This window comes from Rhizobium sp. CAU 1783, assembly GCF_054551725.1.
The window spans coordinates 1-56793 of the sequence record NZ_JBTOLM010000008.1 but is presented as its reverse complement, the minus strand read 5'-3'; the positions used below and the strand labels follow the sequence as shown (position 1 = coordinate 56793).

Below are 56793 nucleotides of genomic sequence, written 5' to 3'. Positions count from 1 at the left end.
GCGTGCTGCCGCGATCGTGACCGATCATGGCGGGCGAACCTCGCATGCCGCGATCGTCAGCCGTGAACTGGGGCTCCCCGCAGTCGTCGGGACGGGCAATGCGACCGAAATACTGCACACGGGCCAGGATGTGACGATTTCCTGCGCCGAGGGCGACGAAGGCTTCGTCTACGAAGGCATCGCCGACTACTCCGTGGAGGAACTGGACGTCACAGATCTCCCGGAAACCAGAACCAAGGTGATGTTGAACCTCGCCAACCCCGGTTCTGCCTTCCGCTGGTGGCGGATGCCGGCCGACGGCATCGGTCTTGCCCGCATGGAATTTGTCGTATCGAACGCAATCCGCGTCCACCCGATGGCCCTTGTCCACTTCGACAAGCTGAAGGACGAGGAGGCCAGGGCGGAGATCGCAGCCCTCACCGCTGGCTACGACAGCAAGCCGGACTACTTCGTCGACAAGCTGGCGCGCGGATTGGCGCGCCTTGCCGCGGCCGTCTATCCGAAACCGGTCATCGTTCGCATGAGCGACTTCAAGACCAACGAATATGCTGGTCTCGTCGGCGGTGCGGAATTCGAGCCGGCGGAAGAAAACCCGATGATCGGCTTCCGCGGCGCCTCCCGTTACTATTCGCCCCGCTATCGCGAAGGTTTCGCGCTCGAATGCAAGGCGATCAAGCGCCTGCGGGACGAAATGGGCTTCACCAATGTCGTCGTGATGATCCCGTTCTGCCGTTCGGTCGGCGAGGCGGACAAGGTGCTTGGCGTCATGGCCGAAAACGGTCTCAAGCGCGGTGAGAACGACCTTCAGGTCTACGTGATGTGCGAAATCCCGTCGAATGTCATCCTGGCGGCCAAGTTTGCCGACCGTTTCGACGGCTTCTCGATCGGCTCGAACGACCTCACCCAGCTGACCCTCGGCGTCGATCGCGACTCCGGCGAACTCGCCGACCTCTTCGACGAACAGGACGAGGCGGTCAAATGGATGATCGAAAAGGTCATTTCCGAGGCCAACAAGGCCGGTGCCAAGATCGGTCTCTGCGGCCAGGCTCCGAGCGATCATCCGGAATTTGCCGAGTTCCTCGTGGAATGCGGCATCGACTCCATGTCGGTCAGCCCCGACAGTTTCATCGCGGTGAAACAGATCGTCGCGCAGGCTGAAAAAGCAAAAGCAGGACGCGGCTGACCGCTATTCTTTGAAAACGGTGCGGACAATTACTCCGCACCGTTTGATTCGAGTCAAAACATTCCGGCAAAAGCCTTGTATCGTGATATTGTTCAAATGACCGCGGTGCGTGCATAGCAACGGCCACGGGTTTCCTACGCAGACAGAGTAGCCTTTTCCAACGCCATAAGGCGAACGGGCTTTCACGCCCGCAATTATCGGGAGGATGCCATGCGTTACATGAGATCATTCATCACTGCGACTGCCATTTCACTTCTCATGCTGCCGGCCGCGGGCCATGCGGGCGGCACCGTGGAGGTTCTTCACTGGTGGACGTCCGGCGGCGAGGCGAAGGCCGTCGGCACGCTCAAGGAAGCCTTCGAGAAGCAGGGCGGGAAATGGGAGGATTCGCCGATCGCTGGCGGCGGCGGCGATGCTGCCATGACGGCCCTGCGCGCCCGTGTCATGGCCGGCAACCCGCCGGCGGCCGTCCAGCTGAAAGGCCCCGGCATTCAGGAATGGGCCGAACAGGGTGGTTTGGCCGACGTCGAAGACGTGGCCTCGGCAGAAAAATGGGACAGCGTCCTGCCGCCATCGCTCGCCGAAATCATGAAGTACCAGGGCAAGTATGTGGCAGCGCCGGTCAACATCCACCGCATCGACTGGATGTGGATCAATCCGGCAGTCCTGGCCAAGGTCGGCGCGGAGGTGCCGAAGACCTGGGACGAGTTCAATGCCGTCGCCGACAAGCTGAAGGCCGCAGGCATCACGCCACTCGCCCATGGCGGACAACCCTGGCAGGACGCCACCGTCTTTGAAACCATCGTGCTCAGCATGGGAGCGGATTTCTATCGCAAGGCGCTCATCGAGCTCGACGAACAGGCACTGACCGGCGAGACGATGATCAAAGTCTTCGACCAGCTTCGCAAACTGCGCGGTTATGTCGATCCCGGCTTTTCTGGCCGCGACTGGAACCTCGCCACCGCGATGGTCATGAACGGCGAGGCTGGCTTCCAGATCATGGGCGACTGGGCCAAGGGCGAATTCCTCGCGGCCGGCAAGGTGCCGGGCAAAGACTTCCTCTGCGCCCCGACCCCGGGCAACGGATACAGCTTCAACACCGACAGCTTCGCCTTCTTCAAGGTCGAAGGCGCCGACCGTGTTGAGGGTCAGAAGGTGCTGGCCAGCCTGATCATGTCGCCCCAGTTCCAGGAAACCTTCAATCTGGCCAAGGGCTCGATCCCGGCGAGAACCGACATCAAGCTCGACAAGTTCGACAGCTGCGCGCTCAAGTCCCACGAAGACCTGACTGCGGCCGTGAAGAACAACACCTTCGTGCCGTCCATGGCGCACGAGATGGCCGTGCCCCGGACCGTGCGCGGGGAGTTCCTGGATTTGGTCACCAACTTCTTCAACTCGGACATGAGCTCGGCCGACGCGGCCAAGGCTCTCGCCGCGGCTGCAAAGCGGGCCCAATAGGCTGACGCACCATAAACTACGGGATCCGGTCCAACGGCCGGGTCCCGAACGATCCGGAGGGAGTAGAGCCGGACCGGATGCTAACATGCGGGAGGAAGTGAGGGAGGGGGCTGATGATGAACCCGAAGAGCCGGCGCGTGGCCGTGGACCGCTTCGTCGAGCGCTGGCTGCCGCAGATCGTGGTATCGCCGATCTTTGCGACGAGCCTGCTGTTCGTCTACGGCTTCATCGCCTGGACCGTCTACATCTCCTTCACCAAGTCCGGGGTGATGCCGAACTATACGCTTGTCGGCTTCGCGCAGTATGTCCGCCTCTGGAGCACGCCACGCTGGTTGGTGGCGCTGGAAAACCTCTTCGTTTTCACCAGCCTGTTCATCATCGGCTGCATGTTGATCGGCCTCGTGCTGGCCATTCTCCTGGACCAGCGCATTCGCGCCGAGGGCGTGATCCGCACCATCTATCTCTATCCGATGGCGCTCTCCTTCATCGTCACCGGCACCGCCTGGAAATGGATCCTGAACCCGACACTCGGGATCGAGAAGATCGTTCAGGATCTCGGATTTCCGGGCTTCAATTTTGACTGGCTGGTCGACTCGAACATGGCGATCTACACCATCGTCATAGCCGGGGTCTGGCAATCCTCCGGCTATGTGATGGCGCTCTTCCTTGCCGGCCTCCGCTCGGTCGATGACGAGATCATCAAGGCGGCGGCCATCGACGGCGCCGGCCCCTTCCGCACCTATTGGAGCATCATCCTGCCGATCGTGCGACCGGTCTTCTTCTCGTCCTTCATCATCCTCTCGCATCTGGCGATCAAGAGCTTCGATCTGGTCATGGCACTGACCGGCGGCGGACCGGGTTATGCCACCGACATGCCCGCCACCTTCATGTACTCCTTCGCCTTCCAGAGAAGCGAACTGGGAACGGCAGCGGCAAGTGCCGTCATGATGCTGGTGACCGTAACCGCCATCTTCGTACCCTACCTCTATTCTGAACTGAGGAGGCCGGCCAGATGAGCAGAACGTCCGTCTCCGGCATCGTCCGCCCGAAGGGCCTGAAGAACAGCCTGCTACGGCTGCTGCTCTTCGCGATACTCGGGCTGTTCTGCCTCTATTATCTGATGCCCCTGTTCGTCATGATCTCCACTTCCCTGAAGTCCCTGGAGGAAATCCGGACCTCCTCGCTGATCAGCCTGCCGAAGGAAGTGACCTTCGCAGCCTGGGAAAAGGCCTGGAACGCGGCCTGCGTCGGCGTCCGGTGCACGGGTCTCCAGCCTTACTTCATGAACTCGGTGCTGATGGTCCTGCCCGCGCTGTTCATTTCGACGCTGCTCGGGGCGATCAACGGTTACGCGCTGACGAAGTGGCGGTTTCCCGGCGCCGATATAATCTTCGCCCTCATGCTTTTCGGTTCGTTCATTCCCTACCAGGTGGTCCTGCTGCCCATGGCCCGCATGCTGGGCTATTTCGGTCTCGCGGGCAGCGTCTACGGCCTGATCCTGGTGCACACGGTCTACGGGCTCGCCTTCACGACCCTGTTCTTCCGTAACTTATTCGTCACCGTCTCGGACGGCATCGTCCAGGCCGCCAAGATCGACGGAGCCGGCTTCTTCGGCATCTTCTTCGGGGTCCTCCTTCCGATGGCCCCGCCCACTATCGTCGTCACCGTCATCTGGCAGTTCACCCAGATCTGGAATGACTTCCTGTTCGGCGTCGCGTTCACGGTCGGCGACAGCAATCCGGTGACCGTCGCGCTCAACAACATCGTCGCGACCTCCACCGGGGTGAAGGAATACAATGTCGACATGGCCGCCGCGATCATCGCCGCCTTGCCCACGCTTCTGGTCTATGTGGTGGCCGGCAAATTTTTCGTCCGCGGCCTGGCCGCCGGCGCGGTGAAGGGATGAGCGCATGGCAAGAGTGGAACTCAGCAAGGTCTGGAAGAAGTTCGGCCCGGTCGAAGTCATCAAGGGCGTCGACCTCAGCATCGACGACGGGGAGTTCGTCGTTCTCGTCGGCCCCTCCGGCTGCGGAAAGTCGACCCTCCTCAACATAATCGCCGGACTGGAAACGCTGACCAGCGGCGAGGTTCGGATAGGAGACCAGGTGGTCAATGACGTGCCGCCGCGGGATCGCAACATCGCCATGGTGTTTCAGTCCTACGCGCTCTACCCGACCAAGACGGTCCGGGAAAACATCACCTTCGGCATGCAGACGCGCGGGATAGCGGAGAGCGAACAGAACCAGGCCGTGTCCGGGGTCTCGCAACTGCTGCATATCGAGCAACTTCTCGATCGCAAGCCGGGCCAGTTGTCCGGCGGCCAGCGCCAGCGCGTGGCCATGGGCCGCGCACTCGTGAGGAACCCCGACGTATTCCTGTTCGACGAACCGCTCTCCAATCTCGATGCCAAGCTGCGCATCGAGATGCGCACCGAGGTGAAGAAGCTTCACCTGCGCCTGGGCAAGACCACGATCTACGTGACCCATGACCAGATCGAGGCCATGACACTGGCCTCGCGCATCGCGGTGATGGACAACGGCCATGTTCGCCAGTTCGGCACGCCTGAGGAGATCTACGAAAACCCGGTGGACCTCTTCGTCGCCGGGTTCATGGGCTCCCCTTCGATGAACATCGTCACCGGCCGGGTGGTGGACGAGAACGGGCTCGCGATCGCCGTCGGCGACGAGGAAGGAACGATCCTGTTCAGGACGGGGCCGGAACAGGCGGCAAAGCTGCGGGGTCGGGAAGGCGAAGAGATCCACCTCGGCCTCCGCCCCGAGACGATAACCCATGTCGGCGCCCATGGTGCACCCGACTCCGACCTCTTCGTGTTCGAACGGGTGGTGGACGTGGTGGAGCCGACCGGTCCCGACACCATGCTGGTCTTCACGCTTGGCGGCGTCGAGGCTATTGCCCGCGTCCGACCCGAGGAGCGCGTCAAGCCCGGCGAGATGTTCCGCTTCGAGGTCAACATGGCGAAGGCCAAGCTGTTCGACAGCCGGACCGGCCTGAGACTCTAGCCTGCGGTCAGGCAAGCACGGGCGAAGATCAGCCCTTGTTGGTCTCGTAGAGTGAAAGCACGTCCGCGCGTCGGCAAAGATCGGTGCCGGAGGTCATGACGGTCGCCGCGCCGGCAGCAAGGCCAAAACGGAACGCGTCACCGATCTCGTGGCCCTCGGCGAGCGACCATGCCATCGCCGCGACGAAACTGTCGCCCGCCCCGACGGCAGACTGGACGGGAACCTCGATCGCCGGGACGCGGTGAATGCGCTCGGCATCGACCAGAATTGCGCCGTCTGCACCCAGCGTGACCGCAATAAACTGAGCGGCACCACGCCTGATGATTTCCTGGGCGGCAGCGCCTGCATCCTCGTGGCCGACCTTGCGTCCAACAAAGCTCTCCAACTCGCCAAGGCTCGGCTTGACAAGGAAGACCTTGGCCCTCGCCAAGGTCGTCTGAAGCGCATCGCCAGACGTGTCGAGGATGAAGCGGGCATTCTTTCGTTCGGCGATCTCGGCCATACGGGCATAGGTGTCGTCCGACACGCCGCGCGGCAGGCTCCCGCTGGCAATGATGTACTCCGAATGGGAGTTTTCGAGGAGATCGAAGACCGGCGCGAGTTCTGCTTCGCTGACCAGCGGCCCTTCTGGGACGAAGCGGTATTCGAGATTGGTGGAAATCTCGCGAACGTTGTAGGCAATGCGCACCGGATCATGGATCTTCAGCGGCACCTGCCTGATGTTCAGAGGCTTGAGCATGGCCTCCAGCAACTCGCCCGTGGCGCCTCCAGACAAATAGATCAGCTCGCAGTGCCCTCCCAGCTCGGCGATGACGCGCGCGACATTGATGCCGCCGCCGCCCGGATTCTGGCGCTGGTTGTGCGTACGCGTCTTGTGCGTATGGCGAACGGTTTCGGCCTCGCTGGAGATATCGATGGCCGGATTGAGGGCAATGCAAAGGATTCTGGACATGCCGGAACCTAACGCCCTCCGATGACAAATCCAAGACGTGCCTGCAGAGCGGATGAGCGAAAGAAAGCGTCGGCGCAGAGTGCCGGAGTTCGTTCCCTGCCGCCTGCATGGCGGCCTCGCTCAACGAGCCGCCTGCCAGATGCCCTCTCCGGCCCTGGTGAGCAGCGGTGTCGAAAAGACGCCGAACGTCCTCTCCGGCCAGTCACTGCCCAAGGCTGAAATCGGCTCCTTCCAGCGTTCCGTCTGCAGCATGGCAGCACCAAGCGCCACGGGATTGATGCCGAGCGCTTCCAGAAGCGTAAGGCCGGAAACCATCGACGCTCCGCTGGACATGACGTCGTCCACCAGAGCGACGCGACGCCCCTGAAGCAACGGGAGCATGCGCGGATCGGCAAAGAGCCTCTTCTGTTGGTGGGGCGTCGTGATCGAACTCATCGGCACGGAGAGCTCATCGAGATACCAGAACTTGCGCGACGTGCCGAACGGGACATAACGATCGTGACCAAGCTTCTGGGCGACGGCTGCCGCCAGCGTGAGGCCAAGTGTCGGCAGACCGACGATGACCTCCGGCTCGGCGGGACGCAGCTTGTCGGCGAGGTTGGCCGCGAGCGCGTCAAGCACGCCGAAACTTGCCTGGTTAATGATAAGGGAGGCGATCCCATGGGTTCCGTCAGCGAGAGCCCGGATCGGCAACAGAACCTGTCGGCCGTCGTCCAGCATCGCCGGATAGCTCGCACCATAGGGACCTGTCGTGTCAAAACTCCCGGGCGGGTAAATGCTTTGCCAGTAGTCATGCGCGTGCATCGCAGGTCCTTTCCACCGCGCGTCGGGGACGCTTTGTTGCCAGTTCATTGCAAGCCGGCGCTGCTTTGGCAACGTAGGGCGAGAGTTCGTTCAGCAACTCTTGACGAACCGTCACGATTTGGCGGTTGTCTTTGCCCGATTGCACATTACCTTTGCATGGACTTCACCGCGGGCACAAAAGGCCTCAAGGACACAGGAACACGCATGTACACCGGTATCGTTCAGGCGGTGGCCCCGGTCACCGACATCATCCGTCATGACGGATATACGGAATTCCACGTCGAGTTTCCGGCTCGACTGGTCGAGGGGCTGCAGATCGGCGGCAGCGTCTCGGTCGAGGGCGTCTGCCTTTCGGCAACCTCCATCCGGGGCAATACGGTCACCTTCGATGCGATGGACGCAACGCTTTCGCGGACCAATCTTTCGGACCTCAAGGTCGGTGACGGCGTGAACCTTGAACGGTCGGCAAAACCGACCGACGAGAACGGCGGCCATGCGATCGCAGGTCATATCGCGACCACCGCGACGCTCGTTGGCTCAAAGAGCGAGATGCCCGGCGCCCACATCCGCTTTTCCGTACCGGAGGATTGGGCGAAGTACATTTTTCCGCGCGGCTTTCTCGCGGTCAACGGCGCAAGCCTGACGGTCGCCGAAGCCGAAGGCAATGTGTTCCAGATCAACCTCATTCCTGAGACGCTGCGCCAGACCACATTCCCTCGCTACACGGTCGGCGACAAGCTGAACATCGAGGTGGACCACCAGACGATGGTCATGGTGGATGTCGTGGAACGAACCCTGACCCGTCTGTTGGACAAGCGTCATTAACGATCTCAGTGGCTCGGACGCAACGCCGTCCACGGCCTTTCGCTGATCAGCGAAATCAGGATCTTGACATAGTCGGCCGGCTTCTGTGCGCAGAGACCGGCCGGAATTCCCTTGGCGGCGATCTCGGCCAGGGGAGAGCCTGAGACGATGCGAAAAGGGATACCCCTCTGGCGAAGCCGGTCCACAACCGGTGTTACAGCACCATCCCGCACCTGGAAGTCAAGAATTGCCACGGAAATCTCTTCCGTTTCGAGAATGTCGAGCGCGTCACTGACAGTCTCTGCAGTGACCACGTTGACGCCCACGCGCGAAACGCTGTCGGCTGCGTCCATCGAAATGAAGACGTCATCCTCGACGATCAGGACGGTATCTGCGGGCATGCTGCGGTTGTTCTTGAACATGGCAAATCTCCTTTGTCCGGAGAACGCTCGCCATCCATCTTTGTTCATATTTTACTAAATTCACATCCATGATGGTAAACAAATTCTGAACGATCGCATGCGGCCTATTCGCCTTCTTTCCACCATCTGCCAGATGCCATGGAAGCATCACCTGGAACCTATATCGACTGGCTGCGTTTTCATCCGGTCATGAAGATGGGAGAAAGACCATGCAGATCGTTGATACACAGATTCACCAGGACGTGGGCGGCGTTCCGGGCTTCACGGTCGAGTTCGTCGGCGATGGCGGAGAGGTCGTCTCCGTTCGCATGAAGCAGGGAAGCTCAGATCAGCTGAACCGCGAGAATGCCTTGGAGAAGGCACGGGTACTCCTGTTGCAGGTCGGATCCTTCGACGGAGCGGGTGACCGGTTCGACAAGGCGGAAAACGACCAAGGCAAGGATACGATCTCCGATGCAGTCCTGAGCGCCCGTCGCGCGCAGGACGAGGCAGAATTGGAGGCCCAGGTCGATGAAGGACTGCTGGACACATTTCCCGCAAGCGATCCTGTCTCCGCCACCTATTCATCGACGCCGGGCGCGAAGAAAAGCCACTAGTCACATCGTCTACAAGAAACGCGCCGGTCGCCGCCGGCGCGTTTCCTGACTGAGGCCCACAGGATTGCCCATGACCTTAGCCCCATATTTTGCCACCGAAACGTGGTTGCCTCTCACAGTCATCATTCTGAGGTTACTGGTCGCGATGCTGTGTGGAGGGGCGATCGGCTACGAGAGGGAGCGGAAGAACCGGTCCGCGGGTCTGAGAACTCATATTCTAGTTTGCCTGTCGAGCGCGATCGTTGCGATCCTGACCATCGAGATAGCCCATCACGACGCCTTTCAGGGTGAATCTGCCCGGATCGACCCTCTTCGTCTCATCGAGGCCATTACGGCGGGCGTTGCTTTTCTCGCTGCTGGTCTGATCGTGTTTTCCAAGGGCGAGGTGCGCGGACTGACAACCGGCGCAGGTCTTTGGTTTTCCGGAGCCATCGGCCTGGCGTCCGGTCTTGGCTTCTGGCAGATCAGTCTCCTCGCTACCGCTTTCGCACTTGTTGTTCTCTGGCTCTTGCACGCTGTTGAGGCGCGTTTCTGCAACCGTGCGGAAGATCCCGGTCCTCACCCCGAGTGATTGGGCGCCCCACATCGAACGCTCCTTGCCTCGCAACCGTCAGTGCTTCGCCACGTGTTCCGGCTTGCCCTTGCGTTTTGTCGAGGCGAGTTCCTCGAGTTCTTTTTCCGTCATGGAATCGTGCATCTCTTTCGATGCACCCTTCAATGCGCTCTTTCCTGTCTCGCCACGCTTCACGGCGAGCGCAGCGCCGGCTGCCTTTTGCTGGGCTTTCGATTTAGCGGGCATGGAGACCTCCTTCAAAGGGTAATGGCTGCATAAACACGAAACCGCGGTCGCCGAACTTGGTTCCCGCGACGCTTGCGACAGGGACGAACAGGACAAGGGGAACAAACCTCGTCGTCGAGGATTTATGCAGCGCAGCATGAAGTGACGAGGACCCTCCCGATGGATGCCAGAACGAGAGCAATCGACGTTAAAGCCGGTGACTGGCGATCACTTGGTGCGCATCATGACGGCGAGGGAACCAATTTCGCTCTCTTTTCCGCCCATGCCGAACGCGTGGAACTGTGCCTCTTTGACGAGAGCGGCAAAACCGAAGTGGCACGGGTAGAGCTTCCCGAATTCACCAACGAGGTGTGGCACGGCTACTTGCCGGACGTAAAGCCGGGCACCCTGTACGGCTATCGCGTCCATGGTCCATATGACCCGGCCAACGGTCATCGCTTCAATCCCAACAAGTTGCTGCTTGATCCCTATGCGCGCGAGATTGTCGGAGACATCCCGTGGTCCAATGCGCATTTCGGCTACGACATCGACAGCGTCGAGAAGGATCTTTCATTCAGCAAGCTCGACAGCGCGGCGGCGATGCCGAAATGCCGCGTCATTGATCCCAGGGAAAGCCGGGAATACGACGGCAATCCGTCCGTCGCCTGGGCCGATGCAATCGTTTACGAAACGCATGTGAAGGGGTTCACGCAACTCAACCCGGCAATCCCCGAGAACCTGCGCGGCACCTTCGAGGGACTCGGCCACAAGGCTGCCGTCGACTACATCAAATACCTCGGCATCACGTCGGTCGAGCTCTTGCCGATCCATGCCTTTCCCGATGACAGTCACCTGCTCGACAAGGGACTGCGCAACTATTGGGGCTATAACACGATCGGTTTCTTTGCGCCCGCCGGTCGCTATTACGGCCCGAATGGCCTTAAAGGTTTTCGCGACATGGTCCGCGCGTTCCACGATGCCGGCATCGAGGTGATCCTCGATGTCGTCTACAACCACACCGCCGAAGGCAACGAACTCGGCCCGACCCTTTCCTTCAAGGGTATCGACAATTTTTCCTACTACCGGACATTGCCGGACAATCATCGCTACTACATCAACGACACAGGCACCGGAAACACGGTCAACACATCACATCCTCGCGTCCTGCAGATGGTGATGGATTCTCTCCGTTACTGGGCGCAGGAAATGCACGTTGACGGCTTCCGTTTCGACCTTGGCACCATCCTGGGCCGAGAACCGGAGGGTTTCGACCAGCGGGGCGGTTTCTTTGATGCAGTGACCCAGGACCCCGTGCTGTCACGGGTCAAGCTGATCGGTGAACCGTGGGACATCGGCCCGGGAGGCTATCAGGTCGGGGGCTTTCCACCCGGCTGGGCGGAATGGAACGACAAGTATCGCGACTCGGCGCGCGAGTATTGGCTGAACGGCGACAATTGCGCTCCCGACTTCGCGGCCCGGCTTCTCGGTTCCGGCGACATCTATGATCAGCGAGGACGCCGTCCCTGGGCCAGTGTCAACTTCGTTACCGCCCATGACGGGTTCACCCTGAACGACCTGGTTTCCTATGACCAGAAGCACAACGAGGCGAATGGCGAAGACAACAATGACGGCCACAACGGAAATCGAAGCCACAACTACGGCACCGAAGGCCCGACCGACGACGAGGGCATAAATTCGCTGCGCGAGCGGCAGAAGCGCAACTTCCTCGCGACGCTCTTCTTCTCCCATGGAACGCCGATGCTGCTCGCGGGCGACGAATTCGGTCGATCACAGATGGGCAACAACAACGGCTATTGCCAGGACAGCGAGATCAGCTGGCTCCACTGGGAGAACCTGCCAGCCGGTTGCGACGCCTTGCGGGAGTTCACCAAACGGCTGATCGAACTCCGCAAGCAGCAACCTTTGCTGCGCCGCGCCAACTGGCGCGACGGCATGGTCATCGACTGGTACAACGTCGACGGCGGAGCGCAGTTGCCCGAGCATTGGCTCGATGGCAACCCGCTGGCATTGAAGCTGCTACGCGACGATCTAGAGGGCCGTGACGGCATCTGGCCCGAACTGTTGTTGCTCTTCAACCCGGTCGACGCGGACATCGGCTTCAATCTTCCGAAGACCGGCGGCGGAGATTGGCAGCTGGAACTGACGACGAGCGACCCGACGCGAAACGGGGACATTGCGGTCGAAGGCAACGAATACGTTCTGACGGCTCGCTCCCTCGCCCTGTTCCGCCGCACCTAGATCACGGCAGGACGCCGAAGGTCAGGAGACTGCGACGGCAATAACCTCGAAGTCGTAGAGTACGCCCGCGAGTACAAGCCTGCGCGCCGAGATCAACACCGGGATCACGTCTCCGTTTGCATTGCGGATTTCCGCGCGTTCGCCGGAATATCCCCCGCTCTTATCCAGTTTTTCGAGGCGGCGCGCGCGCGCATCGTTGCCAATGACGAGCCCGGAGGACACCATTTCATGCCCCCGGATCTCGTCCCAGGATTTTCCGACGAGATCGAGGTAGGCCTTGTTGACGCGAACGTAGCGTGAGCTGTTCCGGCCGATCGTCGAAATCGAGAAGGCGACGGGCGAAAGGTCGAAAAGCGCCTGGATGAGGGAGTCCGAAACGCCTTCCGTAACAGCGGGGTTGCCGACCAGCGCGTCCAGCTCATCGAGTTCGCTGCTTGGCGGCATCTCGTAATCGATCGGCAGTGAAGCCTCGTCACGCAGCACGGCGACCATGCGCCAAATGTCCACCTCGAGGAACAGGGCCTTGTGCTCATCGGCAATATCTCCCAGCTTGAGCGGAACCGCACGCGCGGCCGCCTCCAGCCGTGCGGTTTCCCCAGACGAACTGGCCGAAGCCGCCAATCCGCGCAATGCCTCGGTCGCCATCTTGTGCACGATGGAATAGGCTTCCTCCAGCATGGCGCGCCGCGCCTGCTCGAGCATGACATCGATCAGCGTGGCGTCCTCGGCCGTGGGCAACCGGTCAAGAATACGCCAGACACGGGCTTCCTCCGGACTCTCCCATGTCTTCGGCGTGCCCCGCGGGGCAAATCGGATCAGCGCCAGCAGGGTGTCAGTCCGAAGCCGGTCGGTATCGAAGGGAACATTGCGGCCCTGTTCGTTCGACGTTGCCGTCAGTCGTGCCGGTCCGCCATTATCGTCAAAGAATAACGAAATCTCTTCGACATCCGCCGGGAGGTCCAGCCACGGATGCTCGCTCCTGAAAGCGGCGAGGACGTCCTTGTCCATAACGGCAACCGTGTACATCTTCTCTCCTCGTTACGGTTTCCGTGGGGCGCCAACTGAAGCCGTTTGCGCCCACGTCATTCTGCGACAGACCGCCACGTTTAAATCAACCATGACGGGCAGAGCATTTCATTCATGTCCCGTGACCACAAAGCACGACACGGGAGGGAAATTTGGCCGACGCCGTTCGACAGCATTCGAGCAGATGGCCAATCTCGATTTCACTGCCAAGGGGGCAAGCTCCGAAGAACGGTCTAGTTCCCTTAACGTTTTAGCGTCCGAAAAAATATATCGATTCTTGTAGGTATCTTGTCAGAATCGGAAATTTTTCGGTTAAATTGCTCGCGTTTATTGCGCCTGTTCTCTAACCGGTCGGCATCCCTCTCTCGGCGATGGCTACCGCGTCGCATTCAGCTTGCACGCCTCCAGACCGGTTGGATCAGCGATCGAGCCTGGTCAGATGCCGTCTTACGCGGGAGAACGAAACGGCCGATCAGCTCCCGCAGCTTGGAGGCCTCCGTTGCAAGATTTGTCAACGCGACATTCGACTGTTCGACCATCGCCACATTCTGCTGGGTGGCCTGATCCATGGCACAGAGCGCAGCACTCACCTCTGCCAAACCGGAGGATTGGACGCGCGCTGAGGACCAGATGGCATCCACGTGGGTATCGATCTGCTCGATGTAGCCGATGATCCCGCTCAACGCCTCCCCCGTGCTCTTGACCAGCCGCGCGCCCTCGCCGACTTCGGACGTCGCGTTCTCGATCAAAACCTTGATCTCCCGGGCAGCATTGGCGGAGCGCTGGGCAAGCTCGCGCACTTCCTGCGCGACGACGGCAAAGCCTTTCCCCGCATCGCCGGCTCTCGCGGCTTCCACACCGGCATTGAGTGCGAGCAGATTGGTCTGGAAAGCGATGTTGTCGATCACCCCGATGATGTCGACGATCTTCGAGGAGTGTTCCTCAATTCTCTCCATCGCCCGCGCGGTCGCCGTGACGACTGCAGTCGACTGCCCGGCAAAACGGTTTGCCTCTACACTGACGCGACGAACCTCTTCCGTGCGCAATGTGGACGCCGAAACGTTGGCAGTAATCTCGCCGAGTGCGGTCACCGTCTCATCCAGCGCGGCAGCCTGTTTTTCCGTGCGCTGCGACAGGTCGCGCGCTGCGTCGGAAATCTCGTTGGCGCCCCCGTCCATCTTCTCGACGGAATCGGCAATCACCGACAGTGCCTCGGCCAGGAAATCGGCAGAGCGATTGAAGTTGTCGCGCAGCGGTGCATAGGCGACCGGTATATCATCGACGATATGGTGGGTCAGATCCTTTTGGGCAATCGCACCGATCGCTTCGCCGAAGATGCGCCGAACGAAGCCTCGCTCAGCTTCTATCGCCTCGGTTTCCGCCTTCTTCTTCGCCGCCTCCGCCTCTTCGATGTAGACGGCGATCGCAAGATCCATGTCGAGGATGACGGCCTTGACCAGGGCCGAGATGGTCTTTGCCGTCTCGGCGTTGCTGGACTTGCGCTGGCCGAAGATCCCACTGGTCGTCGAAACCTTCTCCAGGACCGCCTCGACCAGACGCTCGAGGATCAGCGCGTAGCCGCCGATGTACCAGCGCGGCTCAAGACCGATGCGCGCATGCACGCTGCCGATCGCCTTGACCTTCTCGAAATAGTCGTCGGAAAAATCTCCCTTGGCGATATTCTTCCAGTGCCGGATCTGCGCATTCTTTGCGCGCTCGACGTGCTCGCCGGTCGGAAAGAAGCGCTGCACCTCCGACACCTGGGACAGGAGCCCGTAGAACTCGTCGAGAACGTCGGGGAGTTTCGCATCGAGCAGCGGCCCCACCTGCCGGATTCGTTCCGTCGCGCTCTTGTCGAGCTGCATGAATTCCAGACGTCGCGCAAGATCCGCGTAGCTTATCCCCGCCGGCCCCTGTTGATGACTTCCCGATATCACACCCCTCATCACACCCCCAAAAACTTGCGATCTGTCAAAATGAACAAACAATTAAGTCGGCAGGGCAAGATTTAGTATGTCAATAGTTTACGATGTTTTAAATTAGCGAGACTTTTGGTCATTTGACCTAAACTATTTTTGCGAGCCACGGGACCACTGGTGTTTGGCCACACACCTGCAGCCAGATACGGAAAAGCCCGCCGGAAAGGCGGGCTTTGAACATCTGTAAACGGTGAGGATGAGGCCGGAAATTAGCCTCAGAAGAACGCCTGAATGCCGGTCTGGGCGCGGCCGAGGATCAGCGCGTGAACATCATGCGTGCCCTCGTAGGTGTTGACCGTCTCCAGGTTCTGCGCGTGACGCATGACGTGGTATTCGATCTGAATGCCATTACCGCCGTGCATGTCGCGGGCCTGCCGTGCGATGTCGAGCGCCTTGCCGCAATTGTTGCGCTTGACGATGGAAATCATTTCCGGGGCGAACTGATGTTCGTCCATCAGGCGGCCGACGCGCAGCGAGGCGAACAGGCCGAGCGTGATCTCGGTTTGCATGTCGGCGAGCTTCTTCTGGTAGAGCTGCGTGCCGGCGAGCGGCTTGCCGAACTGCTTGCGGTCGAGACCGTACTGGCGCGCGCGGTGCCAGCAATCCTCTGCCGCCCCCAGGACGCCCCAGGAAATGCCGTAGCGGGCGCGGTTGAGGCAGCCGAAGGGACCCTTGAGGCCCGAAACACCCGGCAGCAATGCATCCTCGCCGACTTCGACGCCGTCGAGCACGATCTCGCCGGTAACCGAAGCGCGCAGCGACAGCTTCCCGCCGATCTTCGGTGCGGAAAGCCCCTTCATGCCTTTCTCGAGCACGAAGCCGCGGATCTCGCCACCATGCGCTTCCGACTTCGCCCAGACGACGAAGACGTCGGCGATCGGCGCGTTGGAGATCCACATCTTCGAGCCGCGCAGGCGGTATCCGCCTTCGATCTTCTCGGCGCGGGTCTTCATGCCGCCTGGATCGGAACCGGCATCCGGTTCGGTCAGGCCGAAGCAACCGATCAGCTCGCCCGAGACGAGACCCGGCAGATACTTGTCCTTCTGCTCTTCCGAGCCATAGGCATAGATCGGATAGATGACCAGCGAGGACTGCACGCTCATCATCGAGCGGTAACCGGAATCGACGCGCTCGACTTCACGCGCCACGAGACCGTAGGAGACATAGCCCGCGCCGGCCGCGCCGTATTTTTCCGGCAGCGTTACGCCGAGCAGACCGGCCTGTCCCATCAGGCGGAAAAGTTCCGGCGCGACGGTTTCGCCAAGGTAGGCCTCGTTGACGCGAGGCTGGAGTTCGCTCTGGGCAAAGGCCTCGGCAGACGCCTGGATCATGCGCTCGTCTTCGGTAAGCGCCTCCGACATCAGGAATGGATCACTCCAGGAAAAGGGCCGCATTTCGCTCATCGGTCTGATATCCTCTGTAAACTGATGCATAAATTGACGAAACGGGAACGGAACGCAACACATGTTTACTCATGCGGCTATCAGGTCTATTCATAGCAGATGCTGACCCATCAACGCCGTTTCCTGCCGTCGACAAGCGCGCTCGCCGCCTTTGATTCCGTTGCCAAGCTCGGCAGCTTTTCCGCCGCCGCCAACGAACTCAACCTCACCCAGGGTGCGATCAGCCGCCAGATATCCCTTCTGGAAGATCAACTTGGCGTCAAGCTGTTCGAGCGCAACAATCGTGGTGTCGAGCTGACGTCCATCGGTCGTGACTATGCGAAGGGCATCGGCGACGCACTCGCAACGATCCGGACCCTGTCGCTGGAGGCCATGGCAAAGGCCGAAGACACCCATCTGCGCCTGGCGATCCTGCCGACCTTCGGCACCCGCTGGCTGATGCCGCGCATCCCGGATTTCCTCCAGAAGAACCCGTCCGTAATCATCGATTTTGCCACGCGCATCGGCCAGTTCGATTTCGAAAGCTCCGGTCTCGACGCCGCAATCCACATCGGCGAACCGAACTGGCCGGGCACGGACTGCCAGTTCCTGATGCAGGAAATGGTCGTGCCGGTCTGTAGTCCCGCCTTCCTGCGCGACCACCCCGTTTCTCGACCCGAGGACATGCTGTCCATGCCGCTCTTCGACATGGCCTCGCGGCCCCGCGCCTGGGAACACTGGTTCGCAAGTCTCGGCATACCCAACGGGCGCGGCGGCGGCATGCGCTTCGAACAGTTTTCCAACGTGGTCCAGGCCTGCCTTGCCGGCCTGGGCATCGCTCTTGTCCCGACATTCCTGATTGAACCGGAGCTTTCCGGCGGCCAACTCGTGCGCGCCTTCGATCATGAGGTGAAGAGCGCCAGCGCCTATTACCTGGTGCGCCCGCTGTCCAAGATGGCCTACCAGCCGGCCACCGCGTTCTCGACGTGGCTGCTCGGGCAGGTGCGCGATTTCAACGCGCAGTGCGAGCCGGCAGCCGGCTAACCAGTCAGATGCCGCCATGATGGCCTCCATGGCGAGCGGGTCGCTTGTCAAAGTCATCCGATGACTTTATGTTCGAATCATGAAACCAATTCAGAAGACCAGTCTCGCCGACACGATCACGGACGCGATCCGCGAGGAAATCACTGCCGGACGCTTTCCCGTCGGCGCCCGCCTTCCCAATGAAGCATCGCTGTCGGCGACGCTCGGCGTAAGCCGCGGCACCGTGCGCGAGGCGGTCCGGGTCCTGGCCTCCCGGGGTCTGCTGGAGGTTCGGCAGGGCTCCGGAACCTATGTTCGCTCGGCGACCGACAGCCTGAGCACACTCGACGGCACCCGCCGTGCCAGTCTCCGGGATCGCTTCGAGGCGCGCTGCGCCCTCGACGTGGAAGCCGCCCGCCTGGCGGCCCAGCGCGCCACGCCGGCGACCATTGCCAGGCTGAGAGCGCTTCTCGCCCAGCGCGGAAGCTCCGATGTCGGCGACCGAGACGGGTTCGTCGCGCGTGACCTCGCCTTTCATAAGGCTGTGATCGCCGCCTCCGGAAACCGTGCCATGGTCGAGCTCTTCGAGTTCTTCTCCGCCTCCATCGCCGACACCATCCGGGCGACCACCGGCGGGACGTTGCCCGAACCCGACCTCGCCTCCCATGCCGCGATCGTCGACGCGATCGAGACGGGCGATCCCGACAGGGCCGGCGATGCCGTGCGCCGGTTCATGGCTCCCGTGCTGGCCTTCCTCGATCGCGAGGCTGAAGCGTGAGACGCGATGACGAGCAGCGCATGCTTGATCTCGCGGACGAACTGCTGATCGACGCCGAAGATCTTCCAACACACTCGCTGCCCGCGCAGGCGCAGATGAGCCCGCTGGCACGGACGGTTCTGGGCGTCAGCCTGGTCCTGATCGCCTTCAACCTTCGCCCCCTCTTCTCGAGCGCATCCGCATTGCTTCCCGAAATACGCTCCGAGCTCGGCCTTTCCACGCTCGCCACGAGCCTCCTGACGACGGTTCCCGTCGTCTGCCTCGGTGTATTTTCGCCGCTCGCCCCGCGCCTAGCTGCCCGGATAGGCGCCGAGCGCGCGCTTCTTTGTGCCCTACTCCTGCTAGTGGTCGGCACGGCCCTGCGCGGCTTTCACTCCGTGCCTCTGCTGTTTCTCGGAACGGCACTGGCCGGCGCCTGCATAGCCATCGGCAACGTGCTCCTGCCCGGCCTCGTCAAACGCGATTTCCCGGACCGGGCCGCCCTGATGACGGGCTTCTACACCATGGCCCTTTGCGCAGGTGCGGCCGGCGCCGCAGGACTGACGCTGCCGATCGAGGCAGCCCTCGGCGGATCGCTCGGGGGCGCACTCGCCATCTGGGCCGTGCCCGCCGCTATCGTCGGATTGATCTGGCTGCCCCAGGCCCTCGGAAGTCGCGGCAAGCCTGGCAAGGCCAGCGTCAGTGTCATCGGTCTTTGGCGGGACCGCCTCGCATGGCAGGTCACACTTTTCATGGGACTTCAGTCGGCGCTCGCCTACTGTGTGTTCGGCTGGCTGGTGCCGATTCTGCGCGATCGTGGCATCGACGGCGTCACTGCCGGTGCCATCGTCTCTTTGTCGGTCATGATGCAGGCAGCCTCCTGCATCGTCTGTCCCCAGATCGCCGTTCGCGGCAAGGATCAGCGCGTGATCAACGTCGCCCTCCTCGTCATTGCCGTCGGCGCACTCCTCGGCATCCTCTTCGCACCGGTCTCCACGGTCTGGATCTGGGCGATCCTCCAGGGCATCGGCCAAGGCGGCCTGATCGCAGTTGCCATGACCGCGATCGTGCTTCGCTCACCCGATAGCCATGTGGCAGCACATCTCTCCGGCATGGCGCAATTCGTCGGCTACTCTCTTGCCGCGATCGGCCCGCTTCTGGTCGGCCTGATCAGGGACTGGACCGGAGGTTTCGCCGCGACCTCCGTGCTCTTCGTCGCGCTCGGCCTTGGCGCCGCATTGAATGGCTGGGGGGCAGGAAGAGCACAACACGTCGGTGCGAGAACCGTTCGAAGCGACGGTTGAACGACCTCTGTGTCGACGCTCACAACGCGACCTTCGGCACAATTGACAAGCGATTGTTATGGACGAAGAGTACCCTCCGCCAGAATTGCTTAAGCGTGGGGAGGGACATCATGTCCAGGCGCAGGTCCAGTGGTTTCACCGCATTCGTTTTCGGCCTGCTGGCCCTCGCGGCTCCCGTCGCCGCGGCCGATGGTCGTAGCGTCGTCACCACCCGCGACGGGGACTATTTCGGCTTCGATCTCAGAACCGAACAGAACGTCTCTCTCGCCCAGTGCGAGGCAAGCTGCGTCGCGGACCAGGAATGCAGGGCCTTCACCTACAATCCAAAGGTCAAGTGGTGCTTCCTGAAGTCCGATTTCAACCAGCTCAATACCTTCGTCGGCGCGATCGCCGGGCGCATCGTCACAGCTGGGTCGGAAGAGGACATCGGCGCGCCGTCCCGACCCGACTTCGTGTCCGACCAGCTGATGCAGGATGCCCGCCAGCAGAAGGCGGAGCTCGCGGTCGGCGACGACCAGCAGGGGATCGGTCATGCCGCACTCTTGCAGATGGGCCGCGACGCCCTTCTCGGCGGAAACTACGACGCGGCACTCTATGCCTTCAAGGCAGCGCTGGCGCTGACGCCGGACGATGCCGCGCTCTGGATCGACATCGCGCGTGCCGAAAACAACGTCACCGGCAACGAGACAGTGACCAGCCAGGGCGTGCTGGCCGCCCTCAACGGCTTCCTGCTGACCCGCTCCACCCAGGAGCGCGCAGATGCCCTGGCGGTGCTCGCCAAGGGGCTGGAAAATGCAGAGAACTACCGCGGCGCACTGAGCGCCTACAAGGCCAGCCTCGAACTCGTGACAGCCAAGACCGTCCAGGCCGCCTACAATGACTTGCGCTCCCGCAAGGGCTTCCGCGTCGTCGGCAACACGATCGACGCCGACAGCGTGACGCCGCGGGCCTGCGTCGAGTTCTCCGATCCGCTGGTTAAGCGTGGTGTCGACTATGCTCCCTTCGTCACGCTCGACGGACAGTCGCCGAAAGCGGTCGAAGCGAAGGACAACCAGATCTGCGTCGAGGGCCTTACCCATGGCGCGCGCTACAAGCTGGCCCTTCGCGCCGGTCTTCCATCTTCAGTGGAGGAAAACCTCCAGGCACAGGTCGATCTCGACATCTATGTGAAGGACCGCTCGCCGGCCGTTCGCTTCACCGGCGACAGCTTCGTCCTGCCGTCGACCGCGCGGCGCGGTATCCCGATCGTCTCGGTCAACACCGAAAGCGCCAAGCTCCAGCTCTATCGGATCGGTGACCGCAACGTGGCGCCTCTGCTCGCGTCGTCCGAATTCCTGAACCAACTCGACGGATATGGAACCGACCGCATCGAGAGCGAACGCGGCGAACTGATCTGGCAGGGCACGATCGACATCGCCAACGAGATCAACAAGGACGTCGTCACCAGCTTCCCGGTTGACGAAGCGCTGCCCAAGCGCCGTCCCGGCGTCTACGTCATGACCGCTTCGGTCGCCAACGCGACGGCCGAAAGCTGGGACACGCGCGCCACGCAATGGTTCGTCGTCTCCGATATCGGCCTTTCGACCTTCGCCGCCACCGACGGCCTGCACGTCTTTTCCCGCGCACTCTCGACCGCAGCGCCCATGGAAGGCGTCGACCTCCAGCTGATTGCCAAGAACAACGAAATCCTCGCGACGGCGAAGACCGACGCATCCGGCCATGCCCGCTTCGACGCAGGCCTGATGCGGGCCGGCGCCGCTCTTGCGCCGGCGGTGATCGTCGCGCGCAAGGGCGAAGACGACAATGTCTTCCTCGACATGACACGAGCCGGTTTCGACCTTTCGGACCGCGGTGTGACCGGTCGGCCGGCGCCCGGCGCAATCGACGTGCTCGCCTGGACCGAGCGCGGCATCTATCGTCCGGGCGAGACGGTGCATGCGGCGGCCCTTTCGCGCGACACCGAGGCCGATGCCGTCGAGCGGCTTCCCCTCACCTTCATCTTCGATCGGCCCGACGGGGTCGAGTTCCGCCGCATGGTGGTCAACAGCGAGACCCTGGGCGGCTACTCGGCCGACCTGCCGCTGCTTGGCGACGCGATGCGCGGAACCTGGACCGTCAGGATCCACACGGATCCGAAGAAGGAGCCGATCGCACAGGAGACCTTCCTGGTTGACGACTTCGTCCCCGACCGCCTCGAGTTCGATATCGCAAGCGAGACCAAGAGCGTCGAACCCGGCGTTCCCGTTCCGGTCACCGTGGACGGACGCTATCTTTATGGCGCTCCGGCGGCAGGCCTGATGCTGGAAGGCGAAATCAACATCCGCCCGACCCGCACCAATCCCGACTTCGAACGGTATGTCTTCGGCCTCGCCGACGAGGAACAGTCCGAAGACACGCGGATTCCGCTGGAGGCACTGGAGCCGCTCGACGAGACGGGGCACACGGCCTTCAACGTCGACGTGAGCGAACTGCCGTCCACCACGCAGATGCTCGAAGCGGAAATCGTTCTTCGCCTGACGGAAGGCGGCGGCCGCGCCGTCGAGCGCAAACTCGTCCTGCCGGTCCGCCCCGAAGGCGCAATGATCGGCGTGAAGCCGGAATTCACCGGCGACCTCGCCGAGAATTCGACCGGTCGCTTCCATGTCATCGCGGTCGGTGCGGACGGGCAGAAGCAGGCATTGCCCGGCGCCAAGTGGAAACTCGTCAGCATCGAACGGAACTACCAATGGTATCGTGACGGCTCCTCCTGGCGCTTCGAGCCGATCCTGACCACCAAGCAGGTGGCCGATGGCACAGTGGACATTTCCGCCGACGGCACGGAAGTCGCGGCCCCGGTCGGCTGGGGTCGTTACCGCCTCGAGGTGGAACAGCCTGGCGCCGCCGGGGCTGCCACCAGCGTCGAGTTCGACGCGGGCTGGTTCGTCGAGGCGAGCTCCACCGAGACACCGGACGCACTGGAGATCGGGCTCGACAAGGCAAACTACGCCGTCGGCGACACCGCGAAGCTGAAGGTATCTCCGCGCTTTGCCGGCGAACTTCTGCTGACCGTCGGAACCGACACCCTGATCGCCACCCAGACGGCGACGATCCCGGCCGGCGGAGGTGAGGTCGAGATCCCGATCACCGCCGACCTCGGCGCCGGTGCCTACGTGACCGCAACGCTCTTCCGTCCCGGCGAGGCGCAGGAAAGCCGGATGCCTATGCGTGCCATCGGCGTCACCTGGCTGAGCGTCGACCCCGGTGCGGACAAGCTCGCCATCAAGCTTACTCCGCCTGAAAAGAACCTGCCGCGCCAGGCATTGCAGATCCCTGTCGAGGTGGCCGGTGCCGGCATCGGCGAGGAAGCCTATGTCATGGTCGCCGCTGTGGACGTTGGCATTCTCAACCTGACCCGCTACGAGGCACCAGATCCGGAAACCTGGTATTTCGGCCAGCGCCGACTCGGCATCGAGATGCGCGATCTCTACGGTCGCCTGATCGACGGCTCGCTCGGAGCAACCGGCAAACTTCGCACCGGTGGCGACGGCGCCCAGATGCCTCTCCAGGGCAATCCGCCTAAGGAAAAACTTGTCGCCTTCTTCTCCGGTCCGGTGAAGCTGGACGCAGACGGCAAGGCGGTCGTCAGCTTCGACATTCCGCAATTCAACGGCACGGCCCGCGTCATGGCGGTCGCCTGGTCGAAGACGGGTGTCGGCCATGCCGAGACCGACGTCATCATCCGGGATCCGGTCGTGGTCACGGCGAGCCTTCCCCGGTTCCTCGCTCCGGCCGACACCAGTGAACTCCGCCTCGACGTCGTCGCAACCGACGCCCCGGCCGGCGAATACACGCTCGCCATCACCTCAAACGAACCGGTCGGCATTGAAGAAGCGGACCAGACGCGGAAGATCACGCTGGAGACCGGCAGCAAGACGACGATTACCCTGCCGCTCTCCGGCGTCACGCCCGGCCAGGGCACGATCGACATCGCCCTTTCCGGCGGCAACGGCATCGCGCTCGAACAAGAGCTCTATGTTCCGGTCCGTCCGGCATCCCTGCCGGTCACGGAACGCCGTGTCATCAACCTCGCGGCCGGACGCAGCCTGACCATCGACGGCGACCTGTTGGCGGACAGCCTCCTGCAGGATGCCTCCGTCAGCCTCAACGTCGCGCGCGCCGACGGCTTCGATGTGCCGGCGCTGCTGATGAGTCTCGACCGCTACCCCTATGGCTGCGCCGAGCAGACGACCAGTCGCGCCCTTCCGCTCGTCTATTTCGATGAGCTGCAGCCCGGTTCCGGCCTGCCGGCCGATGCCGAGATCCATAAGCGGGTGCAGGAAGCCGTCTACCGCGTACTCTCCTACCAGTCGTCGAGCGGCAGCTTCGGCCTGTGGGCTCCCGGCTACGAGGACCTCTGGCTCGACGCCTATGTCACCGACTTCCTGACCCGCGCCCGTGAACAGAAGTTCGACGTTCCGGACGAGGCGATGGTTCAGGCGCTGCAGAACCTGCAGAACCGCATCGGCTACGACACCAACATCAAGGACCGCGGCAACGAGATCGCTTATTCGCTCTATGTCCTGGCACGAAACCGCAAGGCTGCCGTCAGCGATCTGCGTTACTATGCCGACACCATGCTCGGCGATTTCCCGACGCCGCTTTCCAAGGCCCATCTCGCCGCGGCGCTGTCGCTTTACGGCGATGCCGAACGGTCGCGTGCTGTCTTCCTCGAAGCTGCCGGCATGTCCGAGGAAGCACGCCTGACCAAGGTCAGCCTCAACCGCTCGGACTACGGCTCCTCACTGCGCGACGGCGCTGCCGTCCTGGCACTCGCTGCCGAAAGCCGGCCCGTTCCGCCGATCGTGCCGACCCTTGCGAAGGTCGTCGCCGACGAATTGCGGGAGAAACGCTACCTCAGCACCCAGGAACAAACCTGGGCGCTCCTGGCTGCCCGCGCGCTCGACAAGGGCGACGACGGCATCAGCCTCGAGGTCAACGGTGCAAGCCACACCGGCGGATACCGTGCCAGCATCGCCGGCGATGCCCTGCTCGATCATCCGGTGGTCCTGACCAACAACGGCAGTGATCCAGTGACGGCGGCCGTCACCACGGTTGCCGCACCGAGCACGCCGCTGCCGGCCACCTCGGAAGGCTTCACCATCACCCGCACCTACTACACGCTGGACGGCGAAGAGGCCAATGTCAGCGAGGCGACCCAGAACGAGCGCTATGTCGTCGTGCTCGAAGTGACGGAGACCGACGACTGGCCGGCCGAAGTGCTGATCACCGATCTTCTGCCGGCCGGCTTCGAGATTGACAATCCGAGCCTCGTCGATAGTGCGCAACTCGCCAATTTCGACTGGATCGGCGAAACGGAGACGGCCCATCTCGAGTTCCGCAACGACCGCTTCGTGGCGGCGATCACCCGCGGCGCCGACGCCAATGATCCGATCACGCTCGCCTATGTCGTGCGTGCGGTGACCCCAGGTACCTACGATCACCCCGCGGCAAATGTCGAGGACATGTATCGTCCGCAGTTCTTCGCCCGCACGGCAACCGGGCGAGTGGAGGTCCTGGCAGCGCAACAATGAGGGCTGTTGTCAAAATCGGCATCGGCGCACTGGCCGCCCTCGCGGTGACCGGGGCAGCCGTTGCCGGCCTGCTTTGGGCAGACAGGGCCTTTCCGCCACCGCTCGAACGCGCATCGACAGTCTCGACGGAAGTGGTCGACAGGGACGGCAGGCTGCTGCGCGCCTTCGCGACGCCGGACGGATTGTGGCGCCTGAAGACATCGGCATCCGATGTCGATCCGGCCTTCCTGAAGATGCTGATCGCCTATGAGGACCGTCGCTTCGAAGAGCACCGGGGCGTCGATCTTCTCGCTCTCGGCCGCGCCGCCCTCCAACTCGCGGCCAATGGACGGATCGTGTCCGGCGGCTCGACCATCAGCATGCAGGTCGCCCGCCTGATCGAGCCCAGACGGGAGCGCTCGCTGGCCGCGAAACTGATCCAGATCGCCCGCGCCATCCAGATCGAACGCCGCCTTAGCAAGGCGGAAATCCTTGATCTCTATCTGACACTCGCGCCCTATGGCGGCAATCTCGAAGGTGTCCGGGCGGCGAGCCTCGCCTATTTCGGCAAGGAGCCGCGACGGCTTTCCGTTGCCGAGGCCGCCCTGCTGGTGGCTTTGCCGCAATTGCCGGAGCGGCGCAGGCCGGACCGCAATCCCGCGGTCGCAGATGCCGCCCGCCACCGTGTCCTTGAGCGCATGCAGACGGCCGGGATCGTCGATCCGGGAGAAATCGCCCGTGCAGAGACAAGTGCCGTGCCCACGGCACGCCAACGCCTGCCGGCCCTTGCCGCCCATCTCGCGGAGGCTGCGCGCAAGGCGGCCCCGGGCGCCAGCCGCCATCAAACCACGCTGCAGGCCGACATCCAGCAACGGTTGGAAACCGTCGCCCTGGAGGCAGCGGCAAAGCTCGATCCGAAAGTCTCCCTCGCCATGATGATGGCGGACTCCGCGACCGGTGAAATCGTCGCGGAGATCGGCGCCGCGGACTATTTCGATGCGGCGCGCTGGGGCTGGATCGACATGACGCGGCAAAGTCGTTCACCGGGCTCCACCTTGAAACCCTTCATCTACGGCCTCGCCTTCGAGGAAGGTCTGGTCGCGCAGGAAACGATCGTCGAAGACCGGCCGGCCGACTTTTTCGGCTATCGTCCGAAGAATTTCGACATGGGCTACCAGGGCGACGTCTCGATCCGCCAGGCACTGCAGCTCTCCCTCAACGTTCCCGCCGTTCGGTTGCTGGATTCGCTCGGTCCGGCGAGACTGATGACCCGCCTGCGCCGGGCGGAGGTGAAGCCCCGCCTGCCGACCGCCGAGGCTCCGGGCCTCGCCATCGCGCTCGGCGGTGTCGGCACGTCGCTGAAGGACCTCCTCCAGCTCTATGCCGGGCTCACCAACCGCGAAAACACGGTCCGCCTTGGCGACGGCGTTCGCGAAGTGCCCGCCGTGCTGGATGGCCCGCCGCTCTTCGAGCCGGTGGCCGCCTGGAACGTCGCGGACATCCTTTCCGGTGTCCTGCCGCCGCTCGGCAGCCAGCAGGCCGGCATCGCCTACAAGACCGGCACCAGCTACGGCTACCGGGATGCCTGGTCGGTCGGCTTCGACGGCCGATACGTGATCGGCGTGTGGATCGGCCGACCCGACAATGCCGCCATTCCCGGCATATCCGGCTACGCGACCGCGGCACCGGTGCTGTTCGAGGCCTTCGCCAAGTCGGGTCTTTCAGGCAATGCCCTGCCGCCGGCGCCGCACGGCGCAGCCCGCATCGCCCTTGCCGAACTGCCGGTGAGCCAGCGTCGGTTTTCCCTGCAGCCAAACGGCCTGCTCACAACCGGCGCGCGCGAAAAGCCGCCGCAGATCGTCTATCCGCCCGAAGGGGCGCAGGTGGAGCTTGGAACGGCTCACGACGGGACACCGCTTCCGCTGGTCCTCAAGATCCAGGCGGGCCGCGCACCCTTCCGCTGGCTCGCCGACGGCAAACCAATCGCCGATCCGACACGCCGAAGAACGAGTGACTGGCTGCCCGACGGGTCCGGCTACTCCACCCTGACCGTCATCGACGCCGTCGGCAGGGCGGCCAGCGTCGGCATTTTTGTCCGCACTCCCTGATCCGATGTCACGCTTCGCCCGTAGGCGCTTGTATGAAAAGCGTCGCCAACCGAGGTGGAGAGCATCGATGACAAAACTGACGAGGATGAAATTACTTGCAGCGATCGTCATGGGACTGACCAGCCCGCAGACCCTTCATGCCAATCAGCAGCAATACAGCGCCAGTGAGATCGAGAACACGATCATCGGGCGCCGCATCTATCTCGCGGTGCCGTTCGGCGGAGAGTTCCCGCTCAACTACCGCCGCGACGGGCGGGTCGACGGAACCGGCGAGGCGCTTGGCCTGGGACGTTTCGCCAAGCCTTCCGACACCGGGAAATGGTGGATCGACGGAAACCGGCTCTGCCAGAAGTTCACCAGTTGGTACAAAGGGGAACCGATGTGCTTCGTTCTGGAACGCGTCGGAGCGAACACGCTCAAGTGGACCCGGAACAACGGCCAGACCGGCACGGCGAGGATCGGCCAGAGCCTCTGACCGGTTCGTATCTCACGATGGTCGCTTGATCGTCGGACCGGCGCTCCGCTACACCTTGCGGCAGCGAAAACCGGAGACATGCGATGCACCAGCCGAAAACCCGCCCGACCGGCGCGAGCGCCAGCCTCGGCCGCACCGGCTTCCCGCACGTGGTCACTCCGACCGGCGGAACGCTCGACATCGTGACCGGCGCATCCCAACCCGGCTTCAATCCCCTTGACCTGCTCTACGCATCTCTCGCCGCCTGCATGGCGATGAGCGCACGCATCGCCGCGAGCCGGATTGGCGTTCTGGAACACATCCGGGACATCCGCGCCGACGTCACCGGCGAGAAGGCAACCGAAGGCCCTTCGCGTATCGCGAACTTCCAAGTCGTCTTCACCATAGATGCCGATCTTGATGCCGAGACGAAGCAGGCGATCGCCCATGCCGCCGAGGAAATCTGCACAATCAGCAATACTCTGAACGGAAATCCGCCAATTCTCCTGCAACTCACGAATTAGGCGTGCAATGCGGCTGCGTGGGGCTGGAAAACACAGACGCCAACACTACATGCGCGTTACGCGGGGGCGGATGAAGCCAAGGTCTTGACGCAAGGCCGGTCTTTGGTGAAAACAAGCGTGCTCCGTGGCTGCGACACTTTTTTTGTCGCGGCGGATGAACTTAGGTGCCGGGCCCCTCTGGCGAGAGTTTACGGCGCTCTCGTGATGTCGGTACCGCCAGCAAGATGAGCCGGCGGATTCAGAAAATGCAAAAATTGAACACGCTCCTACCCCGTGCGTTGTGGGCGACGCGCGGCGTATCCTCACATCTTTCCTCTGACGTATCACTCGTTTTGAAGGAGGTGCGCCGATGAAAGCGTCCCCCTCCTCAACCAGCACCCTTGGTTACTTCAAGTGGGCCTTCATCGTTACGATCGTCGGCCTCCTGCTCGGCGCCTGGCTCGGTTGGCAGACCACCGGCACGCTTGGCGGCATGGCGACCGTCTTCTTCATCTGCGCCGTGCTCGCAGTTCTCGAAATCTCGCTGTCCTTCGACAACGCCATCGTCAACGCCAACAAGCTGAAGGACATGACACCGGTCTGGCAGCATCGCTTCCTGACCTGGGGCATCGTCATCGCCGTCTTCGGCATGCGTATCGTCTTCCCGCTCCTGATCGTCGTGATCGCCGCCGGCATCGGCCCGATCGAGGCCATGTTCCTCGCCGCACGCGAACCCGCGGAATATGCCCGGATCATGAATGACGCACACCTGCCGATCGCGGCATTCGGTGGCACCTTCCTGATGATGGTCGGCCTCACCTACTTTTTCGATCACGAGAAGGACGTGCACTGGATCAGCATCATCGAAAAGCACATGGCGCGCTCCGCCTCGATCAAGGGCATCGAAATCGCCTTCGTGCTGCTGCTGATCCTGCTGTTCGCGGAACTGCTGGAAGGTCCCGATGCCACCACCTTCGTCTACTCGGCTATCTACGGTCTCCTGACCTTCCTCGCCGTTGAAGTGCTGGGCGGCCTGCTAGACCAGTCGCAGAAGACGATGTCCGAAGCCGCCAAGGGAGGCCTCGGCGCCTTCATCTACCTAGAAGTGCTCGATGCGAGCTTCTCCTTCGACGGCGTCATCGGCGCATTCGCACTGAGCCAGAACCTGTTCGTCATCGCGATCGGCCTCGGCATCGGCGCCATGTACGTCCGCTCGATGACCATCATGCTGGTCGAGAAGGGCACGCTCGCCGAATATCGCTACCTCGAGCATGGCGCCTTCTACGCGATCCTGATCCTTTCGGTAATCATGTACTGCCAGACGCTCGTGCATATCCCGGAAGTGATCACCGGTCTCGGTGGCGCAGGTCTGATCGGCATCTCGCTGTGGTCCTCCATCCGCTACAATCGCAGGGAGCGCGCCGAAGAACTGCGCCGCGACCGCGAAACGGTGGCGGAAAGCATCTAACCTCGAACACCTGACCAACGAGGAGCCGGCGGGCATGATCCGCCGGCTCTTTCCTTCCGGAAATTAGAACGGCCATTCACTCAGGCCCGGCATCGGCCTTTGTCGCGCCGGGTTCCGGCAAAGATCCGGTTCCCGGTGTCTTCATCGGATCCGTGAGTTCCTTTCTGGCGTGTGGGCCTGCGGCCGGCATATCCTTCTCTCGCCTTTCACGCTCCAGCTTCGTCCTGTCGATCTTCGATGCGGCTGCCATCATCGTCTCCTTGGTTGCTCAGGAAGGAAATGATGTCATGCCTCGACCGGTTCCACGATCAGACAGAGAGAGCCAGCAGCGGCCCGAGAGCGAACCGGGTCTTTTCGTCGAGAGGCACCGGCCGCCTTGTTTCCCGGTCAACCTGTACATGGACGAAATGCCCTTCCGCTGCAGCCGTTCGCTCTTCGTTGCGGAACAAGCCGACCTCGTAACGGATAGATGAGGTGCCGAGCTTCGCGACCCGGATGCCGGCATGCACGATGTCGGGAAAAGCCATCTCGGCGAAATAGCGACAAGCGGTCTCCACGACCAGGAAGACATGGCTTCCCTTGTGCGGATCAAGCAGTCCCTTGTCGATCAGGAAGCCGTTCACGGCAGTGTCGAACAATTCGTAATGCACGACGTTGTTCATGTGACCGTAGAGGTCATTGTCGGCCCAACGTGTGGTCAGGATCCGGTAGAGCGGATAGGTGTCCCGGTCCGCTGGTGAGGATCTTGTCATCGACTTTCCGGGTCCCGAACTGCGGCTCTGCACGCGTCTCTCCTCTGCCTTTTGGCGGATATCGTAGTGCACGCGGGAGCGCCTGGCCACAGCCGTCGATCCATGGTGGCCTTGTTACGTCGCACACAGAACCTACATCGAAACCGGTGACGCGGGAGCTCCTCGCAGTGCCGAAAATCGAAGGATAAGACCGTGACCGAAGCCCGATCTCCGAAGCTGCCCGGAACAGCATCCCAGCAACTGGCGGCGCTTGCCGAGGCAGCAGCGGTATCCGGAACCATCTCGCTCGGGCAGCTGCTGACGGCCATGGGACGGACCAGCATCGCCTTCGCCATCCTCATTCTCTCTCTCCCGGCCCTGACCCCGATACCCGGCCCCTTCGGCATGTTCTTCGGCAGCTGCCTGGCAATCGTTTCGCTGCAGATCATCGTCGGAAATCAGTCGGTCTGGTTACCGGGTTTCCTGGCTCGCCGCACGCTGTCTGCAACGACCGTGGATCTCGTCGTCCGACACACCGCACCGGTGATCCAGCGCGTAGAGGCCCTTTTGCGCCGCGATCGGCTGCGTCCGTTGACCGGTAGGACCGCCCAGTCGCTGATCGGCATTCCGGTCTTCCTTCTGGCGGTGGCCATCGCCCTGCCGATCCCCTTCGGCAACGTCCTGCCGGTTGCTGCACTCATCGTCATAGCCATGGGACTGATGGAACGCGACGGATTGGCCACATTGGCCGGCATCGTTCTCGCGGCGGTCGCGCTCGGTACGTCGGGCGGCCTCGTCTACGGAACGGCATCGGCACTTGGCTGGGCAATCGGCTGATCACCCTTGAACGCTGGATCTTCTGTCACCCGAAGGCATTGGCCGGATAGGGTTTCGTCACCACCGGCAAGTGCCGCGCGCCTTCGGCCAGCAGGAACTTCTCGAACGCCTGCATCGCAGGGTTGGTGGCGCGATCCGCTCGCGACACGCTGAACCACTGCCTCCGGATCGGCGTATCCACCACGTCGAGGATCACGAGGCGCCCGAGCTTGATCTCCTGCTCGATGGTGTGAGCGGACAGGAAGGCGATGCCGAGACCGGCGATGACCGCCTGCTTGATCGTCTCGTTCGACCCCATTTCCGTGCCGAGTTCCTCCAGCCGCCGTGGGACCTCGCTGAGGAAGATCTCGAGCGAGATGCGCGTGCCCGATCCCCGCTCCCGAACGAGAAACTGTTCCTCCGCGACACGCTCGCGAGAAATGTCGAGCACGCCCGCAAGCGAATGATCGGCAGGCGCGATGAAGACCAGCGGGTGATCGCCGAAAACCTGCGAACGCACGTCGAAGTCGCGTGGCGGCCGCCCCATCAAGGCTATGTCGATCTCGTGATCGCGAAGCTTCTGGATGATCTCGGCGCGATTACCGACGAAGAGATTGATCTCGACCAGAGGCACCTGCCGGCGGAAGGCGGCAATCAACTGAGGGGCAAAATACTTGCCCGTCGATACCGCACCGAGCCTGAGGCGACCGGTCCTGAGCCCCTTCATCGCACTGATCGCGTCCTCGAGCGTCGCGAGATTGTCCTCGATCGACCGGGCGGCTTCGAGAAAGGCGAGGCCAAAACCGGTCGGCACCATGCCTTCCCGCGTTCGGTCGAAGAGCGGCACCCCGGCATCCTGCTCTAGCTGCTGGATCTGGAGCGTCAGCGCCGGCCCGGTCAGCCCCAAGGCCTCGGCTGCAAGATTGATCTTGCCCAATCGGCACACGGCCTGGACGGTCCGCAACTGGCGAAGAGTGACGTTACGCATATTAGAAACTAAGTATTTCTAATCCAGTCAGTCAACATAATAAATTTTACAAATCTACAGCCAGCGCCAATCCTGCCCTCGACAGTTGTTGGGAGGAGACATCATGTCAGGCGCAACTCTCGAAGCATATCTCGTCTCATGCATGACAGCGCATGACGACACCGCGCGCGACGTCGCGACGGTCATCCAGCGGCTGGCTGCAGCCGCTCTCGACATCCGCAAGCTGGTTGCACAGGGTGCGCTCGGCGAAGCCTTCCACGGGCTGCGAGGCGGCGCAAACGCAGACGGCGACCTGCAGAAAGAGCTGGACGTCATCTGCGACGACCTCTTTCTGTCGTCTCTGAGCGGCGCACCGGTTGCCTTCTACGCATCGGAGGAACTGGAGCATCCGGTGGCGCTCGACCCGGAGGCACGCATCGCGGTCGCGATAGACCCGCTCGACGGCTCGTCCAACATCGATACCAACGTTTCAATCGGAACCGTCTTTTCGATCCTGCCGGTCGTCAAGGGACCGGGCGCCGATGCGATGTCGACGTTCCTCCAGCCGGGCAACACCCAGCTCGCCGCCGGCTTCTTCATCTATGGCCCGCAGACCGCACTGGTCCTGACGGTCGGCCGCGGCACGGAGATCTTCATCTTCTCGAACCGGATGGGCTGCTTCGTCCAGGGGTACAAGACCGTGGGCATTCCCGAGCGCGCCCACGAGTTCGCGATCAACGCGTCAAACTACCGCCATTGGGAGGAGGCGATCCGGCTCTATGTCGACGACTGCCTTGCTGGCTCGGAAGGGCCGCGCGAGCGCGACTTCAACATGCGCTGGATCGCGTCCCTGGTCGCCGACACCTATCGGATCCTCGTCCGCGGCGGCATCTTCCTCTACCCCGCGGACACCCGCAAAGGCTATGCCCAGGGCCGTCTCCGGCTGGTCTACGAGGCCAATCCCATCGCCCTGATCGTCGAGAATGCCGGTGGAGCCGCGACCAACGCCGTCTCCCGCATTCTCGATATCGAACCGGAAAACCTGCACCAGCGCGTGCCACTTGTGTTCGGTTCCCGCCGCGAGGTCGCACGCGTGGCCCGCTACCACGTCGACCCCGCCATGATCGGCGAACGCGCACCGTTGTTCGGCAAGCGCGGCCTGTTCCGCGCCTGAGGAAAACACCATGTCAGCACGATACCCGATTATTTCGATCACCGGCTCGTCCGGCGCCGGTACCACGACGGTGAAGGACACCTTCGAAAAGATCTTCAAGCGCGAAAACATCTCCGCATCCTTCATCGAGGGCGACGCCTTTCACCGCTACGACCGCGAAACGATGAAGAAGAAGGTGGCGGAAGAGAAGGCGAAGGGAGTCGATTTCACCCATTTCGCCGCAGAGGCCAACGAACTCGAGATTCTCGAGAACGTCTTCTCCGAATACGGACGCCGCGGGGTCGGCCGCACCCGCCACTACATTCACGACGAGGCGGAAGCCGCCCGTTACGGCACGCCCCCCGGCACCTTCACGGAATGGGAAGAGTTCAAGGGCAGCGATCTCCTGTTCTACGAAGGCCTGCACGGCTGCGCGGTGACGGAGGACGTCAACCTCGCCCAGCATTGCGATCTCAAGATCGGCGTCGTTCCGGTCATCAACCTCGAATGGATCCAGAAGATCCATCGCGACAAGGCGACCCGCGGCTATTCCACCGAGGCGGTCACGGACACCATTCTCCGACGCATGCCCGACTACGTGCACTACATCTGCCCGCAGTTCTCGCTGACCGACATCAACTTTCAGCGGGTGCCGATCGTCGACACCTCCAACCCCTTCATCGCCCGCTGGATTCCGACGCCGGCTGAATCGATCCTGGTCATCCGCTTCGCCAATCCGCGCGGCATCGATTTCCCCTATCTGCTGTCGATGCTGCAGAACAGCTTCATGTCGCGCGCCAATTCGATCGTCGTCCCCGGCGACAAGCTCGACCTCGCCATGCAGCTCATTTTCACGCCGCTCATCCACAAGCTGCTCGAACGCAAAAACCGCATGTCGTGAGGAGGACACCATGAACATATCGCAGAAGATCGAAACCACTGCCGCGGTGTCCGAGCAGGACATGGCCAATGCCATCCGCTTTCTGGCAATGGACGCCGTCCAGAAGGCCAATTCCGGCCATCCCGGCATGCCGATGGGCATGGCGGATGCGGTGACAGTGCTGTTCAACCGTTTCATCAAGATCGACCCGTCCAAGCCGGACTGGCCAGACCGAGATCGATTCGTGCTGTCCGCCGGTCACGGGTCGATGCTGCTCTACGCCATCCACCACCTGATCGGATATTCCGACATGCCGATGAGCGAACTCGCCGCCTTCCGGCAGATGGGCTCGAAGACCGCCGGTCACCCCGAATACGGCCATGCGCTGGGCATCGAGACGACCACCGGGCCGCTCGGCCAGGGGATTGCCACCGCCGTCGGCATGGCTATTGCCGAACAGATGATGGCCGCCCGCTTCGGCGGCGCGCTTGCCAATCACTTCACCTATGTCGTGGCCGGCGACGGCTGCCTGCAGGAAGGGATCAGTCACGAGGCGATCGACCTTGCCGGGCACCTGAAGCTGCGCAAGCTGATCGTGATGTGGGACGACAACCGCATTTCGATCGATGGCGACACCGATCTCTCGACGTCGATGAACCAGATCGCCCGATTTCGAGCCGCCGGATGGGACGCCCAGGCCGTTGACGGCCACGATCCGCAGGCCGTTGCCAAAGCGATCGCCCGCGCCCGCAAGAGCCGGAAGCCATCGCTGATCGCGTGCCGCACCAGGATCGGCAAGGGTGCCGCCAGCATGGAAGGCTCGCACAAGACCCATGGAGCCGCACTCGGCGACAAGGAGATTGCCGCAACTCGCGAGAAACTCGGCTGGAGCTATCCGGCATTCTTCATTCCGTCTGACATCAAGGCCGCCTGGGAAGATATCGCGGTTCGGGGAAGAGCGGCCCGCAAGGCCTGGGAAATCCGTCGCGAGACCTCCCGGTCGAGAAAGCGCTACGAGCAGGTCGTCGGTCGTGAGATCGGCCCGGAGCTTGCTCGCCGGCTGGCAAAGTTCCGCGCCGAACACCGCGGCAAGGCGACCAAGGTCGCCACCCGCCAGGCCTCGCAGATGACCCTCGAAGTCATCAACGACGTAACGCCCCTGACCATCGGGGGCTCGGCGGACCTGACAGGCTCCAACCTGACCATGACGGCCCAGACCAAGCCGATTGCGCCGGGCGATTTCAAGGGCCGTTACCTGCACTACGGCATCCGCGAACACGGCATGGGCGCGGCGATGAACGGCATCGCCCTGCATGGCGGCTTCATTCCCTACGGCGGCACCTTTCTCGTGTTCTCCGACTATGCCCGGGGTGCAATCCGCCTCTCGGCCTTGATGGGCCTGCCTGTCGTCTATGTGTTGACCCATGATTCCATCGGTCTCGGCGAAGACGGACCGACGCATCAGCCGGTCGAACATCTCGCCATGCTGCGCGCAACGCCGAACCTCAACGTCTTCCGGCCCGCCGACATCATCGAGACGGCCGAATGCTGGGAGCTCGCATTAACGGAGGCTTCGACGCCCAGCGCGCTGGCACTTTCCCGCCAGGCCCTGCCGATGCTGCGTCAGGGGGAAAGCCAAGACAATCTCTCTGCCCGCGGTGCCTATGTGCTCCGCGAGACGAAGGGGCCTCGGGACGTAACGCTGCTCGCCACCGGATCGGAGGTCGAGATCGCGGTTGCCGCCGCCGACCGACTCCGTGCCGATCGGGGCATCGAAGCCGCCGTCGTCTCCATGCCCTGCTGGGAGAAGTTCGAAGCCCAGGACGAGGCCTACAGGAACCGGACGCTCGGAAACGCCCCGCGCATCGCGATCGAGGCGGCCGGCCGGCTCGGCTGGGATCGGTGGATGGGGCCACGCGGCAGCTTCATCGGCATGCAGGGTTTCGGCGCCTCGGCCCCGGCCGGCGACCTCTACCGCCATTTCGGTATCACCGCAGACCATGTCGTGGCCGAGGCACAGCGGTTGTGCGGCAATTCCAAGGGCGGGCGGCGCCAATGACCCTGATCCACCCCGTTTTCATCCATTGCCAGAGAGAGGATGCCTGACCATGGCCCGCATCACGCTTCGTCAATTGCTCGACCATGCCGCCGAACGCGGCTATGGCGTGCCCGCCTTTAACATCAACAACATGGAACAGGGCCTCGCCATCATGCAGGCAGCCAAGGCCTGCGATGCGCCCGTCATCCTGCAGGCATCCCGCGGCGCCCGGACCTATGCCAACGACATCATGCTCGCCAAGATGATGGAGGCACTGGAGCTGATGTACCCGGATATTCCGCTCTGCATCCACCAGGACCATGGCGACCGGGTTTCCACCTGCCTGTCGGCGATCCAGCATGGCTTCACCTCCGTGATGATGGACGGCTCGCTGAAGGAGGATGCCAAGACCCCCGCCGACTACGCCTACAATGCCGGCATCACCTCCGAAGTGGCGCGCCTCGCCCACATGGTCGGCGTCTCGGTCGAGGGCGAACTCGGATGCCTGGGCTCGCTCGAGACCGGCCATGGCGAGGCGGAAGACGGCCATGGTTTCGAAGGAGCACTTGATCGCTCGCAATTGCTAACCGACCCGGACGAGGCCGCCCGCTTCGTCGCCGAGACCGGCGTCGATGCGTTGGCGGTGGCGATCGGCACCTCGCACGGCGCCTACAAGTTCACCCGCAAACCGACCGGCGAGGTTCTCGCCATGGATGTAATCGAGAAGATCCACCGCCGCCTGCCGGACACGCATATCGTCATGCACGGTTCCTCCTCCGTACCGGAGGAATGGCAGGAGATCTTCAACGCCCATGGGGGCGAGATGCGCGAGACCTATGGCGTTCCAGTCGAGGAGATCGTCCGTGGCATCCGCTTCGGCGTGCGCAAGGTCAACATCGACACCGACCTGCGCCTCGCCGCCGCCGCCGAGTTCCGCCGCGTCGCCGACACCCGCCGCGACGAATTCGATCCGCGCAAGTTCCTCAAACCCGCCATGGATGCGATGGCCGCGGTCTGCAAGGCGCGCTTCGAAGCCTTCGGCACGGCAGGCAATGCCTCCCGTATCAAGGTCATCCCGATGAGCGACATGGCCAAGCGCTACGCCAACGGAAGCCTGAAACCCCAGACGGCGCGCTCCGAAGCCGCCTGATCCCTCACTGACAAAGGAAAGGACAGAGCCATGAACGCCGACGCAAAGACCGAAATCAAGGGCAAGGAACGCTACAGGGCGGGCGTGCTGAAATACGCCCAGATGGGCTACTGGGACGGCCACTACGAGCCGAAGGACACCGACCTGATCGCCCTCTTCCGCATCACGCCGCAGGAAGGCGTCGATCCGATCGAGGCCGCCGCCGCCGTCGCCGGCGAAAGCTCGACGGCCACCTGGACGGTGGTCTGGACCGATCGCCTGACCGCCTGCGACCAGTACCGCGCCAAGGCCTACCGCGTCGACCCGGTTCCGGGCACGCCGGGGCAGTACTTCTGCTATGTCGCCTATGACCTGATCCTGTTCGAGGAAGGTTCGATCGCCAACCTGACGGCCTCGATCATCGGCAACGTCTTCTCGTTCAAGCCGCTGAAGGCCGCGCGGCTCGAGGACATGCGCTTCCCCGTCGCCTATGTGAAGACCTTCAAGGGACCGCCGACCGGGATCGTCGTCGAGCGCGAACGCCTCGACAAGTTCGGCAAGCCTCTACTCGGCGCCACCACCAAGCCGAAGCTCGGCCTGTCCGGCAAGAACTATGGCCGCGTGGTTTATGAAGGCCTGAAGGGCGGCCTCGATTTCATGAAGGACGACGAGAACATCAACTCGCAACCCTTCATGCACTGGCGCGACCGCTTCCTCTACTGCATGGAGGCGGTGAACCATGCCTCCGCTGTCACCGGCGAGATCAAGGGCCATTACCTCAACATCACCGCCGGGACGATGGAGGAAATGTACCGCCGCGCCGAGTTCGCCAAGGAGCTCGGTTCGGTCATCGTGATGGTCGACCTGATCGTCGGCTGGACGGCAATCCAGTCGATCTCGGAATGGTGCCGCCAGAACGACATGATCCTGCACATGCACAGGGCCGGCCACGGCACCTATACTCGCCAGAAGAACCACGGCATCTCGTTCCGCGTCATCGCCAAGTGGCTGCGGCTTGCCGGCGTCGACCACCTGCATGCCGGCACCGCCGTCGGTAAGCTGGAAGGCGATCCGCTGACCGTGCAGGGTTACTACAATGTCTGCCGCGAAACCAAGAACGAGGTCGACCTCCAGCGCGGCATCTTCTTCGAGCAGGACTGGGGCGACATCAAGAAGGTCATGCCGGTCGCCTCGGGCGGCATTCATGCCGGCCAGATGCACCAGTTGCTCGACCTTTTCGGCGACGACGTGGTGCTGCAGTTCGGCGGCGGCACGATCGGCCATCCGATGGGCATCCAGGCCGGCGCCACCGCAAACCGCGTGGCTCTCGAGGCCATGGTGCTGGCCCGCAACGAGGGTCGCGACATCGCCAACGAAGGGCCGGAGATCCTGAGAGCCGCCGCCAAATGGTGCAAGCCGCTGGAAGCCGCTCTCGATACCTGGGGCAATATCAGCTTCAACTACACCCCGACCGACACCTCGGACTTCGTGCCGAGTGTCAGTGTCGCCTGACCGAACGAGACAAGAAGGAGAAACGATAATGCGTATTACCCAGGGCTGCTTCTCGTTCCTGCCGGACCTGACCGACGAACAGATCACCGCGCAGGTGGAATACTGCCTGCGCAAGGGCTGGGCCATCGGTATCGAATACACCGACGACCCCCATCCGCGGAACACCTATTGGGAAATGTGGGGGCATCCCATGTTCGACCTCCGGGACGCCAAGGGCGTGATGATGGAGCTGGACGACTGCCGCAAGGCCAATCCGCAGCACTACATCCGGCTCAACGCCTTTGATTCAAACCGCGGCTTCGAGACGGTGACGATGTCCTTCATCGTCGACCGCCCGGACAGCGAGCCGACACTCGCCATGACCCGCACGGACACCCGGGGTCGCTCCCAGAGCTATTCCTGGTCGACACGCATCTGAGGAGAGATTGAGCCATGGCGATGCCCGAACGATCCGCCCCGGAAGAGAAGCTGCCGACTTCGGTCGACCTCGCCGAGGAATACCGCACCTCGGGCGTCGCAGACATTCTCGAAGAACTCGATCGCGATCTCGTCGGCCTGAAGCCGGTCAAACGGCGGATTCGAGAGACCGCGGCGCTTCTCCTGGTCGAGCGCGCCCGTCGCGCCATGGGCCTCTCCCACGAGGCCCCGTCACTCCACATGAGCTTCACCGGCAATCCCGGCACCGGCAAGACGACGGTGGCCCTGCGCATGGCCGACCTGCTCCACCGCCTCGGATACATCCGCAAGGGCCACCTCGTCTCCGTCACCCGTGATGATCTCGTCGGCCAGTACATCGGTCACACCGCCCCGAAGACCAAGGAAATCCTCAAGAAGGCCATGGGCGGCGTGCTCTTCATCGACGAGGCTTATTACCTCTATCGGCCGGACAACGAACGCGACTACGGTCAGGAAGCGATCGAGATCCTCCTGCAGGTCATGGAAAACAACCGCGACGACCTCGTGGTCATCCTCGCCGGCTATGCCGACCGCATGGATCGCTTCTTCGAAAGCAATCCGGGCTTCCGCTCGCGGATCGCCCACCACATAGACTTTCCCGACTATGCCGACGACGAGCTCTTATCGATCGCTGAAAACATGCTCCAGCGCCAGGGCTATCATCTCGACGGCAATGCCACCGCGGTCATGGCGGACTATATCACTCGGCGCCGCAGCCAGCCGCACTTCGCCAATGCCCGATCGATCCGCAATGCGCTCGACCGGGCGCGACTTCGCCAGGCGAACCGCCTCTTCGAAGAGGCGAAAGGTCCGGTCAACGCCGAACAGCTCTCGACCATCATCGACCGCGATATTGCCGCAAGCCGCGTCTTTTCCATGAGACCCAGAGCAACCGCAGAACCCGGACAGGAAAAACCATGAGTGCGCAGACCATCATTGCCCCGTCGATGCTGTCCTCCGACTTTTCGCGCCTCGGCGAGGAGGTCGAAGCGGTCTGCCGAGCCGGCGCGGACTGGATCCACCTCGACGTCATGGACGGCCATTTCGTCCCCAACATCACCTTCGGCCCTCCGGTCATCAAGTCGATCCGCAATCGCACCGACCGGGTCTTCGACTGCCACCTGATGATCGAACCCTGCGATCCCTATCTGGCGGCCTTTGCCGATGCGGGTTGCGACGTCATCACCGTGCATGCCGAGGCCACCCGGCATCTCGACCGCTCGCTGCAGGCCATACGCGACCTCGGCTGCAAGGCGGGCGTGTCGCTCAATCCGTCGACCCCGGAAAACGTCATCGAATACGTGCTCGACCGCCTCGACCTCATCCTCCTGATGACCGTCAATCCCGGCTTCGGCGGTCAGGCCTTCATTCCGTCCGTCGTGGACAAGGTCGCCCGCATCAAGGCGATGATCGGCGAACGCCCGATCCTGATCGAAATCGACGGCGGCGTGACCCCCGAGACCGCCCCGCTCGTCGCCCGAGCCGGCGCCGACGTGCTCGTCGCCGGCTCGTCGGTCTTCAAGGGCGGACCGGACGCCTATGCCACCAACATCGCGGCGCTGAGGCGAACGTCCGATGGCGTCCGCCGCGCGGCGTGAATGACGGAGCGGACAGATGGCAGCAATCGCGCCCCTCTGCGCCTTCGGCTGGAAGGCCGTGGATGCCCGGTTGCCCGGCGTCGACGGCCGGGCGCACTCGCTCTTCGATTGCGCCGGCCCGAACGGCCTGGTCGTCGCCTTCATCTGCAATCACTGCCCTTACGTGAAGGCCGTGATCGACCGTATCGTGCGTGACGCAATTGACCTGGAGACCTACGGGATCGGGTTCGTCGCCATAAACGCCAATGACGCGGATGCCTATCCCGACGACTCCTTCGGCAAGATGAAGGCGTTTGCCGACGAACACGCCCTTCCGTTCCCATATCTCCATGACGAGGACCAGTCGGTCGCGCGCGCCTACGGCGCCGTCTGCACGCCGGATTTTTTCGGCTTCAACAGGGCGTTGGAGCTGCAATATCGCGGACGCCTCGATGCCTCGCGCAAGGAGGCGGCCCAACCGGGCCTCAGGCGGGACCTATACAAGGCGATGATCGCGGTCGCCGGCACGGCAAGGGGACCGCAGGAGCAACACGCCTCGATCGGTTGTTCGATCAAGTGGAAGATTGACCCCTCCTGGTCAACGGACGGGCAGACGGCCCTGTCCTGATTTCGCCTCCAATGTCTGCCCCCGGCGGACAATCCCCCATCAGCTTCGATCAAGCGAAGAAAAACCGCCGATCAGCTATCGGCGGCTTTCAATGTCTCAGGCCTCTCCCGTAATGAGAGCGGCCAGGCACCTCAAACCCCACCCTTGGTTCGCTTCCTGAGGAAACGGCCAGGGCGGGGCCTGGGGGAGGAGCGATAGGCCTCGCGTCAGGCTGCAAGTGCACCCGACTGCTTGGCGATATGGGTGGCGATCGCATCCATGAGCGCCGGCGACAGCGCGTCATAGGGAGGCAGTCCCAACTCGTTCAGGCGAGCCCGGATTTCCGACATCTTGTCGGGGCTGACACCGCTCTCGATGACCGACGATACGAAAGCAGCAAATTCCGGCGGCGACCAGCCGGTCTCGTCGCTGAGTTCCGTGTGCACGAAGTCGAGGCCGTAGAAGGGATGTTTGGTGTTCTCGATGCGGCCATACATGTGCGTCCCGCAGTCCTTGCAGGCATAGCGCTGGATCGTGGCGCTCGGATCGACGATCTGCAGCTTGTCGGCGCCGGACGTGACCTTCACCTTGTCGCGCGAGACCACGGCGATCTGAGCGAAGATCGCACCCTTCGGCTTCCAGCATTTGGTGCAGCCGCAGGCATGGTTATGGGCGGTCTGTGAGCTGATTTCCACCGTCACCGGATTGGTGGCGCACTTGCACTTCAGCGTGCCGCCGGAAAAGCCCGGCTTGGCAGGCGGAAAGCCGTTGTCGATGGACGGATGCAACTTGATCATGGGTTCCTCCTCCTATGCTCCAGACATCTCTGGCGTCTCGAGCCTTGGACAGGATCGGAGCAAACAGGGGGAACGGCAACATAGCGGAAAGTGGCGGTTTTCGGCGGCCTGCCCGCTGGCCGCATCAGATAGCCGAACGTTCAGCCACGTGACCGCAGCATCGCCCGCGCGGGGTCATACCCCCAGAGCGCAGCAAGCATGAAGACGACGAAGCATCCGCAGACCCAGGCAAGGGCTTCCACATTCAACTCGCCATAGAGCGCAAAGCGGATGAGTTCGACCGCGTAGGTAAAGGGATTGTAGGCGCAGATGTCGCGGAGCAGCGGCGAACTCTCGGCCATTTTCCAGAGCGGATAAAGCGCAGACGACAGGAAGAACATCGGAAAGATGACGAAGTTCATCACGCCGGCAAAATTCTCCAGCTGGCGGATGGTCGAGGAAATCAGCAATCCGAAAGCCCCGAGCATCAGCCCGCTGAGAAGCAGCGCCGGCAGGACCGCCACATAGCCGAGCGGTGGCAGCTCGATGCCGGTCAGCGCGGCAATCCCAAGAAAGACCATCACCTGCAGGATGGAGACGATGACACCGGCAAGCAACTTGGAAAACAACAGCCACCAGCGCGGCAGGGGCGAGGTCAGGAGCAGGCGCATCGAGCCCATCTCCTGATCGTAGACCAGGGAGAGCGACGACTGCATCCCGTTGAAAAGCTGGATCATGCCGCACAGACCGGGAAGGATGTAGACCTCGTAGGTAATATAGGTCTGGTAGGGCGGGATGATCGACACGCCGAGAGCGGCGCGAAAGCCGGCGGCAAAAACGATGAGCCAGACCAGCGGACGAACGAGCGCAGCGAGGAAACGCCCGCGCTGACGCACGAACCGCATGTTCTCGCGCGTCACGATGGCGATCAGGGCGACGAACCACGCTTTCATGGGCTTACCTCGTCCCCTTCGGCGGTCATGGTGAGAAAGGCCTTTGCAAGCCCCCGTTCTTCCGCCAGCTCGGCCGCACCTCCATTGCTGAGCACCCGGCCGCGATGGAGCACCACGACCTGATCGGTGGGCGCAATCTCGTCGACAAGATGCGTGGCCCAAAGCACGGCGAGCCCGCTGTCTGCCAGGTCATGGACATGATCCGTGATCGCCTTTCGCGACGCCGCATCGAGGCCGACCGTCGGCTCGTCGAGCAGCAGAATGTCGGGGCCGTGAATGAGGGCGCGGGCGATCTCCATGCGCCGCCGATGGCCGCCGTTGAGTGCCCTGACCGTTTCGTCGGCGCGCTCGGCCATACCGAGTTGGGTCAACGCAGCATCGATGGCGAGAGAGGCCGGCCGACCGGACAATCCGTGAAGCCCGGCGAAATAACGCAGATTGCGCCGCACGGTCATGTCGAGATCGAGGGTCGGTTGCTGGAAGACGACGCCGATCCGTGCAAGTGCTGCGCGCGGCGATCGCGCGATATCGAAACCGGCGATGTTGATGGTCCCCTCGTCGGCGACGATCAGCCGCGTCAGGAGTGCGAACAATGTCGACTTACCGGCACCGTTCGGCCCGAGCAAGGCACAGAAACGGCCGGGCTCGACTGTGAATCTGACGTCATCGAGCGCCCGACGCTTGCCATAGCGAAAACTGACATGGCTGATGTCGAGGCCCGGCATGGCTATCCCTCCCGCCCGGCAAAGAGCTGCCCGCCCCCGGAGTCGATGATAGTCGCGGGTTGCCCGACGAGACGAAGGGTGCGCCCGGCCAGGCGCTTCGCCTCCGCCTCTGAATGGGTGACGAGAATGATTGCCGGCCGTGTCTCCGCAATCAGCGCCTCGGTGAGTTCCAGCATCTCCTCCGACGTCTGCGGATCCAGCGATACGTAGGGCTCGTCCATGACGAGGAGCGACGGGCGACCTGCGAAGGCCCGCGCCAGGGCCAGTCGACGCTGCTGACCAAGCGAGAGCTGTCCGGGGAAAAGATCAGCCTTGTCGGCAATGCCGACGCGGCGAAGCGCAGCCATGGCTGCATCACGGTCGAGTTCGGGATGAACGATCGTCAGGTTTTCCAGGACCTGTCGCCACGGCAGCAGGACTGGCTCCTGAAACACCATGGCGACGTCCTGCGGTCGCACGATCTGACCTTCAAAGTCATGGTCGATGCCGGCGATCACACGCAGCAAGGTCGACTTGCCGACGCCCGAAGGTCCGAGGATCGCGACTGCCTCGCCCGGCCGCATCTCGAACCGGACGTCCTTCAGGACCGCCGTCTCGCCAAAGGCCTTGCGTCGCACATCGATCCTGATCATGCCGTCCTCCAGGCCCGCGCCCGCCGTTCGACCGGCTGCAGGATCAGGGCCTCGACCATCAACATGACGACGATGAAGGTCAGCGCATAAACGAGCACCATCGCAACGTCGAAGAGCTGGAAGTAGAAGTGGATCTGGAAGCCGATCCCGCTGGAACGGCCGAGAAACTCGACCACCAGCACGATCTTCCAGATCACCGCGACGCCGGAGCGCGCGGCCCCGGCGATGAACGGCGCAAGCTGCGGCAGGATCACATGGCGAAGCCGTGCCATCGGTCGCATCCGGAAGACGCTCGCCATGGCGTCGAGATTCGGATCGAGCGCGCGCGCGCCCTCCCGCAAGAGGGTCGCCACGTTCGGGATCTTGTTGAGCACGACGGCAAGGATCGCCGCCGTCTCGTTGAGACCGATCCACAGATAGCACAGCACGATCAGCACCAGCGCCGGCAGGTTGAGAAAGACGACCAGCCAGGGATCGAGCCACCGGTCCGCGCCCGGATAACGTCCCATCAGGTAGCCGATCGCCACACCGATCAGCATCGCAGGCAGGAAAGCGGCAACAACGCGAAAAAGGGTCATCGCGAGATGATAGGGCAGGTCACCCGAACCAACGGCCCGGACGAACGGATCGGTGAGCGCCCAGGGTTGCGGCAAGACACTCGCATCCGCCGTCAACGTTGCCGCGACCGTCCACATCAGGAGGATCAGTCCGAGCGAGAATGTGCGAACGACCGCGGCGTTTTTCAGCGTTTCACTCAAGGTGCAGGAACACCCCTTCCGGCAATGTGGTTGCCTTCCCCACGAGCTCCTCGCCGCCGAGCTCGGCCATCAGCCGCAGGAACCGGTCGGCCGCCGCCTCGTCGATCGGCTTGCCGCTCGGAATGCCGGCCCGATAGCCGTCGCGCAGGGCGGTAAACTCGGCATCATCGGCCGCGTTCATCTGGCCACGCAGGCCATCCCAGGCCTTGTCGTCGGTGCGCAGCAGGTTCTTGGCCGCGGAGGACGCCTTGTAGAGCCCCTGCGCGACCTCCGGGTGCGCTTTGACGAATTCGCCCTTCAGCACATAGCCCAGCAGCGGTGTATCCGGATCGAGCCCGAGCTCGGTCGCAGCATCGGAAACCGTGACGAGATCATGCATGCCTTTGGCCTTCATTTTCGCCAGGAAATGCCAGAAATTGACCGCGCCGGCGGTCTCGCCGGAAAGTGCTGCCTTGAAGATCAATGGCGGAGCCCCGAAGACCTGTTCGGTCGCACCGGCGAGATCCATGTCATGCTTCTTCTTCGCGTAGGCACGCAGGATGAGCCAACTCTTGTCGAGCGGACCACCGGCAATCCCGATCTTCTGCCCGGCGAGATCCGGCAGCGCCTTGACGGGGCTGTCATCCTTGACGACGAGACCTCCCACGGCACGGGAGTAGGGGATGAAGACATAGTCCTTGCCGGCGGCACGCTGATAGGCGACCCAGATCCAGTCGGCGACCATAGTGTCGGCGTCGCCGCCTTCGAAGGCGACGCGCGTTGCCCCGTTGTCGGCATAGTCCTGCACCGCCATCTCGAATCCGTTCGCCTTGTCGAACCCATTCGCCTTGATCGTGCTGATCTCCCAGTTGACCGTGCCAGACGCCAGCATCGCGGCACGAAGTTTCGGCAGATCCTCGGCCATGACGGCGCTCGACAAACCGAGCGCCAGGAGACAGCCTGCGAACAAACCTCTCAAGTTATCCATTGCTCCTCCTCCCCTGCCGCGGCGACCAGCCGTGCCGGGCTCCTTGTCCGACCGCTTTCTACACGATTCGCACCGCCGTGCGGTGGTCGGACTATTCCTTGCGTTTCTCGGCAACCGACAGATCGGCATTGAGATCCATGTCATACTGCCCGTCGGCGCAGAACACGTCGTCGAGCTCAAACCCCTCGCCCGAGGCTTCGATATTGGCGGGATCCACCTCGCATTGCATGGTCTTCAGCATGTCCTGGATCGCCTTCTGCTTGTCGGCAGCAACCTCCGCCGCCGAAGCAACAGAGGGTACGGCCAACATCAAACCCAGAAACGCTATCGAAATCACCTTCATCGTATTGTTCCTTCTGTCTGTCATGGCTTACTGAATGGTGATCGTCATCTTCTGGCTGTCGCTCGTGGTGTTCGGAATGCGAACCTCGTAGCTGCCCGGCTTGATCGCGATGAACGACATGGTCGCAACACCGGCCTCGTCGAATTCCAGGCTGTCGACCGCCATCGGCCGCACCTCTATGCCGTTGATCACGATCTCGTTCATCCAGATCGCCCGGAAGAAGGGAGCGCCCGAAATGGCCAGTTCGGCGGAACCATCCGCGGTGATCTTCATCTCGTAATAGGCGCCGGACTGCAGGGCCACGTCGCCCTTGCCGAGCGGCTTGCCGGACGCGAGCGTGATCTCGATCGGTTCGCCGCGGTTGCATTTGGCCAGAAGGCCGGCAAAGCCGAGCTTGTCGCAGAGCGGTGCTGCCGTGGCAGAAACAACCATCATAGGGCTTGCCAGATAGAGGGCCGAAAACGTAGCGGCGAGAACGGTGAAGCTTTTGTTCATCTGAAAATTTCTCCCATCAAAAACGGATCTTGGGCCGGTCAGTTCGGCGCGACCACGACCCCCCAGGGCTGCTCGCCGACCGGTACGGAACGAATGACTTTTTCCGCCTTCACATCGATGATGCTGACGTCATTGGAATTGCCGTTGGTTACCACGAGGAACTCCTCCCCCGGTGTGAACGCCATCTGCCACACCCGCTGGCCCACAAGCAGGTAATCGAGCACTTCATCGGTTTTGGCGTCGATCACCGCGACCCGATTGGCGGGACCGAGCGCCACGAAGATACGGGACCCGTCGCTCGTCGCCTTGATGCCGACCGGCTGCAACCATTCATGCAGCACCCCCGGGACCTCGAAGGTTATTTTCTTGTCGACCTTGGGTTCACCCTCGCCGCCGAGATTGATGACGGAAACGGTGCCGCCGATTTCCGCGCTGACATACAGCTTCTTCCCGTCCGCGGTGAATTCGGCATAGCGCGGACGCTGATCGACAAGCACGTTGTGCACGATCTCAAACGTCGATGTGTCGATGAAATGCGCCATGTTGGTCGTTTCCGACGTGTTGATCAGCGTCTTGGCGTCCGGACTGACCGCCACGCCCTCAGGCTCTACGCCGACCGGGATCTCCGCGAGCACCTGGTGGCTCTTCGTGTCGACGACGGTCACCAGATTGTCGTCCTCGTTCGCGATATAGAGAGGGTTCCCCGAAGGATTGAGCGCGAAGAGTTCGGGATCAGGACCAGACGGCAGCGTGTGAAGCTCCTTGTAGGTCTCCGGGTCGAAGACCCGAACGGCATCGTCATCCGATGCGCAGACATAGAGCTCCTTGCCGTCGGGGCTGATGGTAATGCCCCGCGGCCGGTTGCCTGCCGGAAACTCGCCGATCTTCTCCCAGGTCTTGCTGTCGAGCACCGTCACACTGTTGCCGCGCTCGTTGGTGACGAAAACCTTGTTCGCGAGCGCAGGTCCGGCCAACAGCAGGGCGGCAGGCAGGATCGTCCAGGCTGATTTCATACTATCCTCCAAAGGCGCGGCAGGTGGTTTCGGGCTGGTCGATGCCAAGTGTATCGAGCGGCGAATGCTGGTGCAGATATCCATCCTGGGGAGACACCGAGACCGTGATCCGCCCATCGCCGAGCAGGATCGGCTGGCGCATCTGGCCATTCCAGGAGCGGAAGGTGAGCTTCTGCCCCTTGAAGGCGGCAAGCTCGAATTCATCCGACAGAGCGTAAGCACGGATCGACGCAGCATCGGCCTTGCCCGATCGCGTCACCGCCTCGCCGATCACCCGCATGGCAAGCCAGGCCTGGTAATCCTCTTCCCGCATGCCGCGGCGCGCAAGCTTTTCGAAACGGCGCTGGAACTGGGTCGCGCCCCAGGATTCGTGCGCCGGATGCCAGGAGAGAGGCATCAGGCCCGCCGATCCGGCAACAGGCCGGGGGTCCCAGGAATGATAGGGCAAATAGGCCGCAAACACGTCCGTTTCATCGGCGGCCACCGTGACGTCGTGCTCCTCGGCATCCTGGGTGAAGACCGGGATCTGTTTCTGCACCAGCACATGGCCGGTATCCGTGCGCCGGGCACCACCGGTGTCGAGGAATTCGCGTTCTTCGACGATTTTCGCCCCGAACTTCGCTGCCGACTTTCTGTAACTCTCGGCCAACAGTTTGTCTTCCGGATGCGAGCCGGAGATCAGCAGGATCCGCGACCACTTCTTCCACATCAGGAACTGGATCACGCTGTCGGACAGCATCGAACGGCTCGGGGAGACGTGCAGGACATTCGCCCGGCAGTCGCCATCGCGCAGCGCATCGTCTCTCGCACCGGCATTCAGGATGAGCACATCCGGCCCCGCGCGGTCGGCCAGTGCCTTCAATGTGGCGCCGTCAGAGATGACGGCGAACAGGCTGACGCCCTGCGCCCTCAACGCATCGAAGGCCGCCTCCGCCTCTTCCGGAGGAACGACCTTTGTCGTCAGCTGATAATCCATCCCCGTGAAGGCCCCGGTGGTCCCGTTGTCTTCGTTTCCGAGCTCGGCTCCGGCGAAGCCGAGATCGTCCGGCGCCACGTCGAGACGCGAGATCGGTGGCAGGGACGGGCGATCGACCCGCAGGACCGCGGTCTTGACCTCCAGGGCCCAGCATGTGGGCGCAGCAAAAAGGGCAGCAGTAAACAGGGCGAGCGTAAGCCGCGGGTTAGGCATAGCCGGAATGACCTCCCAATCGTCCTGACTCATCCTAAAGTGGAGAATAGCAGCGAGGTTTGTGGCACGAAACCGATACTTATGGATCGTGGTGCGGCCCTGCCGCTGTGTTAGGCTGGGAAGCATGCAGCGCATTCTGATGACCCTCTGTCTGCTTCTGATCCCCGCGTTTGCCATGGCCGCGCTGGACAAACCATTGATGCCCGGAGCGCGGATCGCCTTTTTCGGCATGACCTTCATCGATACGTCCACCGAGGGTGCCTATGACGGAGTGCGCCCCGACCAGACGGCGCGAACACAACTGCTGGAAGAAGAGGTGCGCAAGCGCTTTGCGGAAGAGGGTTTCCGCATCATCGAGAACGATCCGGTCGCAGACGAACTCCGCACGGTTACCAACCCTGCCCACTGCTACGGCTGCGAGCGGAGAATGGCTGCGGAACTCGGCGCCGACTATGTGCTGGTGGGTGAGGTGCAGAAGGTCTCCAACCTGATTCTCTCGATGAATCTCGTGCTGCGCGATGTCGAAAGCGGGGAGATGCTGCGCGGACTTGCCGTCGACATCCGCTCCAACACGGATCAGAGCTGGCTTCGCGGCCTAAACTACATCCTGAAGAACCATATGTTCAAGAAAATGTGAGGAAACCCATGCGCCTGCTTCGTCATTTCCTGCTGACATTTCTGCTCCTGCTGCCGTCGCTTGCCTTGGCGCACGGCCCGACCCGGCAGAAGCTCTCGCTTGCGATCGACGTGAAGGCGCCGCCGGAGACGGTCTGGGCGACGATCGGCAATTTCCAGGACATGAGCTGGCATCCGGCGGTCTTTTCGGCGACGGGCAAGGGCGATAACACGATCGGTGCGACGCGCACCCTGACGCTTGGCAAGGAGGGCGGCCCGACCATCGCGGAGGAGCTCTACAAATATGATGCCACCAAGATGAGCTATTCGTACCGGATCACGGCCGTCGACGTGTCGGTCCTGCCGGTCACCAACTATTCCTCCCACCTGACCGTCACCCCGGGCGCCGGCGGTGGCTCGCATGTCGAGTGGCGTGGCGCCTTCTACCGCGGCTATCCGAACAACGACCCGCCGGAAAACCTCAACGATGCGGCGGCAATTGCAGCAGTCACGGCGGTCTACAAGGCAGGTCTCGATGCCCTTGAAGCGAAGTTCGGCAAATAGCCTCATGATTGCGCTCGGACTGGTCACGGCATCCGTGATGCCGCGACCGTCGCTCGCTGACTACGCCTATGTCACAAACCAGTCTTCCAGTGACCTGAGCGTCATCGACCTCGAGCAAATGGAGGAAATCCGGCGCATCCCCGTTCCGGGCATGCCGGCCGGCGTTGCCGTCTCGGACCGCCTGAAATCGGTCTTCACCGTAAGCCCCGACAGCAAGACCCTGCGGCGCTTCGATCTCGACGGTGGCGCCCCACACGCGGAAATTCGGCTCGACGGGGGACCGATCGGCGTCGCCGTCGATGACACCCGCAACCGGCTTTTCGTCTCCGACTGGTACAATGCACGCGTCTGGGTGCTCGGTGCCGATGATCTTGCCCTGCGGCAAAGCCTGACGACCGGAAGTGCCCCGGCAGGGCTTGCCCTTTCGCCCGACGGTCGCCATCTGGCAACCGCCGACCGCGATTCCAACCAGGTTTCGATCTTCGATGCCGAGACACTCGCTCTCCGCCACCGCGTCACCGTCGGTGAGCGCCCGTTTGGCCTGGCCTTCGCCCCGGACGGACGCCTCTTTTCCGCCGATGTCGGCAGCGATGCCGTCACGGCGATCAGCCCGGAAAGCGGAAAGGTCCTCGGCAAGGTTCGGACAAAATCAAGGCCTTACGGCATCGCCTTTGCCGGAAGCCACGGCTTCGTCACCAATCAGTATGACGACAGCGTGAGCGTCTTCGATTCAAAGACCTATGTCCCAGTCAAGGTCATCCCCGTCGATGGTTACCCCGAAGGTATCGACACGACGGCAGACGGCCGCCACGTCATCGTCGCCAACTGGGATTCCAATACACTGTCGGTGATCGACGCGGACACGCTCGAGGTGACGGGCTCCATTCCAACCGGCGACGGTCCACGCGCTTTCGGCCAGTTCATATCCCGCCGGACGGGCACCATCTTTGCCGGAGACAGCGCTCCTGCAAAGCCGTGACACAGGCACCCTAAGGATCGTACGGCTTACGTCGCAGTGAGGTTATTCCCCGCCGGGCTCCGGTCTCAAGGTCTCCGTCGGATGGCCGGCCGCCGCCCACCCGTCACTGCCTTCAGGATACCAATAGACGCGCGTGTATCCGAGCGAGACCGCGCGTTTGGCGGCATTCCAGGACATCCAGCAGTCGGGCAGGCAGAAGAACAACAGAGGCGCTTTGACGTCACCGCCCGTCGCTTTTTCAAGGCCTTGCCGGAAATAGGCAAGCGTTACGTCGGCCAGTTTTCCGTAGCCGGTGTTCGGCAGCCAGAGCGCACCCTTGATCGAGACATGCGGCTTTTCCTTCCAGATCGTGCCCGCCGGCAGATCCGCAGGTTTTGGCGTGCGCGGCAGGACATCGACGAATGCCGTATTGCCTCCCTCCCAGAGCGCGTGGGCCTCGGTCGTCGTGACGACCGAGGCACCAGAAAGCGTTGCCGGAACGGGCGCCCTGTAAGCATCCTCGCGATAACCGACCGGTTCTTCCACCATAGGGGCAGCCGGCGGCTCCTCCGCCTTCGCCGGCAGAGCGAGGCCGAGACCCACCAGAACGACGCAGAAGCCGAGCGCGCTTCTCACTTCGGTGCCTCCAGCGGTCCTGTGCCCATGTCGTTGAGAAGGGGAACCCCTGCCTCCGAAAGGACAGCGTTGATCTTCGCCTGGTTGCGACGGATCAGCGAGTTCAGCTTGCGTTCCCAGACCTTTTCACCCTGCCGCACGCCCATCGTGATGCGATAATAGAGGCGGGGCGGCAGCGGCTCGGCCAGGAGCGGCGTCAGCTTGAGCTTCGGATGATCGCGCTTTACCAGCGGTCCACCGATCGGCCCCCAAAGGATCGCGGCATCGATCGTCCCAGCCTCCAGATCGGCAAGCATATCACCAGCCGGATCCTGGTAGCGCCGGTCGACCATTAGGTCGTAGCCCTTCGCCTTCGACATCAGCCCACGAAGGGCCATGTGGGTCGCAGGTGGGCTGCCGGCCACCACCCCGACCCGCTTGTCCTTGAGCAGCGGGTCGCCGATCGCCGTCACCCCGGCAAGCGGCCCGTCCCGAGACACGATCAGGACATAGCCGGAGGTGTAATAATGGTTGGTGTTGAGCACCATTTCGTCGCCCTGGGCATAGCCGATGACGACGTCGCACTTGTTGGCCTGAAGCGTCTTGCGAATGAAGCCTGTCGCCATCGGAAACCAGGTGTATTGCAAGGGAAGCTTGAGTTCCGCAGCGAGAAGCTCGGCGATCTTGTTTTCGAAACCGGCGCCGGAACGGTCGGACATCGGCAGATTGGCCGGATCGGCACAAACCCGCAACGCCGATTTCGACACGAGATCCGATGTCTGCGCGAGTGCGCCCGTCTCGCCGCAGGCGAGTGTCGTCAGCGCGACCAAGGTCGCGAGCCGCCTAGTGGCCGAGGCAGTCGGCTTCCGCTTGACGGATCGCATCGGATTTTGTCTCCTTCTTGCCTGGCCGACCTCTCGGCAGCGCATCGGTACCGCGCGCCTTCAGGTAGACATAGATGTCGTCGAGATAGCACATGACGTTCACGTTATCGCCGAAGGACGGCATGACGGAGTTGTGTGAGGCATCCACCTTCTTGCGACCGTTCGTGACCACATCGACGAAATCGTAGTAGTCCATGGCGACCGCCGAGTTCTTGAGCGCGGGCGCATAACTCGATCCCTCGCCTTCCGGTCCATGACAGACATGGCATTCAGAATGATAGCGGCGGAAACCGGAATAGGTCAGCCAGTCGATCGTGCCATCCGGCGCGATCTTGTAGGTCGGGATGCCGTCGGCGGTCAGATAGCGACCGTTCTCGTTGGTCACCGCAGTGATATTGTCCGGCTTCTGCTCCGCATCCTGTGGCAAGGCTGCGCTGGCAAAGAGCAGTGCGGCAAGGGCAATCGGCATCGCTTTGGCAAGTCGGGTCATGATCTGTCCTTTTGGGCCTTGAGAAGGAACTGGCGCGGGTCGTCAGGTCCCGCGCCAGTTTTTGGGCTAGTAAGCGTCAGTTCGGCAGCGCGAAGACCGTCAGCGTGCCGCCAAGCGCTGTATAGTCGCTGAGTGCCGCATAGCCGCCGACAGCGCCGAGGCCTTCATTCGGGTTGGTGAGACCGGCTGCGAGACCGATGCCGGCCCAACCGCCGACGCCCGAGAGCACCGCCACATACTGCTTGCCGCCATGGCTGTAGGTCATGACGTTGCCGATGATGCCCGACGGAGTCTTGAAGCGATAAAGCTCCTTGCCGGTATCGGCATCGACGGCCTTCAGGTAGCCTTCGAGCGTGCCGTAGAAGACCACGTTGCCGGCGGTGGCAAGAGCACCGGACCAGACCGAGAACTTCTCGGGCAGCGACCACTTGATCTTGCCTTCCTTGTTGTCCCAGGCGATGAAGTTGCCCATGCCGCCATGGCTTTCCGGAGCCGGGTACATCGACAGTGTCGCCCCGACATAGGGCTGGCCGGCGGTATAGCTGACGCGGAAGGGTTCGTAGTCCATGCAGACGTGGTTGGTCGGTACGTAGAACAGCTCGGTCTTCGGCGAGTAGGCCGCAGGCTGCTGGTCCTTGGAGCCGAGAGCCGCCGGGCAGATGCCCGTCGAGTTCACGTCTTCACCGTTCTGCTCGGTCGAGTACTGTGCAACGACCTGCGGACGGCCATACTGATCGGACTTCGGATCCATGACGACTTCCGTCGCCCAGTTGACGGCCGGATCATACTTTTCGGCCACCAGCAGCTCGCCGGTCACGCGGTCGAGTGTATAGCCGAAGCCGTTGCGGTCGAAATGCGTGAGCAACTTGCGATCGGCATCACCGATCTTCTGCTGCGTCAGGATCATCTCGTTGATGCCGTCATAGTCCCACTCGTCATGCGGCGTCATCTGGTAGACCCATTTCGCCATGCCTGTGTCGACATCGCGGGCCCAGATCGTCATGGACCAGCGGTTGTCGCCGGGACGCTGTGCCGGGTTCCACGTCGAGGGGTTGCCGGAGCCGTAATAGACCAGGTTCTGTTCCGGGTCATACGAGTACCAGCCCCAGGTCGTGCCGCCGCCGATCTTCCACTGGTCACCTTCCCAGGTGGTCAGGCCGGAATCCTTGCCGACCGGCTTGCCGAGGTGGGTGGTCTTTTCCGGGTCCATCAGCGTGTCACTGTCCGGGCCCATCGAGTAACCGCGCCACAGGAGCTTGCCGTCGGCCATCGAATAGGCCGTGACAGAACCTCGGACGCCGAACTCACCACCGGAGATGCCGACGATCACCTTGTCCTTGACGGGCAGAACCGTCGCGGTGTTGGTTTCGCCCTTCTTCGGATCGCCATTCTTGACGCTCCAGACCACCTTGCCCGTCTTGGCATCGAGCGCGACGACGGTGGTATCGGCCTGATGAAGGAAGATCTTGCCGTCCGCATAGGCCACGCCGCGGTTGACGGTGTCACAGCACATCACCGGAATGACGTCCGGATCCTGCTTGGGCTCGTACTTCCAGACGATCTGGCCTTCCTTGCTGAGATCCAGCGCGAAGACCGTGTTGGGGAACGGCGAATGAACATACATCATGTCGCCGATGACCAGCGGAGACCCTTCGTGACCACGCAGGACACCGGTCGAGAAGGTCCAGGAGACCTGGAGCTTGTTGACGTTGTCCTTGTTGATCTGGTCAAGCTTCGAGTATCGCTGGTTGGCATAGTCGCCAGTCTGGATAACCCATTGGTTCGGGTCATCGATCTTGGCCTGCAGGTCCGAATTTGCGACTGCGACCTGCGCGCCGCCGATCGACAGCGCTGCAAGCATTATGAGAAGTCGTTTCATCATATCCTCCCGTTGGGTGTTACCGATCGGGGTCATTCACCCCCCTCGCGCCGGGAAGACCTCTCGGTCTCCTCCATCCCGGCATCGGCTCCGCGAGAATTCCCCCATGGCCGGCGGCATCGGTTTCCCGAACCGCGACCGCATGCACTGACCGGTTCTTCCTCCTCTCCGTTTTGGGCACGGTGCAACAGACACGATCTTCGGCCCGTCCCCGCTCTCACTCTGCATTCCAGCCGCAACGTCTTCCCGTCTTGATGCAGGGGAAGCGGCGGCATTCGTGTTCAGGCGGCGCGAAGCCGCTCCGCATGCCAACGCACATGGTCCTCGCCGAAACTCGCGACGAAGAAATAGCTGTGGTCATAGCCGGCCTGCATGCGCAGGATGCCGGGCTGGCGCCGTTCCGCCATCAATTGCGCCATGGCTTCCGGTCGGATCAGCTCCAGAAACTGGTCCGTGGCGCCCTGATCGATCAGAATGTCGCCATCCCATCCGTGCTCCGCCAGCAGAAGGCACGCGTCGTAATTGGCCCAGTGCGCCTCGTCGTCGCCGAGATAGGCCGAAAACTGCTTTCGCCCCCAATCCGAGCGAGTCGGATTGACGATCGGCGCAAAGGCCGAAACCGACCGGAACTGCGCGGGGTTGCGAAAGGCGATCGTCAATGCGCCATGGCCGCCCATGGAATGCCCCGTAATTCCATGAATGCCGTTAAGCGGCTGGCTCTCCAGCAGGAGTGCCGGCAACTCCGAAACGATGTAGTCATACATCCGGTAGTGGCGCGCCCAGGGCTTCTGCGTCGCGTTGACGTAAAAACCGGCGCCCTGACCGAGGTCATAGGCCTGGTCGTCCGCCACGCCCTCGCCCCTCGGAGACGTGTCGGGAAAGACCACGGCCAGCCCATGCTCCGATGCATGCCGCTGCAGGCCCGCCTTCGTCATCGCATTCTCGTGCGTGCAGGTCAGGCCCGAGAGATACCACAGCAGCGGTACCGGACGGCTTCTGGCGAGCGGCGGCAGGTAGAGACCAAAGGTCATCTCACCCCCACAGACTTCGGAGGCATGTCGGTAGACCGACTGCGTTCCGCCAAAGCACTGGTTTTGCGACACGAGTTCCATCATCGCGCTCAATAGACGACGACGCCGCGGATGGATTCACCCTTGTGCATCATGTCGAAGCCCTTGTTGATGTCTTCGAGCGGCATGGTGTGGGTGATCATCGGGTCGATCTGGATCTTGCCGTCCATGT

At 62.5% G+C, this 56793-nt stretch carries 54 protein-coding genes and 1 pseudogene (1 of these 55 only partly in view); 30 read left to right on the top strand and 25 right to left on the bottom strand.

What is annotated here, in order from left to right; translation table 11 throughout:
* The 5 genes from ppsA to ACX93L_RS21410 form a co-directional block, all read left to right on the top strand.
* On the top strand, positions 1–1183 hold the end of the coding sequence (gene ppsA, locus ACX93L_RS21430; protein WP_459406737.1) for a phosphoenolpyruvate synthase. It extends 1214 nt beyond the left edge of the window; the window shows 1183 of its 2397 coding nt (coding positions 1215–2397); its start codon lies beyond the left edge, outside the window; it ends in the stop codon at positions 1181–1183.
* Between the two features lie 219 nt (positions 1184–1402).
* A complete protein-coding gene (locus ACX93L_RS21425) occupies positions 1403–2641 on the top strand; it encodes an ABC transporter substrate-binding protein (RefSeq protein ID WP_459406771.1) in 1239 nt (412 codons plus the stop codon).
* Between the two features lie 113 nt (positions 2642–2754).
* On the top strand, positions 2755–3657 hold the full coding sequence (locus tag ACX93L_RS21420; protein WP_459406736.1) for a carbohydrate ABC transporter permease: 903 nt from the start codon (positions 2755–2757) through the stop codon (positions 3655–3657).
* Positions 3654–4547 carry a carbohydrate ABC transporter permease gene (locus ACX93L_RS21415; RefSeq protein ID WP_459406735.1) on the top strand — a complete coding sequence of 298 codons (894 nt, stop codon included), beginning with the start codon at positions 3654–3656 and terminating at the stop codon, positions 4545–4547. Before ACX93L_RS21420 ends, ACX93L_RS21415 begins: the two co-directional genes overlap by 4 nt.
* 4 nt (positions 4548–4551) lie before the next feature.
* On the top strand, positions 4552–5661 hold the full coding sequence (locus ACX93L_RS21410; protein WP_459406734.1) for an ABC transporter ATP-binding protein: 1110 nt from the start codon (positions 4552–4554) through the stop codon (positions 5659–5661).
* A gap of 28 nt (positions 5662–5689) precedes the next feature.
* On the opposite strand, the gene ACX93L_RS21405 is transcribed toward ACX93L_RS21410, so the two are convergent.
* Together ACX93L_RS21405 and ACX93L_RS21400 are read right to left on the bottom strand one after the other, a co-directional pair.
* Positions 5690–6613, bottom strand: coding sequence for a 1-phosphofructokinase family hexose kinase (locus ACX93L_RS21405; RefSeq protein ID WP_459406733.1), 924 nt, complete (start codon positions 6611–6613; stop codon positions 5690–5692).
* Positions 6614–6733: 120 nt separating this feature from the next.
* Positions 6734–7417, bottom strand: coding sequence for a phosphoribosyltransferase (locus ACX93L_RS21400; protein WP_459406732.1), 684 nt, complete (start codon positions 7415–7417; stop codon positions 6734–6736).
* 204 nt (positions 7418–7621) lie between these two features.
* Between ACX93L_RS21400 and ACX93L_RS21395 the strand changes: the two genes are divergently transcribed.
* Positions 7622–8242: a riboflavin synthase subunit alpha gene (locus ACX93L_RS21395; RefSeq protein ID WP_459406731.1), complete on the top strand. Its 621-nt coding sequence runs from the start codon at positions 7622–7624 to the stop codon at positions 8240–8242.
* Positions 8243–8247: 5 nt separating this feature from the next.
* On the opposite strand, the gene ACX93L_RS21390 is transcribed toward ACX93L_RS21395, so the two are convergent.
* Entirely contained in the window at positions 8248–8643 is a 396-nt protein-coding gene (locus ACX93L_RS21390) for a response regulator (RefSeq protein WP_459406730.1), read from the bottom strand.
* Positions 8644–8852: 209 nt separating this feature from the next.
* On the opposite strand from ACX93L_RS21390, the gene ACX93L_RS21385 reads away from it, so the two are divergent.
* Both ACX93L_RS21385 and ACX93L_RS21380 read left to right on the top strand, forming a co-directional pair.
* Positions 8853–9239, top strand: coding sequence for a hypothetical protein (locus ACX93L_RS21385; RefSeq protein ID WP_459406729.1), 387 nt, complete (start codon positions 8853–8855; stop codon positions 9237–9239).
* 70 nt (positions 9240–9309) lie between these two features.
* Complete coding sequence (locus ACX93L_RS21380; protein WP_459406728.1) at positions 9310–9810, top strand: MgtC/SapB family protein; 501 nt, start codon at positions 9310–9312, stop codon at positions 9808–9810.
* Between the two features lie 39 nt (positions 9811–9849).
* Here ACX93L_RS21380 and ACX93L_RS21375 read toward each other — a convergent pair whose 3' ends face one another.
* Positions 9850–10038: a DUF3008 family protein gene (locus ACX93L_RS21375; protein ID WP_459406727.1), complete on the bottom strand. Its 189-nt coding sequence runs from the start codon at positions 10036–10038 to the stop codon at positions 9850–9852.
* 159 nt (positions 10039–10197) lie between these two features.
* Between ACX93L_RS21375 and glgX the strand changes: the two genes are divergently transcribed.
* On the top strand, positions 10198–12276 hold the full coding sequence (gene glgX, locus ACX93L_RS21370; RefSeq protein ID WP_459406726.1) for a glycogen debranching protein GlgX: 2079 nt from the start codon (positions 10198–10200) through the stop codon (positions 12274–12276).
* 21 nt (positions 12277–12297) lie between these two features.
* On the opposite strand, the gene ACX93L_RS21365 is transcribed toward glgX, so the two are convergent.
* The 3 genes from ACX93L_RS21365 to ACX93L_RS21355 all read right to left on the bottom strand — a co-directional run bounded on the left by ACX93L_RS21365 (position 12298) and on the right by ACX93L_RS21355 (position 16675).
* On the bottom strand, positions 12298–13302 hold the full coding sequence (locus tag ACX93L_RS21365) for a PAS domain-containing protein (protein ID WP_459406725.1): 1005 nt from the start codon (positions 13300–13302) through the stop codon (positions 12298–12300).
* A gap of 389 nt (positions 13303–13691) precedes the next feature.
* Positions 13692–15248 (bottom strand): methyl-accepting chemotaxis protein, encoded by a 1557-nt coding sequence (locus ACX93L_RS21360; protein ID WP_459406724.1) that lies wholly within the window; start codon positions 15246–15248, stop codon positions 13692–13694.
* 248 nt (positions 15249–15496) lie between these two features.
* Entirely contained in the window at positions 15497–16675 is a 1179-nt protein-coding gene (locus tag ACX93L_RS21355) for an acyl-CoA dehydrogenase (protein ID WP_390624525.1), read from the bottom strand.
* A gap of 108 nt (positions 16676–16783) precedes the next feature.
* On the opposite strand from ACX93L_RS21355, the gene ACX93L_RS21350 reads away from it, so the two are divergent.
* The 8 genes from ACX93L_RS21350 (at position 16784) to ACX93L_RS21315 (ending at position 29829) form a co-directional block, all read left to right on the top strand.
* Positions 16784–17707, top strand: a complete 924-nt coding sequence (locus tag ACX93L_RS21350) for a LysR family transcriptional regulator (protein WP_459406723.1) — start codon at positions 16784–16786, stop codon at positions 17705–17707.
* Between the two features lie 79 nt (positions 17708–17786).
* Positions 17787–18464 (top strand): FadR/GntR family transcriptional regulator, encoded by a 678-nt coding sequence (locus tag ACX93L_RS21345; protein WP_459406722.1) that lies wholly within the window; start codon positions 17787–17789, stop codon positions 18462–18464.
* A 20-nt stretch (positions 18465–18484) separates the two neighbouring features.
* A complete protein-coding gene (locus ACX93L_RS21340) occupies positions 18485–19747 on the top strand; it encodes a CynX/NimT family MFS transporter (RefSeq protein WP_459406721.1) in 1263 nt (420 codons plus the stop codon).
* Positions 19748–19857: 110 nt separating this feature from the next.
* A complete protein-coding gene (locus ACX93L_RS21335; protein WP_459406720.1) occupies positions 19858–25317 on the top strand; it encodes an alpha-2-macroglobulin family protein in 5460 nt (1819 codons plus the stop codon).
* Positions 25314–27404 carry a penicillin-binding protein 1C gene (pbpC, locus tag ACX93L_RS21330; RefSeq protein WP_459406719.1) on the top strand — a complete coding sequence of 697 codons (2091 nt, stop codon included), beginning with the start codon at positions 25314–25316 and terminating at the stop codon, positions 27402–27404. The genes ACX93L_RS21335 and pbpC overlap by 4 nt, the downstream gene beginning before the upstream one ends.
* 67 nt (positions 27405–27471) lie before the next feature.
* On the top strand, positions 27472–27879 hold the full coding sequence (locus ACX93L_RS21325; protein ID WP_459406718.1) for a hypothetical protein: 408 nt from the start codon (positions 27472–27474) through the stop codon (positions 27877–27879).
* Between the two features lie 83 nt (positions 27880–27962).
* Entirely contained in the window at positions 27963–28382 is a 420-nt protein-coding gene (locus ACX93L_RS21320) for an OsmC family protein (RefSeq protein WP_459406717.1), read from the top strand.
* A gap of 349 nt (positions 28383–28731) precedes the next feature.
* Positions 28732–29829, top strand: a complete 1098-nt coding sequence (locus ACX93L_RS21315; protein ID WP_459406716.1) for a DUF475 domain-containing protein — start codon at positions 28732–28734, stop codon at positions 29827–29829.
* A 308-nt stretch (positions 29830–30137) separates the two neighbouring features.
* Here the strand turns inward: ACX93L_RS21315 and ACX93L_RS21310 are convergent, their stop codons facing one another.
* On the bottom strand, positions 30138–30581 hold the full coding sequence (locus ACX93L_RS21310; protein WP_459406715.1) for an acyl-CoA thioesterase: 444 nt from the start codon (positions 30579–30581) through the stop codon (positions 30138–30140).
* A gap of 192 nt (positions 30582–30773) precedes the next feature.
* Between ACX93L_RS21310 and ACX93L_RS21305 the strand changes: the two genes are divergently transcribed.
* On the top strand, positions 30774–31397 hold the full coding sequence (locus ACX93L_RS21305; RefSeq protein ID WP_459406714.1) for an exopolysaccharide biosynthesis protein: 624 nt from the start codon (positions 30774–30776) through the stop codon (positions 31395–31397).
* Between the two features lie 25 nt (positions 31398–31422).
* Here ACX93L_RS21305 and ACX93L_RS21300 read toward each other — a convergent pair whose 3' ends face one another.
* Complete coding sequence (locus ACX93L_RS21300; protein ID WP_459406713.1) at positions 31423–32364, bottom strand: LysR substrate-binding domain-containing protein; 942 nt, start codon at positions 32362–32364, stop codon at positions 31423–31425.
* Between the two features lie 103 nt (positions 32365–32467).
* Between ACX93L_RS21300 and ACX93L_RS21295 the strand changes: the two genes are divergently transcribed.
* From ACX93L_RS21295 to ACX93L_RS21255, 9 genes are read left to right on the top strand one after another with little or no spacing between them, the layout of a single operon-like run.
* Positions 32468–33517, top strand: a complete 1050-nt coding sequence (locus ACX93L_RS21295) for a class 1 fructose-bisphosphatase (RefSeq protein ID WP_459406712.1) — start codon at positions 32468–32470, stop codon at positions 33515–33517.
* A gap of 10 nt (positions 33518–33527) precedes the next feature.
* A complete protein-coding gene (locus ACX93L_RS21290; RefSeq protein ID WP_459406711.1) occupies positions 33528–34397 on the top strand; it encodes a phosphoribulokinase in 870 nt (289 codons plus the stop codon).
* Positions 34398–34407: 10 nt separating this feature from the next.
* Positions 34408–36435 (top strand): transketolase, encoded by a 2028-nt coding sequence (gene tkt / locus ACX93L_RS21285; protein WP_459406710.1) that lies wholly within the window; start codon positions 34408–34410, stop codon positions 36433–36435.
* A 49-nt stretch (positions 36436–36484) separates the two neighbouring features.
* Complete coding sequence (fba, locus tag ACX93L_RS21280; RefSeq protein WP_459406709.1) at positions 36485–37564, top strand: class II fructose-bisphosphate aldolase; 1080 nt, start codon at positions 36485–36487, stop codon at positions 37562–37564.
* Positions 37565–37594: 30 nt separating this feature from the next.
* Positions 37595–39055: a form I ribulose bisphosphate carboxylase large subunit gene (locus tag ACX93L_RS21275; RefSeq protein WP_459406708.1), complete on the top strand. Its 1461-nt coding sequence runs from the start codon at positions 37595–37597 to the stop codon at positions 39053–39055.
* Between the two features lie 28 nt (positions 39056–39083).
* Positions 39084–39473 (top strand): ribulose bisphosphate carboxylase small subunit, encoded by a 390-nt coding sequence (locus ACX93L_RS21270; RefSeq protein WP_459406707.1) that lies wholly within the window; start codon positions 39084–39086, stop codon positions 39471–39473.
* 14 nt (positions 39474–39487) lie between these two features.
* Positions 39488–40432 (top strand): CbbX protein, encoded by a 945-nt coding sequence (cbbX, locus tag ACX93L_RS21265; protein ID WP_459406706.1) that lies wholly within the window; start codon positions 39488–39490, stop codon positions 40430–40432.
* Positions 40429–41109, top strand: coding sequence for a ribulose-phosphate 3-epimerase (gene rpe, locus ACX93L_RS21260; RefSeq protein ID WP_459406705.1), 681 nt, complete (start codon positions 40429–40431; stop codon positions 41107–41109). The genes cbbX and rpe overlap by 4 nt, the downstream gene beginning before the upstream one ends.
* A 16-nt stretch (positions 41110–41125) precedes the next feature.
* Positions 41126–41716 carry a thioredoxin family protein gene (locus ACX93L_RS21255; protein ID WP_459406704.1) on the top strand — a complete coding sequence of 197 codons (591 nt, stop codon included), beginning with the start codon at positions 41126–41128 and terminating at the stop codon, positions 41714–41716.
* Between the two features lie 206 nt (positions 41717–41922).
* On the opposite strand, the gene gfa is transcribed toward ACX93L_RS21255, so the two are convergent.
* The 10 genes from gfa to ACX93L_RS21205 all read right to left on the bottom strand — a co-directional run bounded on the left by gfa (position 41923) and on the right by ACX93L_RS21205 (position 49546).
* Complete coding sequence (gene gfa / locus ACX93L_RS21250) at positions 41923–42492, bottom strand: S-(hydroxymethyl)glutathione synthase (RefSeq protein WP_459406703.1); 570 nt, start codon at positions 42490–42492, stop codon at positions 41923–41925.
* 140 nt (positions 42493–42632) lie between these two features.
* On the bottom strand, positions 42633–43424 hold the full coding sequence (locus ACX93L_RS21245) for an ABC transporter permease (protein ID WP_459406702.1): 792 nt from the start codon (positions 43422–43424) through the stop codon (positions 42633–42635).
* Positions 43421–44149 (bottom strand): ABC transporter ATP-binding protein, encoded by a 729-nt coding sequence (locus ACX93L_RS21240; RefSeq protein ID WP_459406701.1) that lies wholly within the window; start codon positions 44147–44149, stop codon positions 43421–43423. Before ACX93L_RS21240 ends, ACX93L_RS21245 begins: the two co-directional genes overlap by 4 nt.
* A gap of 2 nt (positions 44150–44151) precedes the next feature.
* Positions 44152–44781: an ABC transporter ATP-binding protein gene (locus tag ACX93L_RS21235; protein ID WP_459406700.1), complete on the bottom strand. Its 630-nt coding sequence runs from the start codon at positions 44779–44781 to the stop codon at positions 44152–44154.
* Positions 44778–45476, bottom strand: a complete 699-nt coding sequence (locus tag ACX93L_RS21230) for an ABC transporter permease (RefSeq protein ID WP_459406770.1) — start codon at positions 45474–45476, stop codon at positions 44778–44780. The genes ACX93L_RS21235 and ACX93L_RS21230 overlap by 4 nt, the downstream gene beginning before the upstream one ends.
* A 55-nt stretch (positions 45477–45531) precedes the next feature.
* Positions 45532–46506, bottom strand: coding sequence for an ABC transporter substrate-binding protein (locus ACX93L_RS21225; RefSeq protein ID WP_459406699.1), 975 nt, complete (start codon positions 46504–46506; stop codon positions 45532–45534).
* 91 nt (positions 46507–46597) lie between these two features.
* Positions 46598–46849 carry a hypothetical protein gene (locus ACX93L_RS21220; RefSeq protein ID WP_459406698.1) on the bottom strand — a complete coding sequence of 84 codons (252 nt, stop codon included), beginning with the start codon at positions 46847–46849 and terminating at the stop codon, positions 46598–46600.
* A gap of 27 nt (positions 46850–46876) precedes the next feature.
* Positions 46877–47344, bottom strand: a complete 468-nt coding sequence (locus ACX93L_RS21215; RefSeq protein ID WP_459406697.1) for a cupredoxin domain-containing protein — start codon at positions 47342–47344, stop codon at positions 46877–46879.
* A 38-nt stretch (positions 47345–47382) separates the two neighbouring features.
* Complete coding sequence (locus ACX93L_RS21210; protein WP_459406696.1) at positions 47383–48357, bottom strand: YVTN family beta-propeller repeat protein; 975 nt, start codon at positions 48355–48357, stop codon at positions 47383–47385.
* A gap of 1 nt (position 48358) precedes the next feature.
* Positions 48359–49546 carry an ABC transporter substrate-binding protein gene (locus ACX93L_RS21205; protein WP_459406695.1) on the bottom strand — a complete coding sequence of 396 codons (1188 nt, stop codon included), beginning with the start codon at positions 49544–49546 and terminating at the stop codon, positions 48359–48361.
* A gap of 124 nt (positions 49547–49670) precedes the next feature.
* Between ACX93L_RS21205 and ACX93L_RS21200 the strand changes: the two genes are divergently transcribed.
* From ACX93L_RS21200 to ACX93L_RS21190, 3 genes are read left to right on the top strand one after another with little or no spacing between them, the layout of a single operon-like run.
* On the top strand, positions 49671–50183 hold the full coding sequence (locus tag ACX93L_RS21200) for a DUF3280 domain-containing protein (protein WP_459406694.1): 513 nt from the start codon (positions 49671–49673) through the stop codon (positions 50181–50183).
* Positions 50184–50191: 8 nt separating this feature from the next.
* Entirely contained in the window at positions 50192–50725 is a 534-nt protein-coding gene (locus ACX93L_RS21195; RefSeq protein WP_459406693.1) for an SRPBCC family protein, read from the top strand.
* A gap of 4 nt (positions 50726–50729) precedes the next feature.
* The gene (locus ACX93L_RS21190) at positions 50730–51704 is read left to right on the top strand and encodes a glutaminyl-peptide cyclotransferase (protein WP_459406692.1); all 975 of its coding nucleotides are present in this window, start codon (positions 50730–50732) and stop codon (positions 51702–51704) included.
* A 42-nt stretch (positions 51705–51746) separates the two neighbouring features.
* Here the strand turns inward: ACX93L_RS21190 and ACX93L_RS21185 are convergent, their stop codons facing one another.
* The 6 genes and pseudogenes from ACX93L_RS21185 to ACX93L_RS21160 form a co-directional block, all read right to left on the bottom strand.
* The gene (locus ACX93L_RS21185; RefSeq protein ID WP_459406769.1) at positions 51747–52232 is read right to left on the bottom strand and encodes a PQQ-dependent catabolism-associated CXXCW motif protein; all 486 of its coding nucleotides are present in this window, start codon (positions 52230–52232) and stop codon (positions 51747–51749) included.
* An 83-nt stretch (positions 52233–52315) separates the two neighbouring features.
* Entirely contained in the window at positions 52316–53182 is an 867-nt protein-coding gene (locus tag ACX93L_RS21180) for a substrate-binding domain-containing protein (protein ID WP_459406691.1), read from the bottom strand.
* Positions 53142–53672: a c-type cytochrome, methanol metabolism-related gene (locus ACX93L_RS21175; RefSeq protein ID WP_459406690.1), complete on the bottom strand. Its 531-nt coding sequence runs from the start codon at positions 53670–53672 to the stop codon at positions 53142–53144. Before ACX93L_RS21175 ends, ACX93L_RS21180 begins: the two co-directional genes overlap by 41 nt.
* A 76-nt stretch (positions 53673–53748) precedes the next feature.
* A complete protein-coding gene (gene xoxF5, locus ACX93L_RS21170) occupies positions 53749–55551 on the bottom strand; it encodes a lanthanide-dependent methanol dehydrogenase XoxF5 (protein WP_459406689.1) in 1803 nt (600 codons plus the stop codon).
* A 281-nt stretch (positions 55552–55832) separates the two neighbouring features.
* Positions 55833–56663 (bottom strand): S-formylglutathione hydrolase, encoded by an 831-nt coding sequence (gene fghA / locus ACX93L_RS21165; protein WP_459406768.1) that lies wholly within the window; start codon positions 56661–56663, stop codon positions 55833–55835.
* Positions 56664–56671: 8 nt separating this feature from the next.
* Positions 56672–56793, bottom strand: a pseudogene (locus tag ACX93L_RS21160) (S-(hydroxymethyl)glutathione dehydrogenase); the annotation flags it as partial.

Coding starts and splice junctions, on each gene's coding strand:
- ACX93L_RS21300 (WP_459406713.1), bottom strand. CDS start 32,364: ATGCGTAACGTCACTCTTCGCCAGTTGCGGACCGTCCAGGCCGTGTGC.
- ACX93L_RS21185 (WP_459406769.1), bottom strand. CDS start 52,232: ATGGTGGAAGAACCGGTCGGTTATCGCGAGGATGCTTACAGGGCGCCC.
- ACX93L_RS21220 (WP_459406698.1), bottom strand. CDS start 46,849: ATGAAGGTGATTTCGATAGCGTTTCTGGGTTTGATGTTGGCCGTACCC.
- ACX93L_RS21410 (WP_459406734.1), top strand. CDS start 4,552: ATGGCAAGAGTGGAACTCAGCAAGGTCTGGAAGAAGTTCGGCCCGGTC.
- ACX93L_RS21175 (WP_459406690.1), bottom strand. CDS start 53,672: ATGACCCGACTTGCCAAAGCGATGCCGATTGCCCTTGCCGCACTGCTC.
- ACX93L_RS21340 (WP_459406721.1), top strand. CDS start 18,485: ATGCTTGATCTCGCGGACGAACTGCTGATCGACGCCGAAGATCTTCCA.
- ACX93L_RS21315 (WP_459406716.1), top strand. CDS start 28,732: ATGAAAGCGTCCCCCTCCTCAACCAGCACCCTTGGTTACTTCAAGTGG.
- ACX93L_RS21270 (WP_459406707.1), top strand. CDS start 39,084: ATGCGTATTACCCAGGGCTGCTTCTCGTTCCTGCCGGACCTGACCGAC.
- ACX93L_RS21245 (WP_459406702.1), bottom strand. CDS start 43,424: ATGAAAGCGTGGTTCGTCGCCCTGATCGCCATCGTGACGCGCGAGAAC.
- ACX93L_RS21190 (WP_459406692.1), top strand. CDS start 50,730: ATGATTGCGCTCGGACTGGTCACGGCATCCGTGATGCCGCGACCGTCG.
- ACX93L_RS21420 (WP_459406736.1), top strand. CDS start 2,755: ATGATGAACCCGAAGAGCCGGCGCGTGGCCGTGGACCGCTTCGTCGAG.
- ACX93L_RS21390 (WP_459406730.1), bottom strand. CDS start 8,643: ATGTTCAAGAACAACCGCAGCATGCCCGCAGATACCGTCCTGATCGTC.
- pbpC (WP_459406719.1), top strand. CDS start 25,314: ATGAGGGCTGTTGTCAAAATCGGCATCGGCGCACTGGCCGCCCTCGCG.
- ACX93L_RS21365 (WP_459406725.1), bottom strand. CDS start 13,302: ATGTACACGGTTGCCGTTATGGACAAGGACGTCCTCGCCGCTTTCAGG.
- ACX93L_RS21290 (WP_459406711.1), top strand. CDS start 33,528: ATGTCAGCACGATACCCGATTATTTCGATCACCGGCTCGTCCGGCGCC.
- ACX93L_RS21335 (WP_459406720.1), top strand. CDS start 19,858: ATGTCCAGGCGCAGGTCCAGTGGTTTCACCGCATTCGTTTTCGGCCTG.
- ACX93L_RS21210 (WP_459406696.1), bottom strand. CDS start 48,357: ATGAAATCAGCCTGGACGATCCTGCCTGCCGCCCTGCTGTTGGCCGGA.
- ACX93L_RS21380 (WP_459406728.1), top strand. CDS start 9,310: ATGACCTTAGCCCCATATTTTGCCACCGAAACGTGGTTGCCTCTCACA.
- ACX93L_RS21325 (WP_459406718.1), top strand. CDS start 27,472: ATGACAAAACTGACGAGGATGAAATTACTTGCAGCGATCGTCATGGGA.
- ACX93L_RS21400 (WP_459406732.1), bottom strand. CDS start 7,417: ATGCACGCGCATGACTACTGGCAAAGCATTTACCCGCCCGGGAGTTTT.
- ACX93L_RS21205 (WP_459406695.1), bottom strand. CDS start 49,546: ATGCCTAACCCGCGGCTTACGCTCGCCCTGTTTACTGCTGCCCTTTTT.
- ACX93L_RS21215 (WP_459406697.1), bottom strand. CDS start 47,344: ATGAACAAAAGCTTCACCGTTCTCGCCGCTACGTTTTCGGCCCTCTAT.
- ACX93L_RS21240 (WP_459406701.1), bottom strand. CDS start 44,149: ATGCCGGGCCTCGACATCAGCCATGTCAGTTTTCGCTATGGCAAGCGT.
- ACX93L_RS21405 (WP_459406733.1), bottom strand. CDS start 6,613: ATGTCCAGAATCCTTTGCATTGCCCTCAATCCGGCCATCGATATCTCC.
- ACX93L_RS21295 (WP_459406712.1), top strand. CDS start 32,468: ATGTCAGGCGCAACTCTCGAAGCATATCTCGTCTCATGCATGACAGCG.
- cbbX (WP_459406706.1), top strand. CDS start 39,488: ATGGCGATGCCCGAACGATCCGCCCCGGAAGAGAAGCTGCCGACTTCG.
- ACX93L_RS21350 (WP_459406723.1), top strand. CDS start 16,784: ATGCTGACCCATCAACGCCGTTTCCTGCCGTCGACAAGCGCGCTCGCC.
- ACX93L_RS21230 (WP_459406770.1), bottom strand. CDS start 45,476: ATGTGGACGGTCGCGGCAACGTTGACGGCGGATGCGAGTGTCTTGCCG.
- tkt (WP_459406710.1), top strand. CDS start 34,408: ATGAACATATCGCAGAAGATCGAAACCACTGCCGCGGTGTCCGAGCAG.
- fghA (WP_459406768.1), bottom strand. CDS start 56,663: ATGGAACTCGTGTCGCAAAACCAGTGCTTTGGCGGAACGCAGTCGGTC.
- fba (WP_459406709.1), top strand. CDS start 36,485: ATGGCCCGCATCACGCTTCGTCAATTGCTCGACCATGCCGCCGAACGC.
- ACX93L_RS21235 (WP_459406700.1), bottom strand. CDS start 44,781: ATGATCAGGATCGATGTGCGACGCAAGGCCTTTGGCGAGACGGCGGTC.
- ACX93L_RS21320 (WP_459406717.1), top strand. CDS start 27,963: ATGCACCAGCCGAAAACCCGCCCGACCGGCGCGAGCGCCAGCCTCGGC.
- ACX93L_RS21395 (WP_459406731.1), top strand. CDS start 7,622: ATGTACACCGGTATCGTTCAGGCGGTGGCCCCGGTCACCGACATCATC.
- ACX93L_RS21375 (WP_459406727.1), bottom strand. CDS start 10,038: ATGCCCGCTAAATCGAAAGCCCAGCAAAAGGCAGCCGGCGCTGCGCTC.
- ACX93L_RS21195 (WP_459406693.1), top strand. CDS start 50,192: ATGCGCCTGCTTCGTCATTTCCTGCTGACATTTCTGCTCCTGCTGCCG.
- gfa (WP_459406703.1), bottom strand. CDS start 42,492: ATGATCAAGTTGCATCCGTCCATCGACAACGGCTTTCCGCCTGCCAAG.
- ACX93L_RS21425 (WP_459406771.1), top strand. CDS start 1,403: ATGAGATCATTCATCACTGCGACTGCCATTTCACTTCTCATGCTGCCG.
- ACX93L_RS21225 (WP_459406699.1), bottom strand. CDS start 46,506: ATGGATAACTTGAGAGGTTTGTTCGCAGGCTGTCTCCTGGCGCTCGGT.
- ACX93L_RS21355 (WP_390624525.1), bottom strand. CDS start 16,675: ATGCGGCCCTTTTCCTGGAGTGATCCATTCCTGATGTCGGAGGCGCTT.
- ACX93L_RS21345 (WP_459406722.1), top strand. CDS start 17,787: ATGAAACCAATTCAGAAGACCAGTCTCGCCGACACGATCACGGACGCG.
- rpe (WP_459406705.1), top strand. CDS start 40,429: ATGAGTGCGCAGACCATCATTGCCCCGTCGATGCTGTCCTCCGACTTT.
- glgX (WP_459406726.1), top strand. CDS start 10,198: ATGGATGCCAGAACGAGAGCAATCGACGTTAAAGCCGGTGACTGGCGA.
- ACX93L_RS21310 (WP_459406715.1), bottom strand. CDS start 30,581: ATGACAAGATCCTCACCAGCGGACCGGGACACCTATCCGCTCTACCGG.
- ACX93L_RS21385 (WP_459406729.1), top strand. CDS start 8,853: ATGCAGATCGTTGATACACAGATTCACCAGGACGTGGGCGGCGTTCCG.
- ACX93L_RS21255 (WP_459406704.1), top strand. CDS start 41,126: ATGGCAGCAATCGCGCCCCTCTGCGCCTTCGGCTGGAAGGCCGTGGAT.
- ACX93L_RS21180 (WP_459406691.1), bottom strand. CDS start 53,182: ATGCGATCCGTCAAGCGGAAGCCGACTGCCTCGGCCACTAGGCGGCTC.
- xoxF5 (WP_459406689.1), bottom strand. CDS start 55,551: ATGAAACGACTTCTCATAATGCTTGCAGCGCTGTCGATCGGCGGCGCG.
- ACX93L_RS21200 (WP_459406694.1), top strand. CDS start 49,671: ATGCAGCGCATTCTGATGACCCTCTGTCTGCTTCTGATCCCCGCGTTT.
- ACX93L_RS21360 (WP_459406724.1), bottom strand. CDS start 15,248: ATGAGGGGTGTGATATCGGGAAGTCATCAACAGGGGCCGGCGGGGATA.
- ACX93L_RS21415 (WP_459406735.1), top strand. CDS start 3,654: ATGAGCAGAACGTCCGTCTCCGGCATCGTCCGCCCGAAGGGCCTGAAG.
- ACX93L_RS21275 (WP_459406708.1), top strand. CDS start 37,595: ATGAACGCCGACGCAAAGACCGAAATCAAGGGCAAGGAACGCTACAGG.